Source organism: Cellvibrio sp. GW822-FHT04B05 (assembly GCF_058800985.1).
The window spans coordinates 995,383-1,053,053 of record NZ_JBXAMU010000001.1 but is presented as its reverse complement, the minus strand read 5'-3'; the positions used below and the strand labels follow the sequence as shown (position 1 = coordinate 1,053,053).

Annotated in this window: 42 protein-coding genes and 3 tRNA genes (1 of these 45 running past the window's edge); 14 read left to right on the top strand and 31 right to left on the bottom strand. The window is 46.4% G+C overall.

Annotated features, from left to right (window positions below):
- Positions 1–724 carry the end of an ATP-binding protein gene (locus AC1RJL_RS04300; RefSeq protein ID WP_492911503.1) on the top strand. The gene continues 1,367 nt to the left of window position 1, outside the view, so the window shows 724 of its 2,091 coding nt (coding positions 1,368–2,091); its start codon lies beyond the left edge, outside the window; the stop codon is at positions 722–724.
- 194 nt (positions 725–918) lie between these two features.
- The gene (locus tag AC1RJL_RS04295; RefSeq protein WP_492911502.1) at positions 919–1,893 is read left to right on the top strand and encodes a response regulator; all 975 of its coding nucleotides are present in this window, start codon (positions 919–921) and stop codon (positions 1,891–1,893) included.
- A 29-nt stretch (positions 1,894–1,922) separates the two neighbouring features.
- Here the strand turns inward: AC1RJL_RS04295 and AC1RJL_RS04290 are convergent, their stop codons facing one another.
- The gene (locus AC1RJL_RS04290; protein ID WP_492911501.1) at positions 1,923–2,366 is read right to left on the bottom strand and encodes a helix-turn-helix domain-containing protein; all 444 of its coding nucleotides are present in this window, start codon (positions 2,364–2,366) and stop codon (positions 1,923–1,925) included.
- 687 nt (positions 2,367–3,053) lie between these two features.
- Positions 3,054–5,627: an alpha-amylase family glycosyl hydrolase gene (locus AC1RJL_RS04285; protein WP_492911500.1), complete on the bottom strand. Its 2,574-nt coding sequence runs from the start codon at positions 5,625–5,627 to the stop codon at positions 3,054–3,056.
- Positions 5,628–6,168: 541 nt separating this feature from the next.
- Between AC1RJL_RS04285 and AC1RJL_RS04280 the strand changes: the two genes are divergently transcribed.
- Together AC1RJL_RS04280 and AC1RJL_RS04275 are read left to right on the top strand one after the other, a co-directional pair.
- Positions 6,169–6,837, top strand: a complete 669-nt coding sequence (locus AC1RJL_RS04280; protein ID WP_492911499.1) for a transglutaminase-like cysteine peptidase — start codon at positions 6,169–6,171, stop codon at positions 6,835–6,837.
- A gap of 67 nt (positions 6,838–6,904) precedes the next feature.
- Positions 6,905–8,818 (top strand): bifunctional diguanylate cyclase/phosphodiesterase, encoded by a 1,914-nt coding sequence (locus AC1RJL_RS04275; protein WP_492911498.1) that lies wholly within the window; start codon positions 6,905–6,907, stop codon positions 8,816–8,818.
- 78 nt (positions 8,819–8,896) lie between these two features.
- Here the strand turns inward: AC1RJL_RS04275 and AC1RJL_RS04270 are convergent, their stop codons facing one another.
- The 9 genes from AC1RJL_RS04270 to AC1RJL_RS04230 all read right to left on the bottom strand — a co-directional run bounded on the left by AC1RJL_RS04270 (position 8,897) and on the right by AC1RJL_RS04230 (position 27,041).
- Positions 8,897–9,226, bottom strand: coding sequence for a hypothetical protein (locus tag AC1RJL_RS04270; RefSeq protein WP_492911497.1), 330 nt, complete (start codon positions 9,224–9,226; stop codon positions 8,897–8,899).
- Between the two features lie 76 nt (positions 9,227–9,302).
- The gene (locus tag AC1RJL_RS04265; RefSeq protein WP_492911496.1) at positions 9,303–16,535 is read right to left on the bottom strand and encodes a retention module-containing protein; all 7,233 of its coding nucleotides are present in this window, start codon (positions 16,533–16,535) and stop codon (positions 9,303–9,305) included.
- Positions 16,536–16,793: 258 nt separating this feature from the next.
- Positions 16,794–17,390: a LuxR family transcriptional regulator gene (locus AC1RJL_RS04260; RefSeq protein ID WP_492911495.1), complete on the bottom strand. Its 597-nt coding sequence runs from the start codon at positions 17,388–17,390 to the stop codon at positions 16,794–16,796.
- Positions 17,387–18,805, bottom strand: a complete 1,419-nt coding sequence (locus AC1RJL_RS04255) for an HlyD family type I secretion periplasmic adaptor subunit (RefSeq protein ID WP_492911494.1) — start codon at positions 18,803–18,805, stop codon at positions 17,387–17,389. The genes AC1RJL_RS04260 and AC1RJL_RS04255 overlap by 4 nt, the downstream gene beginning before the upstream one ends.
- Positions 18,805–20,976, bottom strand: coding sequence for a type I secretion system permease/ATPase (locus AC1RJL_RS04250; protein WP_492911493.1), 2,172 nt, complete (start codon positions 20,974–20,976; stop codon positions 18,805–18,807). The genes AC1RJL_RS04255 and AC1RJL_RS04250 overlap by 1 nt, the downstream gene beginning before the upstream one ends.
- Positions 20,977–21,231: 255 nt before the next feature.
- Positions 21,232–23,040 carry a TolC family outer membrane protein gene (locus tag AC1RJL_RS04245; RefSeq protein ID WP_492911492.1) on the bottom strand — a complete coding sequence of 603 codons (1,809 nt, stop codon included), beginning with the start codon at positions 23,038–23,040 and terminating at the stop codon, positions 21,232–21,234.
- Between the two features lie 403 nt (positions 23,041–23,443).
- Positions 23,444–24,247, bottom strand: a complete 804-nt coding sequence (locus AC1RJL_RS04240; RefSeq protein ID WP_492911491.1) for a putative RNA methyltransferase — start codon at positions 24,245–24,247, stop codon at positions 23,444–23,446.
- Between the two features lie 175 nt (positions 24,248–24,422).
- Positions 24,423–25,229 (bottom strand): PhoH family protein, encoded by an 807-nt coding sequence (locus AC1RJL_RS04235; protein ID WP_492911490.1) that lies wholly within the window; start codon positions 25,227–25,229, stop codon positions 24,423–24,425.
- A 441-nt stretch (positions 25,230–25,670) separates the two neighbouring features.
- Positions 25,671–27,041, bottom strand: a complete 1,371-nt coding sequence (locus tag AC1RJL_RS04230) for a DEAD/DEAH box helicase (protein ID WP_492911489.1) — start codon at positions 27,039–27,041, stop codon at positions 25,671–25,673.
- A 129-nt stretch (positions 27,042–27,170) separates the two neighbouring features.
- Here AC1RJL_RS04230 and AC1RJL_RS04225 point away from each other — a divergent pair, with 129 nt between their 5' ends.
- Positions 27,171–28,130, top strand: coding sequence for a tRNA dihydrouridine synthase (locus AC1RJL_RS04225; RefSeq protein WP_492911488.1), 960 nt, complete (start codon positions 27,171–27,173; stop codon positions 28,128–28,130).
- A 90-nt stretch (positions 28,131–28,220) separates the two neighbouring features.
- Here AC1RJL_RS04225 and AC1RJL_RS04220 read toward each other — a convergent pair whose 3' ends face one another.
- The 8 genes from AC1RJL_RS04220 to AC1RJL_RS04185 all read right to left on the bottom strand — a co-directional run bounded on the left by AC1RJL_RS04220 (position 28,221) and on the right by AC1RJL_RS04185 (position 32,131).
- The gene (locus AC1RJL_RS04220) at positions 28,221–29,042 is read right to left on the bottom strand and encodes an HDOD domain-containing protein (protein WP_492911487.1); all 822 of its coding nucleotides are present in this window, start codon (positions 29,040–29,042) and stop codon (positions 28,221–28,223) included.
- A gap of 401 nt (positions 29,043–29,443) precedes the next feature.
- Complete coding sequence (locus AC1RJL_RS04215) at positions 29,444–29,770, bottom strand: hypothetical protein (protein WP_492911486.1); 327 nt, start codon at positions 29,768–29,770, stop codon at positions 29,444–29,446.
- A 44-nt stretch (positions 29,771–29,814) separates the two neighbouring features.
- Complete coding sequence (locus tag AC1RJL_RS04210) at positions 29,815–30,147, bottom strand: DUF5992 family protein (RefSeq protein WP_492911485.1); 333 nt, start codon at positions 30,145–30,147, stop codon at positions 29,815–29,817.
- 11 nt (positions 30,148–30,158) lie between these two features.
- The gene (locus AC1RJL_RS04205; protein WP_492911484.1) at positions 30,159–30,503 is read right to left on the bottom strand and encodes a hypothetical protein; all 345 of its coding nucleotides are present in this window, start codon (positions 30,501–30,503) and stop codon (positions 30,159–30,161) included.
- 52 nt (positions 30,504–30,555) lie between these two features.
- Positions 30,556–30,858 carry a hypothetical protein gene (locus AC1RJL_RS04200; RefSeq protein WP_492911483.1) on the bottom strand — a complete coding sequence of 101 codons (303 nt, stop codon included), beginning with the start codon at positions 30,856–30,858 and terminating at the stop codon, positions 30,556–30,558.
- 261 nt (positions 30,859–31,119) lie between these two features.
- Positions 31,120–31,196, bottom strand: a tRNA-Arg gene (locus tag AC1RJL_RS04195).
- A 175-nt stretch (positions 31,197–31,371) separates the two neighbouring features.
- A tRNA-Ser gene (locus tag AC1RJL_RS04190) sits at positions 31,372–31,459 on the bottom strand.
- A 108-nt stretch (positions 31,460–31,567) separates the two neighbouring features.
- A complete protein-coding gene (locus tag AC1RJL_RS04185) occupies positions 31,568–32,131 on the bottom strand; it encodes a nitroreductase family protein (protein ID WP_492911482.1) in 564 nt (187 codons plus the stop codon).
- A gap of 218 nt (positions 32,132–32,349) precedes the next feature.
- Between AC1RJL_RS04185 and AC1RJL_RS04180 the strand changes: the two genes are divergently transcribed.
- Positions 32,350–33,630, top strand: coding sequence for a hypothetical protein (locus tag AC1RJL_RS04180; protein WP_492911481.1), 1,281 nt, complete (start codon positions 32,350–32,352; stop codon positions 33,628–33,630).
- A 145-nt stretch (positions 33,631–33,775) separates the two neighbouring features.
- Positions 33,776–35,158: an adenylate/guanylate cyclase domain-containing protein gene (locus tag AC1RJL_RS04175; RefSeq protein WP_492911480.1), complete on the top strand. Its 1,383-nt coding sequence runs from the start codon at positions 33,776–33,778 to the stop codon at positions 35,156–35,158.
- 27 nt (positions 35,159–35,185) lie between these two features.
- Here the strand turns inward: AC1RJL_RS04175 and queF are convergent, their stop codons facing one another.
- Genes queF through AC1RJL_RS04160 form a run of 3 tightly spaced genes read right to left on the bottom strand, consistent with a single transcriptional unit; the run spans position 35,186 to position 37,768 of the window.
- A complete protein-coding gene (queF, locus tag AC1RJL_RS04170; RefSeq protein ID WP_492911479.1) occupies positions 35,186–36,013 on the bottom strand; it encodes an NADPH-dependent 7-cyano-7-deazaguanine reductase QueF in 828 nt (275 codons plus the stop codon).
- Positions 36,014–36,044: 31 nt separating this feature from the next.
- Positions 36,045–36,818: an ABC transporter permease gene (locus AC1RJL_RS04165; RefSeq protein ID WP_492911478.1), complete on the bottom strand. Its 774-nt coding sequence runs from the start codon at positions 36,816–36,818 to the stop codon at positions 36,045–36,047.
- A complete protein-coding gene (locus AC1RJL_RS04160; RefSeq protein WP_492911477.1) occupies positions 36,815–37,768 on the bottom strand; it encodes an ABC transporter ATP-binding protein in 954 nt (317 codons plus the stop codon). The genes AC1RJL_RS04165 and AC1RJL_RS04160 overlap by 4 nt, the downstream gene beginning before the upstream one ends.
- An 18-nt stretch (positions 37,769–37,786) precedes the next feature.
- Here AC1RJL_RS04160 and AC1RJL_RS04155 point away from each other — a divergent pair, with 18 nt between their 5' ends.
- On the top strand, positions 37,787–38,248 hold the full coding sequence (locus AC1RJL_RS04155; protein WP_492911476.1) for a PA2817 family protein: 462 nt from the start codon (positions 37,787–37,789) through the stop codon (positions 38,246–38,248).
- Between the two features lie 435 nt (positions 38,249–38,683).
- Positions 38,684–40,189 (top strand): methyl-accepting chemotaxis protein, encoded by a 1,506-nt coding sequence (locus AC1RJL_RS04150; RefSeq protein ID WP_492911475.1) that lies wholly within the window; start codon positions 38,684–38,686, stop codon positions 40,187–40,189.
- An 89-nt stretch (positions 40,190–40,278) separates the two neighbouring features.
- On the opposite strand, the gene AC1RJL_RS04145 is transcribed toward AC1RJL_RS04150, so the two are convergent.
- The 5 genes from AC1RJL_RS04145 to AC1RJL_RS04125 all read right to left on the bottom strand — a co-directional run bounded on the left by AC1RJL_RS04145 (position 40,279) and on the right by AC1RJL_RS04125 (position 49,454).
- Positions 40,279–41,658, bottom strand: coding sequence for a di-heme oxidoreductase family protein (locus tag AC1RJL_RS04145; protein WP_492911474.1), 1,380 nt, complete (start codon positions 41,656–41,658; stop codon positions 40,279–40,281).
- The gene (locus tag AC1RJL_RS04140; RefSeq protein WP_492911473.1) at positions 41,655–41,891 is read right to left on the bottom strand and encodes a hypothetical protein; all 237 of its coding nucleotides are present in this window, start codon (positions 41,889–41,891) and stop codon (positions 41,655–41,657) included. The genes AC1RJL_RS04145 and AC1RJL_RS04140 overlap by 4 nt, the downstream gene beginning before the upstream one ends.
- Positions 41,892–41,897: 6 nt before the next feature.
- Positions 41,898–42,965 (bottom strand): ABC transporter substrate-binding protein, encoded by a 1,068-nt coding sequence (locus AC1RJL_RS04135; protein ID WP_492911472.1) that lies wholly within the window; start codon positions 42,963–42,965, stop codon positions 41,898–41,900.
- Between the two features lie 10 nt (positions 42,966–42,975).
- Positions 42,976–44,979 (bottom strand): TonB-dependent receptor plug domain-containing protein, encoded by a 2,004-nt coding sequence (locus tag AC1RJL_RS04130; protein ID WP_492911471.1) that lies wholly within the window; start codon positions 44,977–44,979, stop codon positions 42,976–42,978.
- A 257-nt stretch (positions 44,980–45,236) separates the two neighbouring features.
- Positions 45,237–49,454: a sulfite reductase subunit alpha gene (locus tag AC1RJL_RS04125; protein WP_492911470.1), complete on the bottom strand. Its 4,218-nt coding sequence runs from the start codon at positions 49,452–49,454 to the stop codon at positions 45,237–45,239.
- A 386-nt stretch (positions 49,455–49,840) separates the two neighbouring features.
- On the opposite strand from AC1RJL_RS04125, the gene msrA reads away from it, so the two are divergent.
- A complete protein-coding gene (msrA, locus tag AC1RJL_RS04120) occupies positions 49,841–51,031 on the top strand; it encodes a peptide-methionine (S)-S-oxide reductase MsrA (RefSeq protein ID WP_492911469.1) in 1,191 nt (396 codons plus the stop codon).
- Positions 51,032–51,118: 87 nt separating this feature from the next.
- Here the strand turns inward: msrA and AC1RJL_RS04115 are convergent, their stop codons facing one another.
- Together AC1RJL_RS04115 and AC1RJL_RS04110 are read right to left on the bottom strand one after the other, a co-directional pair.
- Positions 51,119–51,508 (bottom strand): hypothetical protein, encoded by a 390-nt coding sequence (locus AC1RJL_RS04115; RefSeq protein WP_492911468.1) that lies wholly within the window; start codon positions 51,506–51,508, stop codon positions 51,119–51,121.
- A 111-nt stretch (positions 51,509–51,619) separates the two neighbouring features.
- Positions 51,620–53,446 carry a YbhB/YbcL family Raf kinase inhibitor-like protein gene (locus tag AC1RJL_RS04110; RefSeq protein WP_492911467.1) on the bottom strand — a complete coding sequence of 609 codons (1,827 nt, stop codon included), beginning with the start codon at positions 53,444–53,446 and terminating at the stop codon, positions 51,620–51,622.
- Between the two features lie 401 nt (positions 53,447–53,847).
- Between AC1RJL_RS04110 and AC1RJL_RS04105 the strand changes: the two genes are divergently transcribed.
- The 4 genes from AC1RJL_RS04105 (at position 53,848) to AC1RJL_RS04090 (ending at position 55,793) form a co-directional block, all read left to right on the top strand.
- Positions 53,848–54,081 carry a hypothetical protein gene (locus AC1RJL_RS04105; protein WP_492911466.1) on the top strand — a complete coding sequence of 78 codons (234 nt, stop codon included), beginning with the start codon at positions 53,848–53,850 and terminating at the stop codon, positions 54,079–54,081.
- Between the two features lies 1 nt (position 54,082).
- On the top strand, positions 54,083–54,838 hold the full coding sequence (locus AC1RJL_RS04100) for a DUF72 domain-containing protein (protein WP_492911465.1): 756 nt from the start codon (positions 54,083–54,085) through the stop codon (positions 54,836–54,838).
- A 229-nt stretch (positions 54,839–55,067) separates the two neighbouring features.
- On the top strand, positions 55,068–55,556 hold the full coding sequence (locus AC1RJL_RS04095) for a DUF892 family protein (RefSeq protein ID WP_492911464.1): 489 nt from the start codon (positions 55,068–55,070) through the stop codon (positions 55,554–55,556).
- Between the two features lie 84 nt (positions 55,557–55,640).
- Complete coding sequence (locus AC1RJL_RS04090) at positions 55,641–55,793, top strand: hypothetical protein (protein ID WP_492911463.1); 153 nt, start codon at positions 55,641–55,643, stop codon at positions 55,791–55,793.
- Positions 55,794–55,991: 198 nt separating this feature from the next.
- Here AC1RJL_RS04090 and AC1RJL_RS04085 read toward each other — a convergent pair whose 3' ends face one another.
- Together AC1RJL_RS04085 and AC1RJL_RS04080 are read right to left on the bottom strand one after the other, a co-directional pair.
- On the bottom strand, positions 55,992–56,984 hold the full coding sequence (locus AC1RJL_RS04085; protein ID WP_492911462.1) for a 2-hydroxyacid dehydrogenase: 993 nt from the start codon (positions 56,982–56,984) through the stop codon (positions 55,992–55,994).
- A gap of 611 nt (positions 56,985–57,595) precedes the next feature.
- Positions 57,596–57,671, bottom strand: a tRNA-Gly gene (locus tag AC1RJL_RS04080).

Genomic DNA, 57,671 nt, shown 5'->3' with positions numbered 1-57,671 from the left:
GAAGACACTCTCAATGCTTAGTTTAATGAGCCACTATCATCATGATATCAAGGCACCTTTCGCTATTATCGACGGCATCCTGTCCAACGATATCTACGACAGAGAGAAACAACGGGACATTGTTTTATCTCAAGTCGAGCGCGGATCCAAACTCATTGCAACAATGGCGGGCATATTGGGTGGAAATTATAAACGCCGCATTCAATCCTGTGCATTAGAGACGTTAGTTCAAGATTGTCTCTATTTGTTTGAAGCATCCTTTGACAAGATAGAGTACGAGTTAGGGGGTATTCCTAAAATAAAGGGTGATGCGGAAGATCTAAAAATCCTGCTAATTAATTTAATTAAAAATGCCGCTGAAGCTCGTCAACAAGGTGAAGATCTCACCATTAAAGTAAGATCGTGGCTTGAAAATGGCAATGTTTATTTTTCCATCGCAGACAATGGTATAGGGATGACAGAAAAGCAGCTTTCAAGTTTATGGGAGCCTGGTGTTAGCATTAAAAAATTTGGCAATGGAATTGGAATGCAAGCAATTAAGCGTATTGTCGATGAGCACAATGCTCGTATTGACGTAAAAAGCGAACCTACCAAAGGATCAGAGTTTACTCTTTGTTTTTTTGCCTCGCAAATCGCTTATGAAGATGAGAACTCAGAAAAAACAAAAGATGAATTGGCAGAAAGACGTGCCAATTACATGGTAGAGAAAAGAAATACTCTTTAGGCCCATTCTCCTTTTAGGCTTTTTTAATTTGTTAACCAATAAGGAAAAATAATCGATTTGGCTAAGTTATGTGTCAAACCAGGCATAGACTTGGCACTATTTCGTACATCTAAACTTCCGCTAATTGACTTACAATACCCCGTACGTATTAATATGAGCTATTATGCTTTATATATATTTCCGGGATTCAGGGCGTGAAATCTAAAATTCCTCTTTATTTTTATCCTACGCAGCTTGTGTTTGTCGATGACAATCATGAGTTTTTGGAGACGCTATCTATGGCGTTCGCCAATCGATTCAATGTTAAGTCATTTGATAATGCCGAGCTGGCATTAAGATATATAAATGAATCCCAACGCGAAGCTAGCCTCGTCGCCAATGATGAAAAACCAAAACCGCAAGGGGATTCAGATGCCTGGGTTAAGCGGGTTCTTACCCATCAAAATGTAAAACGTTTTGATGAAATGAGGATAAAGGAGATTTCAGTATTGGTGGTTGATTACTCAATGCCGACCATGAATGGCATTGAATTTTGCGAAAAGATAAAAAACTCATCCATCAAAAGAATCCTCTTAACCGGCCATGCTACCCCAGCTGATGCAGTGAGGGCCTTCAATAGCAATACTATTCATTATTATCTTAAGAAAAATGATGAAAATATGCTTCAGGATTTAGAGGTCGCCATACATCAACTACAACATGCTTACTTTAACGAGTTATCAAGCAGCCTGAAAACAGAAGCCATCGACAGCGGGACGCCATTTTTTGCAGATCCACAGCTAGCACGTTATTTTCAGGACACTTGTGAATCTTTAGGTGTAGTTGAATATTATTACCTCAGCAACCCATCCCGCTTCGCACTACGAACTCGAAACCAAAATAATTTTTCGTGTGTCATATACACGGAAGAGGATATTGCAGAGCATCTGCAAATTTTATTGGAAGAAGGAGCACCGCAAGAGCTTTGCGCTGCACTGGAGTCACGCAAGTTTGTACCTTTATTTCAAACAGCTGACGGTTTTTATGAACCTGGAATTGTGGATGCCATAACGTGCATTCACCCTGCAACACATATTCAAGGCGTTGTGAATTATTATTGTGCCCTTGTTCCAGAGATGGCTGAGACGGCAGACACTACCATCAAAATCCCTATAGGGGTACTGCATTAAACAGAGCCCCTTTTCGCCCTACGCCCGTATTAAACGTAGTCTCTGAACAACTTGCGAAATGTGCTTGGCGATAAACCCGTCCAACGTTTAAATGCGTTGGTGAAGCTGGTGCGATCAGAAAAATCCAACGCGCGGGACACAAGATCCACGCTCATATTTTCATTAATCAAATACTTGATCGCATAGTGGAACCGAAGATCATCGCGCAACTGAGCAAAGTTGGTATTTTGGCTTTGCAAACGGCGCTGCAGTGTGCGTTTGGTTAAATTCAGATCTGAGGCAATTTGCTCTATCGATAGGTCGGTATGACCCACACGTAAATGTAGTGCGTTGACAACACGAGCAGAAACCCCGTCACAATGAGGGATACTCGCTAACGAAAGATACTCTTCATAAGAGCGAACGTAGGGTTGGGCTGGCTCGCCATCATTCAGGTTATTACCAGCATTGTAGTTGCGTTGTAGCTGAATCATTTAAGTCGCTCCTTACACCATTAGGTACATGTTGAAATTAATAAGTAATCCTTGCAGTGAGCACTAAAAATCATTTCAGGTCGTACGCACTGCTCTTGATTCGATCATAACATAATCATTTTGACGCAGTCTGTATATACTCAATAACATGAATTAAATGCATGTGAGACAGAGATCCCATGCATGTTCGATAGTCGTACTGTCCATTCTTCAGATATACAGACAATCTGCAACACCTTTCTCTGTCCCGACGTTGAATTTCCACCAGTGCAAATTTGAATATCAAGCTTATGTAGGGAAGATAGTCGAAACCAATTCCTGCAATAACAAGGCCGATATTGTCATCAAAACTCTCCGCGAATTTATACGCTAAGACATTGCCAAATAAATCACACTTTATCGGGAAAGTGACAGCGTATATCACATCTATCGAATAAAAAATTTAGATTTATCCTTTTTTGTTATAATACTTTAAGCGACAAAATGCAGCCGCTATCGTCACGCGCTATTCGCTTTGTTAAATTGACTATCTTTAATGTAAAAAGTACTTCTCCTGCTAATAGTTCCAAAAATTTAACCGGTTAGATTCCTATCAATAGATAAAAAGAACGGTAGATAGAAATAAAAAGGGCATCCATGGATGCCCTTTTTAACTTACAACAGCGCAGGTGATCGGATTCGATTAACTCAGTGCAACACCACCACTTCATTTTGCGATAGATTAAATACCCCACTGCCATTCGTAATATTCACCACATCAGTGCCAACAACACTGGTGTAAGCAGCGTTTGCCAAGCATAGATTGGGTACGGTAATACTGGCTGCCAAACCACGGTTCACTGCTACCACGGCGCAATCGTTGCCTTCTTGACGCTGGAACACCAAAATATCTGCTGTGCTCCAACGCTCGGCATAACTACCGCGTTGAATAGCGATACTATTTTTGCGCAACGTTGAGAGCGAGTTAATCAAACTAAATGCAGCCGTACTTTGACTGAAGGATGGCATTTGCTCGCGATTATAGGGATCATGCCCTACCTGGCCATCACCATTCGGCGTAAACCAGGTAGAGTTCTGTTCTGTTCCATAATAAATCGTAGGTATACCCGGCAAGGTCATCACCAATGCCATCCCCACATTTTGACGTGCATCAGCGAAGCTTTTGGTCATCCCCTTGCCTACTCCACGGTTAGTTGTGCCCGTAGTTTGCAAATACACACTTGTGCGTGTGGCATCATGATTGTCAAGGAAGATTGCTTGCCAATCTTCAAATCCATTCATTGCACCTGCACGTGAAGCAATATGGCTGCTGAGATTAATCATGGTGATATTACCTGCGATTGCATTTTCAATTGCATCACGCAGTTTAAAATCAAGCAATTCAGATCCACGGCGCTCGTTAAGGAATGCCATCGAAACAGAATCGCCAGCACCTGCGTTATACCACTCACCAAAAATATAAGTGTCCGCTTTTTTCGCGCGCACTGCTGCACTGAACCGATTAATAAATGAAGGCTCAATATGTTTGATCGCATCGATACGGAAAGCATCAACACCGTGATCCATCCACTTGAGTGCAGCATCAATTAAATATTGGTCTGCAAGTGAGTTAGTGTTGGTACCGTGATTAAAATCAGTCAGGTTAAACAAACTCTTATTACGGAATGACCATGGATCATCCCACTCGCCATTACAGGTAGTTGCAGGATTGGTATCATTGCAATCAGAAATTGCGCCGTTAGCGTGGTACCAGGTTCCTTTACCACCAGCGAAATCCGTAATAAAAGCACCTTCTTTATAAAGGGCACCAAATTCATATTGATCATCCTGATTCGAATGATTGAGCGCAATATCCAGTACCAACTTCATGCCGCGCGCTTCCATTTGTGCATCAAGCTCATCGACCAAAGCCCAATCACCCAGATGTTCGTCTACCGCATAAAAATCACGCGCCCAGTAACCGTGATAACCGCCCTCATTGCCAACATTAATATTATCAACAAGTGGTGTTACCCAGATTGCAGTTACACCAAGTGATTGCAAATAATCAAGTTTTGAAATCAGACCGGCGATGTCACCACCCCAGTATTTTTTCCACTCGCTTTGGGTACCGGCTGATTTAGTAGTTGACGTTGCACCGGCATTTGAACCATTGTCATTGGCACTATTGCCATTGGCAAAACGATCCACAAACAAAAAGTACATAGTCCGTGCACGGAAATCATCTGCAGGAATGACACTACTAACTGAACTACTGCTGAGCGAGGATGCTATCGAGCTTGAACTCGCTGCACCGCAATTCGCAGACAGATTCATAGTTACATTAACGATGGAACGGGTAAGTGTATTAATAGTAATTTTGGTCCAACCATTCGCGGCCTGATCGGCAGCAGGAAATGCATCACTGCCCCAAGCCCCATTAGGATCCACTTTAAAACGCGGCCCACCATTCGCATCACCTGTACTAAAGTTGCGACATATTTCCAACTGATTAGCACCCGCAGCAGTGCTAAACAAATCACCTTCAGCCCATCCATTATGAGTTCCGCGCAAATGGAAAGGAGTTGAAGGTAAACTTGATGAACTAGCGGTGATCAAGGAGGAAATTGCAGAGCTTGATGCTGCTGAACTGGGCAGCGTTGAACTTGAAGCAGCAGAACTTGATGTTGCTACCCCACAATTGGCAGGAAGATTTTGTTGTGTGCTAATCACTTTATTGGTGCTATTGAAAGATATTTTTACCCAACCTGCGGTGACTGTGTAGTCAGCAGCGGGAACTGCATCACTGCCCCAACCTCCGTTGGGATCGATTTTAAAACGCGGACCGCCAGTTGCATCACCGCCAACAAATTGCTGACAGCTTTCGTAAACATCTGTTGTGCCAACACGAACCAATAATGTTCCTTCAGCCCATGCATTAAAAGTACCGCGCAAATGATAATTTGCCGCCGCACTTACTGAAGAAATATTCCAGTTTTTTGTATCGGTATAAAATTTAATATTCCAGGTTCCTGCTGCGACCGGAATATTACTGCCGTTGAGCCCACCAACACCGTAACTTTCAGCCCAATTTCCATAGCGATCAAATTTAATGCTTCCAGCCGATGAGAAAACAATGTTGGTTACTTCCATCGTGTTGGTTCCTGCCGCATTCATTTGGGTTGCCGCCCAGTTGTTATGCGTGCCACGCAGAAACCAGTCTGCTTGTGCGCTTGCTGAACTGATCAGCAAAAATGAGAGGAGAATGAGTTTGTGTTTCATAACGGTCTTTCCTTTATTTATTTTATTGGAAAGGCCATTTGATGAGATAAAACGCGAACAAGCAAAGTGCTGCATACGTATTCAGATTTGCAAACACCGCTGAATACGTATGCAGAGAATATTAAAAAACTATAAATGAAAAATCAGGTGCCGATTGATATTAGCGAAGGTCGCTCGTAAACAGTTACATCATTATTCGTTATTTATATCCATAAGCTTCGGCAAAAATTGATCGCATCGGGTACTGTTGGAATAATGAGTAGCTCTATCGCCCGATTGTTATTAACTCATCACTACTATAATCACGCTTGCCTTTCTTTACAAAAATCATCTAACTGATTGAATTTAAACAGTCTTCTTGTAAATTTTTTGGGCGCATTTTGCAAAACCCTGACTATACTCAAAAGGAATATAGTTATTCCCATTAACTTCCCTGCTTCCGGTATCCATGCCCAACGTACCCCAGCAATCATCTCATCTGCGAGCCGACCTTATGGTATGGCTTAAGCGTTTATACCTTCGTATTAAGAGGAGATGGGGCTTGGTTCATGGTCACGACTATAGCCGTGCCGGGATTGGATTCGGGTTGGGTTTCGCACTCTCACTCATTGCCTGCGCCAATGTTGATTCCCATAAAATACAGCAGGTTATGCAGGCTCGCTATGGCAGCGACGGGGTGGCATTGCTGGCGGCGTGGAATCGAATGCTTGATACCGCGAATCCAGAAACTAACGACGAAAAATTGCGCCAGGTCAATCGATTCTTTAATCACAATATCCGCTATACCACCGATATACTCGTTTGGAAAAAAAGTGATTATTGGGCCACACCGCTGGAAACCATGGGCGTACGCGCGGGTGATTGCGAGGACTACACCATTGCAAAATATTTGAGCCTGTTACAACTTGGCTTTTCCAATGAACAATTACGCCTGATCTACGTTAAAGCCCAGATCGGTGGCCCGCAGAGCAAAATATTCCAGGCCCACATGGTGCTCGGTTATTACACCGAACCTAATGCAATACCGGTGATTTTGGATAGTCTGGTTGATACCATCGAACCTGCCACTATGCGCCCCGACTTGCGCCCGATATTCAGTTTTAACAGCGAGGGTTTATGGGTTGGTAACCAAGCCACTCCCGCCGATCCAACCGCGCGCTTGTCACGCTGGCGCGACCTGCTCGCCCGTGCCAAAGAGGAGGGATTTTAATAATGGAAAATCTCACTTCGCGCTCGCTTCCCACATTAAAAGAGACAAACGCTAAAAGGCAACAACCATGTCATTAATTAAACAATTGTGGATTGGTATTATCCTGCTCTTATTGCTGGTGCTTGCTGGCAACCTCGTGATCAGCACCATTACCGCTAAACATTATTTACAGGAACAATTGAGCCTAAAAAATATCGATAACGCCAATTCACTTGCGTTATCGATTTCCCAAATGCCGGATAAAGACCCTGTCACCCTGGAGCTTTTAATCACAGCGCAATTTGATGCTGGCCACTACGAATACATTATTTTTCAGGATGCCAATAAACAACCTATAGTCGCACGCAATTTTGAAGATGCTAAATCCGAGTCCAACCAGGTACCGCAGTGGTTTAGCCGATACATGAATATTAATGCGACGCCGGGTATTGCCCAAGTTCAGGATGGTTGGCAACAAGCGGGAACCTTGATCGTCAAAAGCCACTCGCGCTTTGCGGTAGAGGCGCTGTGGAAAAATACCCGCGATTTACTCGATTGGTTTGTTATCGCAACCTTGCTTAGTGGTTTGATTGGCAGTTTTATTCTGAAATATATTTCGCGCCCACTGGATTTGGTAGTAGGTCAAGCCGAAGCCATTGGCGAGCGTCGTTTTATAATCTCTGAAGAACCTAAAACCAAAGAATTCCAGCGCCTGGTGCGCGCCATGAATACGCTCTCGCAAGGTGTTAAACACATGTTGGATAAGGAAGCGCGCCAACTTGAATTACTCAGGCGCGAATCGCAAACCGATTCGCTGACCGGCCTCGCCAACCGCAGCCACTTTTTAAATTTGCTGGATACCCATCTCACCCGTGAAGACTCACAAGCGCGAGGTGTAATTGTACTTGCGCGCGTTATGAATTTGAATGAGCTCAACAATCAATTGGGCCACCAACAAGTTGACCAATTGTTACGTGCGATTGCTGATGTATTCAGCGATATCCAGGACAAATATCCTGATAGTTATGCGGGACGGTTAAACGGTAGTGATTTCACTTTACTTATCCCGACCGACATCCCCATCGATATTCTCAGTATCGATATTTCGCAAAAGCTCAACTTCCAATTAATTGCTGGCAGCTTTGATAAAATTGCGCTGCCGCTAGCCTTATGCAGCTTTAACAACGACAGCAAGCGCAATGAAATACTGCATAAATTGGATGGTGGGCTGGCTCAAGCAGAACTGAAAGGAAACCGTGCAGTTATTACCATTGAAAATAGCCAGCCGGATTATGTGCAACATAATTTAACCGAATGGCGTGATGCCATCACTACCAGTCTGGTAACACAGGGAATTACATTGGCGAAATTTCCCGTGCGCGATGCCAGCGGCGATTTACTTCACGAAGAAACCGCTGTGCGTTTATATTTGGACAATGAATTAAAACCTGCCGGTTACTTTATACCTTGGGCAGTACGCTTGGGACTGATGCCCGATGTAGATCTCGCAGTGCTCAAATTAGCGTTAACGCAACTTGGCCACGCATCCGGGCCGCTTGCAATCAATCTATCCGCTGCTTCACTGTGCAGCGCACATTTTCGCGAACAAACCATTGCGCTGTTATTGGCAGAACCGCAAAACGCAAAATTTTTATGGCTGGAGTTTCCGGAGATTTGTGTGCTGCGCCACGTGGAAGAGTTGCGCGCATTTGCGGCACGCCTGCGCGCGTTAGGTTGCAAAATTGGTATTGAACACGTAGGGCTGGAATTTACCCAATTTAGCAAATTGCAAGATATGGGATTGGGATACCTGAAAATTGACAGTGCAATTATTCGCGATATTCATGCTAATACCACTAACCAAACCTTTGTGCAAAGTTTGTGTACCCTCGGGCACTCGCTCGGTATTGAAATGATTGCAGAGGGTGTAATGAGTGCAGCAGAACAGCAAACACTCATAAAAATTGGTGTGGATGGCCTGACTGGCCCACAAATTACCTGATCATTTTAGGAAAAATCGGCATTGATTTATTCAATGCCGATTTAAAAAATAATATAGCAAGTACACATTACGCGAAGACTACAAACGCAAATTGTCACCATCATCAAGCAATTCAATACCCTGACGCTTACCGCGCAACTCGCGACGATTCAGCAATTTATGTTGCGCTGCATCCGGCAGATCGGTAAAACGAATTACGCCCTGTTCCACCAATAAATTCACCACATCTTCCAAAACCCGCGCCATGGTTTGGTCAGTCTGTTCGAGCGCCAATTGCTGAGCTGATTTTGCCTGTTGCAAAAATGCCAATAACTCCGGAGCATCGTCATCCAGGGTCTCAGTAAAATCGGCACTTGTCTCCTTACTTATTGCAATCAATTCATCGGCAGAATTGCGTTTGATGTACATACTGTCTCCCATAGATAACGAAAGCACCAGAAAAAATCCCGCACACCGGTGCGGGATTTTTCATTAACAAATAATATTAATCAGTGATTAACTTATTGTTGTTCAACAGTTGCGTAATAATTTGCTGATCGGTAGTTGCGCCACTGTACAAGCTTTGCAAATTCACACCAGTCAAAATTATTTGTTGTGTCTCTGTGCCACTACTGTAACTGCCGCCGACAGCGTGGGCATCTCCCGCAAATCCACCTGTATGGCTAATATGGATGATGGTGTTGCCACCGGAAACTTCAAAGTGGAGATAATCCGCCAGGTTGCCAGCAGCATTCGCAGGCCCGACTGATTCACCCTGGAGTAGATCGCGGAGATCAAGAATATCGCCACTGGCGTTAGCAGTTGCAGCACCGGTGCCGAAATAATTAATCGTATCTATTGCGGGCGCTCCCGCCGCACCTTGATCCCCCAACGACCACACGAAAACATCTGCCGTGGTATCAGCGGCAGTATCACCAAGTGAGCCGCCTGACAAAATATCATTACCAGCACCACCGCTAATACGATCAGAACCTGCACCGCCGTAGATAATATCGTCACCGGCTTCACCGTAAATAACATCCTCGCCCACACCGCCATGGATTATGTCGTTGCCCGCGCCACCGTATATAAGATCATTACCTGCACCACCGTTAATAGTGTTATTACCAGCACCACCCTGGATGAAGTCATCGGCCGTAGTACCAGTCACATTTCCATTCTCGGTAGTGGTCAGAGAGGTGGTGGTGTAGTCGGCAAATAATCTTATTGTGGTAGAAGTAGTGGCCGTCGAGTTATCAGTTATCTCGGTAGAGGTCACTGCAATAGTCAACACAACCCCGTAAGTATTTAATGAATACGAACCGGGAACGGTGAGTTTAAGATTAGCTAAATCAGCCTGGGTGAAATTCCAGACTCCCCCTCCCGCATTGACGCCTGCATTGAAGACAACTCCCGCAGGGACACCTGATACTTTGATCGATAGTGATTCCGAGCCATCAGTGTCAACCAAGCGGGTAATGATTGGAAAATCGACGGTAGCGCCTGCTGCCCCTTTTGCATTGATCACAATGGCTTTATTCACAACCACTGAAGGAGCCATTGCGCTTGCAACAATGAGATTAACAGTTGCCGTTGATGTCAGGCCTTTATCATCGCGGATTGTGTAGGTAAAACTCGCTGCCCCTTCATAATTTGCAGTTGGGGTGAATCTTACCTCGCCACTGGCCAACACCACCGTCCCGTTAGTGGCCCCCTGCACACTGACAACGGTCAGGTGATCACCATCAACGTCCGAATCATTAGCCAATAATGTGGCCACGGGTATGGCTGTGACGCGATCCGGTGTCACCTTTAGCGTGTCATTCACCGCTACCGGTGCATCGTTTACCGGAGCAACGGACAAGTTAACAGTCGCAGTAGATGTGCCACCTTTGCCATCGGTAATGGTGTAAGTAAAACTGGCCGGACCGCTGTAATTGGCTGTCGGGGTAAACACAACACTGCTGCCGACAAGACTCACCAGACCGTTCACAGCGCCTTGCACGCTGACGATAGACAAGGTGTCACCGTCGGCATCGGTATCATTTGCCAGCAATGAAGCCGCAGCGATTGATAAAGGCGTATCTTCAACTGCAGAAAATACAGTCTTTTGGAAAGTATTTATTGATGACAGGATGTTATAACTAACGCCCATATTATCGCTAAGCTCTACTTTAAATTTAGCTGCCCCGCCCTGATCCCAGTAAATGATTTCGATGCTGTGCAAACCGCTCAACGCCAAGGTAAATGGATTGTGCGTGGATAAAGTAGCAGCCTGAATGCGGTTTACTTCTGCAACAACAACACCATCAATACGGATTTGGAAACCGTCATCGGCATACACTTTGAAGTTATAGGTACCTGCATCCAATTGGGCAAAACCGCGCATGCGAATGATCGCATCGGTTGTATTGCCCGGATCTGTACTCAATGTCGTCGCATCTGAACCGAGGAAGGACTGGAGGTTGGTGCCATACCCCAAATCATTAGAAAAATTAGCACTCGTGTAATCAAAGGACTTGGCAATGAATGTTGCATCGGCCGTACGCCCTCTGATGAACGAATAGACTTGCTCTATGCTCGTCAGATTCGCTCCGTGAACACCTTCTTGATAACCGAAGTACTCGGAAACCAGGCCAAGGTTATTGGCACTTGATGATGCTGCCGAATCAGTGTTGGCAACCGGCGGGCTATTGGCTTTATCTACAGTGATATTAACGGTCGCCGTTGCAGTACCGCCATGACCATCACTAACGGTGTAAGTAAAGGACGCCGGACCGTGGTAGCCCGGTGTTGGTGTAAATACCGCGTTACCACCGACGATATTGACAGTACCGTTAACTGCATTTTGTGCCGACGCCAGGCTGAGGGTGTCACCGTCGATATCGAAATCGTTACCCAAGAGTTGGGCAGGGGTCAGGGTCAGCACCGAATCCTGATTAACACTTGCAGTATCGGCAACAGCGACAGGGCCATCGTTAGTACCGGTAATGATGATCACAACACTGGTGGTAGTGCCATCGATGCTTGTCACTGTGATGGTTTCGGTTTTGGTTTCGCCCTCTTTCAAAGCTTGTACAGCAGGCTTGCTGTTATCAAGGCTATAAACCCAGGCACCAGCGGCGTTAATAGAGAATGAGCCGTAAGTACCGGGAGTGTTGGTTTGCACCTGGAAGGCTTGTTCGCCTGCATCAGGATCAAAGATGGTTAAGGTACCGGTCGCGGTGGTTTGCGCCGGAGTATCTTCTTTCACATTGCCGCTGCCTGTTCCGAGAACGGCAGGATCTGCTACCGGATTAACAATGATAGCGACAGCTGCCGGTGTTGGATCTTCAAGCCCCAGGTTGTCACGTGCGGCATAATCAAAACCGGTGCTGCCATTCCAATTGGCGTTCGGCATAAAGTAAACCGGTCCCGCAACCAAGTCGCCGGCGCTAATCGGTGTAGTCATCAGCGAATCGCTATACAGCACACCGTCGGCAGGAAGGGATTTAATGACGTAACCGACTACAGTGCCATCAACATCAGAGCCAGAAAGCGATATGGTAATCAGCGTATCTTCATTGCCCGATGCGGACACTGCATCGGTTTGTGGAGCATCATTTACCGGATTCACACCAATGCTGACGGTACTGGTAGCAGTACCGCCTTTTCCGTCGCTGATAGTCACAACAAACGAATCGCTGCCGTTGTAATTAGGGTTTGGAGTGTAAACAAAGGCACCAGTAGCGGCATTCAAGGTTACGTTGCCATTGGTTGGATTACTTGTTAATGAGTAAACCAAACTGTCTCCCTCAGCATCAGTTGCCACGATTTGGCCCGGCAGCGCTACGTCTTCATCAGTGGTTAGGCTTTGGTTGTCAGATACAGGAGTATCATTAACCGGCGTTACATTGATCGTTACGGTTACTGTGTTGCCATCAACCGTACCGTCATTAACCTTGTAGGTGAAACTATCGGATGTAGTTTCACTGCCGTTATGGACATAGGTGAATTGGCCGTTGGCATTCAGCGTCAAAGTGCCATTGGTTGGGCCACTCACAAGAATGGCGATTAATGGATTGCCATCGGCATCAGTATCATTTGCAAGCACATTGGCGCCAGCGCCGCTCAATGTCCCACCCTCATCAACAGTGAATGTATCTGCTACTGCAACCGGTGCATGATTAACAGGATTCACAGTGATATTCACCGTGGCAGTCGCAGTGCCGCCGTTACCATCGCTGATGCTGTAAGTGAAGCTGTCCGATCCGGAGAAACCCGCGTTAGGGGTATAGATAGGGTTGCCGGTTACTGCATCAATCACCACCGAACCATTCGCACCTTGGGTAACAGCAGTTACCGTCAGGCTATCGCCTTCCGCATCTGTATCGTTGCTGCGCACCGGGATGGTTACTGAGCTGTCTTCATCAACAGTTGCTGTATCGTTGTTGGCTACAGGAGCATCATTCACCGGTGTCACATTGATCGTTACGGTTACTGTGTTGCCGTCCACAGTGCCGTCATTGACCTTATAGGTGAAGCTGTCAGTCGTGGTTTCACTACCGTCGTGGATGTAAGTGAATGTACCGTTGGCGTTGAGCGTCAGAGTGCCATTGACAGGGCCAGTCACAAGAATGGCAGTCAACGGATCACCTTCAGCATCGGTATCGTTTGTTAGTACATTAACTCCCGTCAGGATACCGCCTTCAGCAACGGTGAAAGTGTCAGCAACCGCAATCGGGGCATCGTTCACCGGCGTTACATTGATCGTTACCGTTACGGTGTTGCCATCGACAGTGCCGTCATTGACCTTGTAAGTGAAACTGTCAGTCGTTGTTTCACTACCATTGTGGACATAGCTGAAAGTGCCATTCGAATTCAGGGTAAGAGTGCCATTGGCTGGACCAGTTACCAAAATGGCAGTTAATGAGTTGCCATCTGGATCAGTATCGTTCGCAAGAACATTAGCGCCCGGACCGCTCAATGTTCCACCTTCGGCAACAGTAAAAGTGTCAGCAACCGCAACCGGTGCATGATTAATAGCGTTAACAGTAACATTCACCGTGGCAGTCGCAGTGCCACCGTTACCATCGCTGATGGTGTAAGTGAAGCTGTCCGATCCTGAGAAGCCCGCGTTAGGGGTATAGATAGGGTTGCCGGTTACTGCATCAATCACCACCGAACCATTCGCACCTTGGGTAACAGCAGTTACCGTCAGGCTATCGCCTTCCGCATCCGTATCGTTGCTGCGCACCGGGATGGTTACTGAGCTGTCTTCATCAACAGTTGCCGTATCGTTGTTGGCTACAGGGGCATCATTCACCGGTGTCACATTGATCGTTACGGTTACTGTGTTGCCGTCCACAGTGCCGTCATTGACCTTATAGGTAAAGCTATCGCTGGCGGTCTCGCTGCCATTATGGACGTAGGTAAAAGTGCCGTTAGCATTGAGGGTCAGAGTGCCGTTGGTTGGGCCTGATACCAAAATAGCAGTCAGTGAATCACCGTCAATGTCGGTGTCATTTGTCAATACATTGTAGGTAATACCGCTTAACGTACCGCCTTCAGCGACGGTAAAACTGTCTGCCACTGCAACAGGCGCATCATTAACGGGATTTACACCGATATTCACCGTACTGGTAGTTATACCGCCTTTGCCATCGCTGATAGTCACAACAAACGAATCGCTGCCGTTGTAGTCCGCGTTTGGGGTATAAACAAACTCGCCAGTGGTAGCATTCAGCGTAACGATACCATTAGTTGGATTGCCACTAACTGCGTATGACAAAGTGTCGCCATCCACATCAGTCGCAACGATTTGACCCGGCAACGCAACATCTTCGTTGGTAATCAGATTTTGGTTTGCAGATGTAGGAGCATCGTTCACCGGTGTTACGGCGATTGTCACTGTCACGGTATTACCATCGACCGTACCGTCGTTCACTTTATAAGTGAAGCTATCGCTGGTGGTCTCGCTGCCATTATGGACGTAGGTAAAAGTGCCGTTAGCATTGAGGGTCAGAGTGCCGTTGGTTGGGCCTGATACCAAAATAGCAGTCAGTGAATCACCGTCAATGTCGGTGTCATTTGTCAATACATTGTAGGTAATACCGCTTAACGTACCGCCTTCAGTGACGGTAAAACTGTCTGCCACTGCAACAGGCGCATCATTAACGGGATTTACACCGATATTTACTGTGCTAGTGGTCGTGCCGCCTTTACCATCAGAAATGGTTACAGCAAATGAATCGCTGCCGTTGTAATTGGTATTCGGGGTGTAAGTAAAACTACCCGTCGCAGGATCAATCGTCACAATGCCATTTGTGGCGTTGGTAGTAACGGTGTAAGTCAGTGTATCGCCATCAATATCCGACGCAACGATTGAACCGTTCAACGGAGTATCTTCGTCAGTGACAAGATGTTGGTTTGTTGCTGTCGGTGCATCGTTAACTGGATTCACGCCGATATAAATAGTACTGGTAGTCGTACCGCCATTGCCATCGCTGATGGTGACAACAAACGAATCGTTACCGTTGTAGCTAGCATTTGGAGTGTATACGAATGCGCCGGTAGTAGAATTAAGAGTGATAGTACCGTTGTTTGGATTACCCGTGATGGTGTAAGCCAAGGCGTCACCATCCACATCGCTTGCAATGATTTGACCTGGCAGAGCAGTGTTTTCATCGGTAGTCAGATTTTGATTCGAACTAACAGGTACATCGTTAACCGGATTTATACCAATAGAAACCGTGTTGGTGGTGCTACCGCCGTTGCCATCAGAAATGGTTACGACAAATGAATCGCTGCCGTTGTAGTTGTCGTTCGGTGTGTAAACAAATGAACCAGTGGCCGCGTTCAATATGACCGTGCCGTTGGCAGGATTGCCAGACACAGCGTAAGTCAACGTATCACCATCAACATCACTCGCAACGATTTGACCATTTACTGATTGGTCTTCATCAGTTGTCAGACTCAAATTAGCGCTTACAGGTGCATCATTCACCGGTGTGATATTCAGTGTGACATTAGTGGTAATACTTCTACCGGCACTGTCGGTCACGATAACAACAAAACTGTCGGGACCGTTGTAATTGGCATTTGGAGTAAAGGTGAATTGGCCCGTTACAGGGTCGAGCACAAGTTGGCCGTTAACGGGTGGTCGCGCAACGGTATAAGTAAGAGTATCGCGCTCCAGGCCAGTGGCAATAATTTGACCCGTTACGATTTCGTCTTCATCGGAAGTCAGCATTTGATCAGTGGCCAACAGTGCCTGATTTGTAAAACCAGCACCATCGAATACAAGCGGAGCTGTTTCTGCAGTCGTACTGGAGGAGTACTCGAAGGATTGGGGATCAGTAGTTTCGATAATCCGCGTTAGCCGTACGAAACCATGGCCTTCGCTACCGCCGCCACCGCTATCACCCGCCGCCGTTTCTTCCAACTCTTCAAGCAAGTCACCACCCTGCTCCAACACGGTCAAAGCTTCTTGCACGCTGGCATCGCTTAACAGCGCTTCATCAGGACTCGTCGCAGTGTCGCTAGCAAAATCGCGACTCATGCCAACTTCCTGGCCACCGTTAACAACTAAAGATTCACCATTACCGACGTCCAGCTCAATACGAGCGCCCTGCGCCGTTACCAAAATTTCATCGTCGTTCAACGTGCTGCCCACCGTCAGGGCGCGCAAGCTGCCATCCGGCGCTTTCGCCCATGCTTGACCTTGCAAAAAAGAAACCTTGGCAACGGCATTACTCATATATGACTCCACGTCGTTTGGAAATGTGATGTAACTCACAGAGAGATTGCAATGATGGGAGTCTAGCGGCAGAAGATAAATGCGCCATTGGACTAAAGGACAATAAGCAGAGATTTTTTTAGCTTCTTAAAAGAATAAAGAATAGAAAAACGGGATTTTTGGAAAAACGGTTTTAAGTGCCAATCAAAAAGAGTTTAAATGCAGGATGGATTTTGTACTGACGACTATAAATAGTAGCGGGCTTTAAATAAGGGAACCTTAAGTATGTGATTGTTGCGAAAAAACCAGTACGAGTTGGAGGCGGTCACGCACTTGCAGCTTCTCAAAGGCCGCCCCCAAGTGGGCTTTTACCGTGCGCTCGGTAATATCCAAATCCCGCGCAACTTCTTTATTGGTTTTCCCCGCTGCGACTAATTCGGCCACTGCTCGCTCACGGCTGGTGAGAACTGTCAAATCCGCTTTGGGCGCAACCTTAGCAGGCAGGATACGCGCTGTCGCTGACACCAGTTGCCGCATTAACTCAGCACCCAACCACATACCACCGGCAGCAATAACTTGTGCCACTTGCTCCAGCACCTCGGGCGCGGCCAGATAATGCACATACCCACTCGCCCCCGCTTCCAGTGCGCGGCGCGCTTCTTGTGGGCTTTCGATTGCCGTCATCGCAACAACTTTAGCACCAGTGGTACTCAGGCTTTGAATTTGCAGAAAACTCAGCTCATCGCGCAACAGCAACCAAACAAAATCATTTGCATTTGCGACAGGAACAGCAGCGTCAATCCGTGCAGTTGGAAAGGCTTGCAACCAACGCGGGGAACTTATTTCTTCAGGAGAAAAAAACAGATGCGATCTCATCGTTCGGTCATCGCATTTTGTTGGGCACGCAGCACCGGTTTTAACAAATAGGCGAGAACGGTTTTCTTGCCCGTAAGAATATCAACTTGCGTCATCATACCAGGCATAATCGGCAGGCTCGGATCAAAACCGGCGCGCTCGGTACGCACACGCACAATATAAAACGTGCGCTCTTTTTCGTCAGTAATGGTATCAGGGCTGATGTGTTCAACCTTGCCTTTTAATCCACCGTAGACGACAAAATCATAAGCGGTGAATTTTACAATTGCCTCCTGCCCCGGATGCAAAAACGCAATATCTTTGGGTGATACTTTTGCCTCAACCAACAGTTGGTCATCCAGCGGCACCATCTCAATCACTTCATGCCCCGGCTGCACTACACCCCCGACAGTATTAGTAAATACCCGCTGCACAGTACCGCGCACCGGCGAACGAATTTCGGCGTATTTAATTTTATCGGCAAGGCCAGTACTGGATTCCGATAGCGATGCAATTTTACTCAGCACTTCCGATAATTCGTTGCGCCATTTATTGCTGGCAAGCAACTCCGTCTCGCGCAATTTTCCTTCCGATTCCTGCACCGCCAATATCAAGCGTGACTCCTGTGAAAGCGCCTGTTCACGGGCGCCACGCGCGTTAGACACTTCACCTTCAAGACGCAAAATTTCCACCTCGGAAATTGCTCCGCTCATCAATAAAGGTTTGGTGACTTTTAATTCCTGCAAGGCCAATTCCAATGCGCGTGTCACTTGCGTTAATTTCGCGCGCACTTCATTTAATTCTTCCGAGCGCTGATCCAATTGGCTACGTGCAATACTTAACTGCTCATCTAACTCTTTACGGTTGGACTCATACAAACTGCGCTCATGATTGACAATATCCGGTGCATCGGCCACCAGATCATCGGCGAATCCCAATGGGGTATTGGAGGTCAGTGCCTGCAACCGCGATGCACGTGCCTGCAATGATAAATATTCAGCGCGATTTTCACGAAACGTGGAAATAAAACGGGTGGGATCGATACGCAATAATAAATCACCTTTCTCCACTATCTGCCCTTCGCGCACCAATACCTCTTGTACCACACCGCCATCATAGGATTGGATAACTTGCAATTGCGACGAAGGAATGACTTTGCCTTCGCCACGCGCCACTTCATCCAGCTTGGCAAACGCAGCCCAGATCAGCAGTAAAAAAATAATCAATGCCATTACACGCAAGAGCAAGCGCGCACGTATGGGCTCTTGTTGCAACTTTGCCCAATCCGAATCCGTCACCCAATCTTGGGGTTGCTCGTGCAAAGGTTCCAGCCAGCGTGCGTAGGCTTTATCGATATAACGCGTTACGGGTAAACCCAATGTATCCAACCAGCGGCCAATGCGTTCAAACCAGATTTTATCGCGCGAGGTCGTCATTATGATGCCCTCCCGATACGGCCCTGACGCAATGCTTCAACTACTTGCTCTTTAGGTCCGTCGGCGACAATTTTTCCGCCGTCGATCACAATAATGCGATTAACCAATTCCAGTAATGACGTACGATGCGTAATCACCAACAGCGTTTTATGCTCTGCAAATTGCACCAGATTGCGTTTAAATTCTTCTTCACTGGTGTGATCCATGGCTCCGGTGGGTTCATCCATCAATAAAACCGGCGGATCACTTAAGAGCGCACGTGCAATACTCACGGCTTGCCGTTGCCCGCCGGACAGTAATTGCCCTTGTTCACCCACTGGCATCGCCAAACCCATAGGATGCTGGTTTACAAAATCAGTAAGCCCACTTAAACGCACAGCTTCAATAATGGCTTCATCATTCGCTTGCGGCGAGCCCAGCGCAATATTGTCACGCAGTGAACCAAAAAATAAATTCACATCTTGCGATACATAACCCATATTACGGCGCAGCTCGGCTGGATCGAGCTGGCGAAGATCAATTCCATCCAGCAATACAGTTCCCGCCACCGGCTCATATAAACCGGCAATTAATTTTTCAATCGTTGTTTTACCGGAACCATTACGACCGAGAATTGCTACCCGCTCGCCGGGATTAATTTTAAAACTGACATCGCGCAATACCTCGCGCTCATCATGCGGATATTTGAACGCAACTTTTTTAAATTCGATTCCACCTTGCAAACGCGGACGGCTGATCCAATTGGCATCCGCAGGACGCTCGACCGGCTTTTGCATAATCATATCCAATGCAGTCAACGCGGTTGCCGCGCTGTGATATTGCATCAATAACCCTGCCGTTTGCCCAACAGGTGCCATAATGCGCGATGACAACATATACGCGGCGATTAATCCGCCCTGGCTTAAATTGCCATCAATGACCTGATACACGCCGACAATAATAATAACGACCGATACCGCCTGCTGAATCCACATAGTCGTGGTGCCCACGGAGCCGGATAACAACCGCATTTTCACACCGACACGCGATACCAGAAGCGTGGTCTTCTCCCACACCGCTTGCATGCGCCCTTCAGCGCCGAGGATTTTTACGGTTTCCAATGCACTTAAACTTTCAACCAAGGTCGCATTGCGTTGCCCCGATGCCTGCATGGAATTTTCCGATAACAAATGCATTTTGTGTTGCACTGCCGCGGTATAAATCATCACCAGTGCGACACCAACAATAATCGGCAAAACTAATGGCCAGGAAATCAATAACACCACAATTAAAAATAAAAAGACAAACGGTAAATCCACCAGCGCCAAAATCGTTGCTGATGAAATAAAACTGCGAACTGCCTCGAAGGATTGCAATCCGGCAGTAAAAGATCCAACCGATGCAGGCCGCTCGGACAATTTCATTCCCAACACCCGCTCCATAATGCTGGCCGACAGTGTGACATCGACACGGCTCGCTGCTAAATCAACGAACCAGGCACGCATCATGCGCAAAACAAAATCGGCACTGATGGCAATCAACATTCCAAACGCGAGCACCCAGAGGGTGTCAGTCGCATGGTTGGGCACAACGCGGTCGTAGACGTTCATTACAAATAACGGCGAGACCAACGCAAAAAAGTTAATCAGCAATGCAGTGAGTAACACATCGCGGTATAAATATTTATGCTCGGCAATAACACTCCAAAACCAATGCGCACTGTTATTTTTTGCATTGGCGTTTTTGCCGATCTCCGCCGTGCGCGCATCAAAACGCTCCAACGGACGAACGTAAATTGCACGCCCGCTGTAATTAGCCAGAAGATCAGCAACGGGCACATCCACTATTGCATCGCCCAATTCAGGGTAAAGCACTTGCACCCTGTCAGACTTGATGGAAATCAATACGCACGCCTGATTGTCTGCTAACAGGAGCACGGCAGGAAACAAGGCGCTATTTAATTGCGTCAATTCACGCTGCACAATTTTGCTGGTGAGGCCGGCACGTTTTGCCGCGCGGGCAAATAATGCAGGTGTTAATTGGTAGGATTCTAACGGCAGGCCCGCAAGCAAGGCTTCGCGGGTGCTGCTAATGTGGTGAGCGCGCGCAATAAGCAATAAACATTCAAGCAGTGGCCCGCCAGTGTTAGCAACGATAGGAACATCGGTGGAGGGTTGAACGTCAAGGGTCATTGTGGCTCCGGGAGCAGCAAACAGGCAAAAAAACTAACAACGAAGGATTTCGGCAATCAGACTAAAAGCTTCTGTAATATAGTTGCCGATTGCATTACACGCAATTTCATTAACAGACATCCTACAACGTGCATAAAAAAACGCATCAAACTGCAAGAATTTGATGCGTTTTTAGCTAACCCAAAATATCAATGCCAGCTTAGCCACTGTACATTTGTGTCCACTGAGCCAATTTTCTGCTAGCCAATGCTCCTGTTACTCGCTACGGGTTACAGTGACATCAACACGACGATTGGCAGCCTTGCCCGCAACCGTATTATTGTCAGCCACTGGACGAGTTGCGCCAAATCCGTCAACAGTCATAGGGATTGATTCCAAACCATTCAGCACAAAATAATCACGCACGCGCTGCGCACGTGCTTTTGATAATGGAATATTCAGCGCATCAGTGCCGGAATTATCGGTATGACCTTCAATACTGATCTGTACCACTTTAGGCGTTGCTTTGATATCGGCAACCAGTTGATCCAATTTTTGTGTTGCACCCGCTTTCAATTGCGAGCTACCGACATCAAATAAAGTATCACCAGCGAGCGGAGTTAATTGGCTGATAAGATCGTCACGGCCCAAGGCTGTAGGTGCAACATCCGGACAAGCAGACTCGGAAATATTGAGCGAATCATTCACTTTGGTGTTATGCAATATTCCCAAACCATCGCGCACAATTCCCAGCGCCGGCAACAAGCTACCCATAGAAGCGAGCGCGCGAGCATAGGCAATTTCCAAATCACCGTTTGCAATAATCAATGCGCGGCTCGCCTGGAAATATTCATTTTCAGCATCCAATAAATCGAGCAATGTACGCTGGCCAATATTGAATTGCTCTGAGTAAGCGACACGTACTTTATCGCTCGACAAACGGTGTTGCTGCAATGAGGTAAGCTGTTCGCGAATACGCTTGGCATCGTTGTAAGCAATCTGGGTATCCTGACGCAAATCAACGCACGCCTGATCACGCAAATCTTTCGCCTGGTTCACTTGTTCCAACGAACGACGCACAGCAGCGCGATTTGCTCCACCATTATAGAGATTATAAGTAAGCGCCAATTCCACTGCACTTTCATCGCCGTAGTTATCGGGATCAATACGATTATCAAAACCATTTTGGCTGCGGCTGGTAACCTGTCTTGCACGCAATTCTGCTTTCGGATAATAACCCGCGCGCTCAACTTTTACTGCAGCCTGGGCAGCACTGATATTTTTAATAGCGGCGTGAAAACCGGGATTGCCTTGATAAGCCAAAGTGAGTGCCGAGCGAATATTTTCCGGCAATTTCTGCTGGGCAATATCTGTTTCCGCCAAATCTTCTGCCGGTAGACGACCAACAACACGCAAATAACGCGCGGTAACATCATGCAAATTAGAGGCTTCAGTTAACAAATTTGATTCAGCTAATGCCAAACGACCAGCAACCTGTTCCAGATCTACACGGCGGCCAACACCAGAGGTAGCACGCTCTTCAATTTGACCATAAACCTCGCGATGTTTCGCATAATTGTTGCGGGCCAAATTAACCAAATCGCGATTGCGTTTTACATCTTCATACGCCCGCACTGCTTCCAATGCGGTCGTTTCAACTGAATTTAATAATTCGTAGTAACGCACCAAGCGCGCGCTATCAAATCGTGCAACTTCACCCGAAGTACGAAAACCATCAAACAACATTTGGCTCAATGTCACCTGCGCCTGATTGTTGGTGTAACTGGCACGACCATCGTAATCACGATTGGTTTTCCCGGTTGATGCACCTATATCTACACTAGGTAAATAACCTGCACGCGCCACCCGCACCTCCTGCGCTGCAGCGCTGAATGCATGCCAGCTGGCTTGCACATCAGGGTTGGATTCAATTGCCTGTAAAGCCGCGTCTTTTACATTGTTTGCCGCCATCGTTTGCGCCGCGACCTGACCGGTAAAAGCAAATACCGACATCAACATGAATGAATGTGTGATTAGAGAGATCTGATTTAAAAAAGAAGTACGATTACGAAAAGAAAGTGCCATTAGAATTTTTCCACATGGATTGCACGTAAAAAATAACAACAAGAATAAAGTAACAATCAATATTTATAAGAATTAAAAATAGTTCAAGCGAATAGTTTCACAGGGGATGCGAGTCCATAAAATGAACGCAGGGGGGAGGCAAGAAAATCCCTATTGCAGAAGCCTAACCAACTGCATCCGGGTAACTAAATCCAGGAATGTTGGTATAACTTAAAACAGATAGTATTGGAAATAAAAACGGGTTTTTCGACCTCCATCATTCCAGTGGCACGAAAAACATCCAACCAACAATTTCATCATAACTCATCGATGCTTTATGCCACAACCGCATTTAAAAACGTGACCTAAATCCTATTTTTTAATTACTATATCGACAAAAAAGCTATCGAAAACAGGAAAAATGTCAACTTTTGCTATAAACACTAATCATAAAATCCAAAGTATCCTGTAATTCACTACCGAGGATTGAATCCCGTAGATCCGGTGCCAACCGCCAAGCGAAGGGCGTCATTGCCAAAAGTGCCGCGCACATAGCACGTTCACTCACCCGCAAATCTCCTCCCAAACGATGATGTTCAACCAAGGAAAAACCTTCCGGTGTGATTGGTTGGGGATGCGGACGCACCTCTTTATAAATACGCGAACGCAAGCCAAGCAGATGATTTTCGCCGGGCGCAACTATAACTAACTTCCCCTCCGGTTTTATTACACGCCATAACTCGGCATCTTTACCAGGTGCATAAATACGCGTTACCACATCCATAGACTTATCAGCAAAGGGCAAATTAAAACTTGAAGCAACACTGTAAACCAAGCCGGTTTTATCTTTCGCCGCTTTCGCTGCAAGACGCACACCGGCTTTGGCGATATCAATTCCGTATACCGTCGCATCAGGCAGCCTCTCAGAAAAGCCTGCAGTGAAATAACCTTCGCCACAACCTATATCCAGCAAGGTTACAGTTGTTGTTGGCAATAATTCCTGCAAGTGTTCTTTAAGCGATTTAAAAAATCCCGCCTGCAAAAATTGGCGGCGCGCTTGCAATTGCTCTTTAGCATCACCAGGCTCACGTGAATGTTTATTTTGTACCGGCAGTAAATTGAAATAACCTTCTTTAGCGCGATCAAATTGATGGCGATTGACACAAGCTAAACCTTGGGTATTTTGCAGCAAAGGTTGATGGCAAAGCGGGCAGCGCAAATCGTTCATAATAGTTATCAGAAAAGAATGATGATCATAAAAATGAAGAAGAATGATCGAAGAACATTAATAAAAGGAAAAAACGCGCGCAGGATGCCGACTCGCCAATCATTTAGCAAGCCAGATAAAAATGACAAGGACACACAACCGATAATATTGGATCGGATGTGTGCCCTGAAGTTGATTAGTCTTCGTCTGGCACTTCGTAACGGTCAATAATATCGCGCACCAAACCGCTGCGCACTATATCTTCACGTTCAAACTCATGCACATACACATTTGCCAAGCCGTCCAACAAATTGACGGCATCCTCCAAGCCGTTAGGGCCGCGAATATCACTTTGTTTAATATCGCCGTTGATGACGACTTTACAATCTTCGCCAATCCGGGTGAGGAACATCTTCATCTGCGCCGGGCTGGTATTTTGCGCTTCATCGAGAATGACAAAGGTTTTGCTATTAAAGGTTTTGCCGCGCATAAATGCGAGCGGCGCAGCAACTATGCGGCCATGGCGCAAGCAGTAATCAACAGTTCCGGCACCGAGGCGCTCATTTAAAATATCGCGGAAGGCATCGATATACACAGAAAATTTTTCATCGAGATCGCCTGGTAAAAATCCAAGATTTTCACCTGACTCCACCGCCGGACGCGTAAGGATAATGCGCTCAATACGCCCGGATTCCAGCGCCTCCGCTGCCAACGCACCCGCACAATAACTTTTACCGGTACCGGCCGGGCCAATACCAAAAGTGAGCATGTGGCTATTGATAGCGTTGATGTATTGCTGCTGGGATTTGTTTTTAGCGCGGAGAGGTTGGGCAGAGCGAGGTGGAGAGTAAGCTGTTTCGACTTGTTGCGAGCGGGATTTTATTTCGACAATGTTGTCATCACTTCGTTGATTCTTTCGCGATTTGTGTCGCGACGCGGGATAACTTGAGTCATCGTATGAGTGATGGTTTGCACTACGTCTGGCATGCGTTTTTCTTGCCATAAAGAATAATCCCCTTCAGGTCTGAGAATAATACGGGCAATTTACAAAAGCCCAATATCGTGAAGTTATTACCCGAGAACGCAATTTTCTATGGAATGAGATCTGTGTCGTTTACCCCCTTATTACTCAATGACCAGTTAATGATTACTGCAATTCAATCGCTGATTAGAAAACAATAAAACAATTCGAGTAAAGCACTTTCAATAAAACAGAAGTTTATGACAGATAGGTGACGCTGACCTTTGTCAGAAAACCTATTCTATGAACACCTGTAAAGCCAACCTTTATTTACCAAGCTAAAGACTAACTTCACCTGTGGGCACAGTGACTACTGTTAAATTCACCACTGTTGATCTGATACTAGGCTTATTTTAAAAAAGGGTCAATCACCTGATTGAAATAAAATTGACATGCTGATGCACCTGCGTTTATCAGGTTTATTTACTCATCGTTATCATCAACTTGCCTGGTAATTTTCTTCTTCGGCGGAGCGAAACCATCTACCGTTACAGTTGTCTTAAGCGCGGTGGGAATACGGCGATTGCCAATGTTTTTCTTATCGCGCTCACGCACTTTTACCTTGGGTGCATCAGCCTTTTTCTCTTTTGTGGTTGTTTTCTTTTTAGTACCAACCGACTTGCCTGACGATTTTGTTTTATCCGGGCCTTGATATTTACCTTTTAAACCCGGCATAGTAATTGTCTCGAAAGTTGCCCCCAGGTAACGTTCAATTCCTTTGGTGAGATTCCACTCCTTCTTATCCACCAAAGACACTGCCCTGCCCTCTTTATCGGCGCGACCGGTTCGGCCGATGCGGTGTAAATACTCATCGCCTGAATATGCCATATCCATATTTACGACTAACTCAACACCAGGAATATCCAACCCGCGCGCCGCCACATCAGTTGCGACTAATACTGTCGTTCTGCCCTGACGAAAATGGTCGAGGGTAATCTTACGTTGGTCCTGGGTAATATCGCCATGCAATGTGCCCACACGAAATTTGTTGTAGCGCAACAAATTATCCAGTTGCGCGGCCTTGAGTTTGGTGTTGGTAAAAATAATGACTTTTTCAAAGGTCGATTTTTGCAGAAGCGCAACTAACAATTTTTCTTTGTGCTTGTAATCGTCAGCCAATAACATTTGCTGAATAATATCATTGGGCTTTTCGTCGATATAAATTTCCTGCGCTTCACCAAGAATCACTTGCTTGATCAAATGACGCAGGCCTTTTTGCTCCATCGTTGCCGAGAACAAAAACGTCTGGCGTTCAGTGCGGCAGGTATTGGTTATTTTGAGCACATCTTCACTCAAGCCCATGTCGAGCATGCGATCAGCTTCATCCAATACCAGAAATTCAAGCCCGGAAAATTCTGTCGATTTATGGGCGATATGCTCGGCCAAACGCCCCGGCGTCCCCACTACAATTTCGGGATTCTTACGCAGCATCGCTTTTTGGTATTTTAATTCCTCACCGCCACACACCATTCCCACCTTTAAGCCGGTGAATTTGAGCAGTTGTTCGGCGTTCTTCACGATCTGGCGAGCCAACTCACGGGTTGGAGTCAAAATCAGAATGCGGGTAGAACTCGGATTCACTGGCGGCTTGGCAAGAATCGCCTGCAACGCGGGCAATAAAAATGCCGCTGTTTTACCACTACCGGTTTTAGAGCTGACAATAAGGTTTTGACCCGCCACCGCTGCCGGAATTGCCTTGAGCTGCACCGGAGTGGGTTGTTCGTAACCCAATACATCAATTGCCTTGCGCAACTGGCTGTCGCTAATCAGGTCGTGAAAAACAGGCTGAGTCATTAAGAACCTCGATAATCAGTAAAAAGATGGGGTTTACCCGCAAAAGGCCGCGCAATCTACGCAGGGTTGAACAAATTATCAACCAAAACCGGCTAAAATGCCGGCCTGTAAACGAACCTGAGCAAATCTATGCGCATTATGTTGGCCCCGATGGAGGGCGTTGTTGAACATCATGTACGCGACATACTATCGCGTATTGGTGGATTGGATGGCTGTGTGACCGAGTTTATCCGCGTTACCGACCAAAAATTGCCCTACAAAGTCTTCTATAAATACGCACAGGAACTGGAAAGCGATTGCAAAACCCCGAACGGCACACCGGTACGTGTGCAACTGCTAGGCAGTAAACCCGAGCCTATGGCGATCAATGCGTTAGAGCTGGTGCGCTATGGCGCCAAGGCGATTGATTTGAACTTTGGTTGCCCCGCAAAAACAGTCAACTCCCACGAGGGTGGCGCCTGCCTGTTGCGCACCCCTGACCGCGTTTATTCCATTATTAAAGCCGTGCGCGATGCAGTACCACGGGAAATTCCTGTCACCGCTAAAATCCGGCTTGGCTATGAAGATCGCAGCAGCTATATGGACAATGCTCGCGCCGTAGAGGCCGCCGGTGCCGATGAGCTAACGGTTCATGCCCGCTCCAAAGCCGATGGCTACAAACCACCGGCTTACTGGAATCATATTGCGGATATCCGCGCCGAATTGAAAATCCCGGTTATCGCCAATGGCGAAATCTGGTCGGTCGCAGACTACCTGCGCTGCAGCGAACAATCCAACGGTGCTGATGTAATGCTCGGTCGCGGCTTACTCGCCTGCCCTGATCTCGCCCGCCAAATTAAAGCGCATATAAAGGGAGAGGATTACACTCCGCTCACTTGGCGCCAAATCTGCAATATGCTTTACGACTACTACAAGCTGACCACGCCGCTTTATTGTGAGCGTAATTGCGGCAATCGCGTGAAACAATGGCTGATGTACTTAAGCCGAGAATATCCGCAAGCAGTCGTTTTTTTTGAAGCGATCAAACGCAAAACTACCCCGCAGGAAATTGATGCGTGTTTCGCCGATGCGCTACAAGCCTGCCACTAATTTATCATCGCTAAAAACCAATCTATTACCCATAAAAAAGCCCGTGATCAACACGGGCTTATCTCTCTCACCATCTATCAACGTTCTGGTTTAATGCAGTAAATCATCGAAACCGCCAATTAAATCTTTGGTTTCATCTATACGTTCAGTCAACTTCACCAGGTTAATTCCCAGCTTGGTCGCAAGCTCATTCGGGAAATGCTCCATCAACGTCGCACCGCCGTTTTTTTCGTTCTCATGCACAATGTAATCGGCAATATTGATCAATGCGGCAAAGCGCGAAAACTCTGGCGCACCTTCCGGATTCAACTGGTAACGAATACCGGCCACTATCGCATCAGGAAACTTCCAACGGTTAGCCAACTCAGCACCAGCTTCCGGGAAGTTAAATCCAAGCACATTCTTTTCAATATCCGAATTGCGTGCACCGCGATCAACAACTTTCTGGATCTCTTTGCATTCTTCAGGCAAGAGGATGTGAATCAATAACTCGCCGATATTGTGGATCATGCCGCAAGTAAAGGCAGTCTCCGCATCATCTTTGGAAAACTTCGCCAGCCATTTGCAAGTACTCGCCACCGCAAAACTATTGTGCCAGAACGCCGGCAAATCAAAACCTTCCGGTGCCTTGAACGCACCAGTCATACCCGACGCCAACACCAACGTCCGCACCGCATTAAAACCCAGCACAAACACCGCATCACTCACCGAGCCCACTTTACGGTTGCCGCCGTAATGCGCCGAATTTGCCGCGCGCAACACTTTTGCCGTCAGCACCTGGTCAGCACTGATTTTTTTAGCAATCACCTCATTATTAATATTCTCATCGCCAAAACTCTCTATCAGCTCTTGAACCACTTTAGGAATATTTGGCAACTTCTGTGCGTTATCAATTAAATTTCTAAGTTCCACGATACCCTCACTTAATCTGACCGAATGTACAGGCAGCAGCTATAGCTAACTCAACACTTCCCACCTGCTTTGGGTATAGCAAAAGTTGGGGGGATAGCAATAAGTAAAGTAAGGAATTGGAGTTTAATAACGAAAATTGGGTCGCCAAGGGAATTAAATAAGCCGAAAACAAAAGGCCCGTCATTGCTAACAGGCCTTTTTGTTCATCCAATATGGTGCATTCAGGAGGATTCGAACCCCTCACCTGCCGCCCGCAATAGCCCATTACTAACCCCTAAGCCTCATGATTATTGGGAGGGGTGAGATTTAGTCATTCCGCTTTAAACCGATTATCAATACAGTGTTTTCGACACTTGTTCGATGCTAAAGGCTCATAGGCTGTGAATAGTAATTAATCATATTTATTGGATTGTAATCTGGACAGAGCTAATATCTTCTCCATCACCCCACCGAGTACACGAGTTTCTTCCCACTATATACACTGATCTACCTGAAGCCTGTGCTGCGAGCAAAACACTTAATTGAGCTTTTCCAGCAGCAGAATTTTCATCTCTTATCATCCAATAACCGCCTGTGGCGCATGCTGGCTTTCCTATCGGCGCACCAACAAGAATAACGTAGTGCAATCCATCCTCACGAACAAGAATAGTTTGTACTTTGCCAGATTGAGCTCCAGCAAAGCTATTAGCACAAAATAATACCGCAGCAAAAATAATAAGCTTTTTCATTAAATAAGTTCCATTTCTGATTTATTGACTTTAGATAAAAAATATTACTCGGCCTTTATTATTCGGATATTGCTCATATAGGGACAACTTGCCGATATAGGATTGTTGTATACCTCCACTGTGTAACCAGCAGTAAATGCAACCAGTGCAACCGAAAATGCTCTATCAAAGCTTTTTTCATCAGGAAAGTTCGCTACTGATAAGGCATACGTATTACCGTTACACACATATCCACCCGCCCCTTCTACCTTTATCGCAAATGTGCCTGTCGCGCTGGTAGAGGTATCGATCATCGTTATCTTTCCTCTGGACATTACTTCAGCGTTAACATTAAGAGCGAACAATAAAATTACAAAAATAAATGCACTATTTTTCATTATATTTCATCTCAGCAGAGTGTATTACCTACACATAAATACCAAAATTTTTCAGAATTATCATATGTGTCACAAGTGTTATTACCATTGAGCCTAACAGGCGTCCCTGCCATGAATGCAGCGAGAATTACTGACTGCGTATATTTAAAATGAGGATTGCCTGCACTTCCCATCACATAACGCCCTGTCCAATTACACTGAGGCGTATCGGAGGGAGTATTCTCAACCTTAACAAACAATATTTCTTCACCACCCACCTTGTATGGAATTAGACCTATAATTTTTCCAGTTCCGGTACTACCCAAAGCACTGGCCGCAGTTAATAAAAGCCCAAGTCCTAGAAATATATTTTTCATACATTTTTCCTGAAAATAAAATTATTAAAGTTTTTTGTTTATGCACACTTCGTTAGCATCTATCAGCCACGCGCCTTGCTAATCGCGATATTACCGCTATGTAATATCCTCCAAACGCGGCAAAGCTTCTTTGCAGAAGCGCATACGATTGTTGTTGAGAAGAGGATTTTTCTTGGGAAGATGTTTTGCTGGCAATTGGCTTTTCCGAGGGAGCCTCGATTAGTTTAGCCATTGCGTGATGAGGAAAGCTGTAATTGAAGACGATACCGCCAATAGACTTCCAAACTTGATTTAATTTCTCAGCGACTTTAGCTTCGAAAACTTTATCGCTAACCTTATTAGCTAACTTCTTCACATGAAACTCCATTAATTCGATTTTTATCCGTTAAAAAATACTGCCTTTAACTACCATTTTAATGACTGGATATTACTTATTTACCCTCTATTCCTCCTTGGGCAAAATTCGCCGATTGGATTCAGATAGGAGCAAGTATTGTTAGAAGCTGGCCTGCAGTGAATGAATAAACGTTTTTCGACACTTTATCGACCTGCAAACCCTAGAAAGCAAAAACCCCTGAAAATCTTTAGAATAATCAGGGGTTTCAGTACTACTTTATGGTGCACTCAGGAGGATTCGAACCTCCGACCGCTCGGTTCGTAGCCGAGTACTCTATCCAGCTGAGCTATGAGTGCGTTGTTGAGGCGCGCATTTTATTGATCGGGGTTCGGTGAGTCAAGCATTTATTTGATTTTCTTGCGCGAAACTTCCAAATTAATGCTTTATAAATCAATGAAATACAATTTTCGATCAACCTGTACAAACAGCGAACTGCTGCGCGCGAAACTGTACAGCGGACCTTGCTAAAAATGGCGGTGAGAGAGGGAGTCGAACCCTCGATACCTTGCGGTATACACACTTTCCAGGCGTGCTCCTTCGGCCACTCGGACATCTCACCGTTATTGAATCGCTACGATTTAGCTGTGCGATTTTCGCTTGAAGCACTATCCAAAGTACCCCCTGCGAAGGCGCGCTAATGTACACAAGCAAATCCGTAAACGCAATCTTATTCCTGTGGCCACGCACTAAAAAAGTCGCCAGGATTTTGTTCTCGCGGTGCGTGCGGTGGAACCGTAGGTGTTCCAAGATAAATGAAGCCAACAATCTCCTCACCTTCTACCAAGCCGAGCGCCTGTTTTACCACTGGGTCATATGCCATGTCGCCAGTACGCCATACAGCTCCTACATTAGTTGCAAAGGCTGCATTGATAAGATTTTGGGTAGCAGCGCCGGCGGCGATAATTTGCTCAATGTGTGGCACTTTGGGATTGGGCTGGTATCGCGCAATTGCCACCACAATCAATGGTGCGCGCTGCGGCATTGCATGGCAGCGATCCACTTCCAGTTGGGTGATAGCAGGGTTTTTAACCGTAGCGGCGGCTGCAAATATTTTGCCCAACTGGACAAGTCCATTCCCTTCAATAGTTAAAAACCGCCATGGTCGCAAATTGCCGTGATCAGCAGCCCGTATCGCCGCCCTGAATAACACTTCCAATTGCTCGGATGTGGGTGCTGGTGCGGTGAGCCTGGGAGTCGATACGCGCTGATGTAATGCCTGAATTGCATCCATATAACTAAAAACCTCATCTTGAAACGGTTAAAACCCAAAATCCAGGATTCGATGATCAGACCTGGCGCCGGGTGATAAAGGTATAGCCAAGTCGAATATTGGCTGAATCTGTACCATACTTTCAGGCAGATACGTTAATTAGCCATTATAGAGTAGGCCGTAGCAATAAAGTTGCCACGGTTCTACTCGTTTTCAGAAATCCTGCGGCCGACAATAATATGCATGTACCAAACCTCATCCTCGCGGTAGCCATAGAAATTTATTTGGCGTTGCTGATCGCGGCCGTCGTACTGATTTTTTATTCCCTGAAACAAAAAAAATTGATTCGGCGACAGCAAGAAAAATTGCGTGAGCTGATTGAAACGATTAAAACATCCAAGGCGCCGGCAAATGTACCGGCAAAATCCTACAAACAATTGGTTAATGAGCAATTGGAGTTTACCCAGGATCGTTTTAGTCTCGTTGCACCCCGCGGCGATATTACTGCGGAACAGCCTGCCGACCTACCGATTAACCAGCGTATTGTTGCGCTCCGCTATGCCTTCCTCCGTGCAGAAGAACTGGGCACTACTGAAGTGCAAGGCAGCGAGGGTTATTGGAATATTTTCCGACAAACACTGGAACCCTTACTGCAGCCTGCTCCTGCTAATATCGATCCCGCTTTGAATATAGAACTGGATTCGTCACTGGATGCAGAATCCAGTGATGAGCTGGAAATATATAAGAAGCGCGTGGAGAATCTGGAGAAATTCAAAAAGCTGTTTTTTGATCTGGAAAAGCGCTGGAACGAAGCGCAAGCCACCGCCCAGGGATATTACAACGAGCTGTATGCGATGGCCGATGGAGTTGCAGATCGGGAACAATATGAAATCCTCCTGGGACAATACGGTAATAGCTACAACGACATAAGCCACTACATGCAAGACACCAATGCAGCCATAACCGGACGCCCAGTCGAAAACAAAACTATCAATATCATCCGCCAGGATCCTCGCGCGGCCGAAGAAATTATGAAGCTGCGCAATGTAGCTGCTGATCAGTACCGGGTCATCAGCAATCTGCAACGAAAACTGGAAGGGGCAGTGACTGCCGAAGAAAAAGATCTCGTTATCAAAGAATTGGAGCAGCAGTTACAACGACAAGTCCGCTTTGTCCAGGAGTCGGATACTTGCGTCCAATTGCTGGAAGAGGAACTTAATAAAGCCAACGAAAAAATTGCAGAGCAGGAAGGCATAATCGGCAACGATCATCAATTGGAAGAGGAGAATCAGCGCATAAAAGAAACACTGGAGAGCTTTACCCAGGAGAGTAAAGAGCTGCTGGGTAATCTGGAGGAGCTGGAAAGAGAAAACGATCAACTTAAAAATGATCTGGAACATACAGGTTCAGAATCAAGTGCTAATCCGACAGATTTGCAACAAATACAGACCGAGTTTGCCGAACTGCGTAAGCAATATACCGAATTGGAAGAAAAATATCTGGAATTGAAGTTTAAATAATAAGCAGCCAGAAAAGTCGCTTGTTATTCAACCAACAAGTAGACATTTTGAATAAAAACCCGTTTAATTCACTGGCTTGGGTAAGCAGCTAGGCCTATTTGCAAGGATTCACTTACTGACCAAATAACAACAAGGTTTTAGTCCAATGAACAGTAAGACTGACAGTCAACAACTGCACACAGAATCCCCGATACAGCAATATTATTTTCGCGCACTTATTTGTTTTGCCGCATCAGGCACATTGGCCTCTTTTATTAATTGGGATCATCCTAGCCATACCCACATGGGTGTAATTGTATTTTTATTAATCTACGCCTATGCCACCTATCATTTCACCCGTAAACAAATACCCGAGCAGATGGCCAGGCTTAATCGCTGGTTATCTCATGCAGATGCCGCGCTTATTGGTGTCGTTCTTAGTTTGACCGACTTCAGTATTTTGCCCTGCGTAATGTTTTTGACCATGATTCAATTTAACGCACTGATTAGTGGCGGCATGCGGAAATTGATGGAAGATAATAGTGCGTTTGCAGTCGGAGTTTTGCTTAGTCTGGTCATTCATAAACCCCAACTGGTACTTTCCAGTAGCATTGAAATCAGCGCCGCAAGCCTGATTGGTGTTGCCACTTATTTTTTAGTTTACGCCATTTATATGCACCAACGTTTTCACAAATTAATGATCAGCCAAAAGCAATTGGAAAACGAACAGAAATGGCACAAGATCCGCGCCTATAAATTATCCCGCTACTTGCCGCCGACAGTATGGCAAGCAATTAATCGCGGTGACGATAAAAACCTGCAAGCGGAACGCAAGCGTATCAGCATCTTCTTTTCTGATATCAAAGATTTCAGCCAGCTCTCGGAAGAAATTGAAGCCGAAGCGTTGACCGAGTTGCTGAATCACTATCTCACCGAGATGTCGAAAATCGTGGCGCATTATGGCGGCACCATCGATAAATTTATGGGCGACGGCATCATGGTGCTATTTGGAGATAGTAATAGTAAAGGGGTTAAAGACGATGCAACCCGTTGCGTCGCAATGTCCATTGCGATGAAAAAACGCATCAAATCCATGCAAGTGGAATGGTTTAACCAGGGCATCAAAAAACCATTGCAAGTGCGCATGGGTATCAATACTGGTTACTGCACTGTCGGTACCTTTGGTACATCCAATCATTTGGATTACACCGTGCTTGGCACCCAGGTCAATCTGGCAAGCCGCCTTGAGTCAGCGGCAGAGCCCGATGAGATTTTAATTTCGCATGAAACCTGGTCACTGGTGAAGGACACCGTAATGTGTCGCGATAAAGGTGAAATTCAGGTGAAAGGCTTTTCATTGCCAGTCAAGGTCTACCAAGTGGCAGACCTGCGCAAAGAAATGGGTAAAAACCAAAGTTACTTTGAGGATCGCGCTGAAGGTTTCTCCATGTATCTGGATATGGACAAGGTGCGCAATTACGACAAACAAAAAGTTATCGAGTCACTCGAAAAAGCAGCGAGCCGCTTGAAAGATAAAGTGATCGTATAAATCGGCTCCGTCTACTTGGCGCGAGCGCTACTGGCGAATCAAGCGCAATAGTTCTGGCGCCGCAGAAGGATTGCTGGAGCGAAATGGATTGATATCCAATCCACCACGCCGCGTATAACGCGCATATACCGTCAAATCTTCCGGCTGACATACTCGCGCGATATCACTGAAAATTCGCTCTACACAATGCTCATGAAAATCCTGATGCTCGCGAAACGAAATAATGTAGCGCAACAAATTTTCGCGCTGGATTTTTTTGCCCTTGTAACGAATGACAATACTCGCCCAATCAGGCTGCCCTGTCACCGGGCAGTTGGTTTTTAGCAAATGACTTACCAAACTCTCATCCACAATTCCGGTTTCCGTAGCAAGTAATTCAGGTGCCGGGTGATAGGTGTCTATTGCAACGTCCAGCTCATCCAATAACTCACCGTTCACGTCAACAATATTGGATAGATGTTGCGCGGCGCGCACCGATGCAGTCAACGGAATCAAATTAATTCGAACCTCGGCATTGGTTATCGCCGAAAGATCTTTGGCAATTAACACTCCTACTTCAGCAGCATTTTCAAACCGGGTTTGATTGAGTGAATTTAAATAGAGTTTGAACGATTTTGACTCCACAATAAATTCGCTGGTGCAGGGAATAAAAAACTCGGCAATGGCGACAACCGGTTTACCCAAGGCATCCAACCAGGACAATTCATACCCTGTCCATATATCCGCGCCATAAAACGGCAAGCTATCACCTATACCCAATAATTCGCGCGATTCAGCACGGGGAATAGGAAACAGTAATTGCGGTGCGTAGACCGATACATAATCTGTTTGACGACCAAGCGGATTGTGGTTCATAGCAATTCCAATAATTTTTCCAATAGCCAGATCAAGCGCGCAAACGCTTGCCCGTTTTTAATAAATGCAAGCCGACAGCAAAGAGTACAACAACACAGAGAGTCAAACCGGTAAACGCCATACCGATATGTACATCGGTAATCCCGAGCATGCCGTAACGGAATGCATTCACCATATGCAGAATAGGGTTAAATACCGACACATGCTGCCAAAACTCTGACAACAAATTAATCGAATAAAATACACCACCGAAATAGGTTAATGGCGTGAGGATAAATGTCGGGACAATTGAAATGTCATCAAAACTATTGGCGTAGACAGCGTTGATAAAACCTGCCAGGGAAAACAGGATGGAAGTCATCAACACAATAGAGATTGTGATGAACCAATTGTAAATATGCAAATCCGTAAAAAACAGGGACATCAAGGTCACTATTAAACCAACTGCCATACCACGTGCGACACCGCCCATCACGTAGCCTAATAAAATAATGTAATTGGGCGTTGGCGATACTAAAATTTCTTCCACGCTACGCTGGAATTTTGCACTGAAAAATGAAGACGATACATTCGCGTATGAGTTGGTCAACACCGCCATCATAATCAGACCCGGCGCTACAAACTCGATATAGCTAAAACCGCCCATATCGCCAATGCGGCTACCAATCAGCTTACCGAAAATCACAAAATACAACACCATAGTGATGGCGGGCGGTAATAACGTTTGAATCCATATGCGAGTAAAACGTTTGATTTCTTTTTGCAAGATGGTCAGCAATGCAATCCACTGTTCTTGTAAACTCATGACTGCCCCTCTTTTTGCACTGCATTCGCCAGATCTTTATTCGCATTCACCATGGCAACAAACAACTCCTCTAACCGATTGGCTTTATTGCGCATACTGACAATTTCAAAGCCCTGGGTAGTCAATTGGGTAAATACAGCATTAAGCGATTGGCCTTTATCGACTTCAACTTCAAATGAGTGCTCATCAATTTGGGCTACATTGTGGCCAGCCAAACTCGGCAGCGATTGTAAGTTGCCCAGCACATCAAAAATAAAAACTTCTTTATTGAGCTGCTGCAATAAACTTTTAATACTGGTGTTTTTAACAATTACACCCTGGTCAATAATGGCTACGTTGCGACATAGACTCTCCGCTTCTTCCAAATAGTGGGTGGTGAGGATAATTGTCGTACCCGCTGCATTAATCTCGCGCAAAAATTCCCACATGGAACGACGCAGTTCTATATCAACACCTGCGGTTGGTTCATCGAGGATAAGCAGCTGCGGCTCATGTACCAGCGCGCGTGCAATCATCAAACGCCGCTTCATACCACCAGATAGCATACGAGCAGGTGTATGGCGCTTATCCCATAAGCTCAGCTGTTTGAGATATTTTTCAGTTTGCACCTGTGCTTGTTTGCGCGCTAAGCCATAGTAGCCCGCTTGCTGCAATACTATGTCTTCCACCTTTTCAAACATACTGAAATTAAATTCTTGCGGAACTACACCCAAGTACTTTTTAGCAACGGAGAAGTCGGTATCGATATTTTTACCAAACACCTCAACAGTGCCGGATGTCTTGCGCACCAATGAACTGATGATACCAATCGTAGTGGATTTGCCCGCACCATTTGGTCCAAGCATGGCAAAAAAATCACCGGGCATCACATCCAGTGAAATACCTTTTAAGGCTTCGAATTTTTCGTTGTAAACTTTACGCAGGTTTCTTAATGAGAGTGCCGGAGTCATAACCCCTCGCAGAAATGAATGAAGGTCAGAAAATCTACCACCACATCAGGGCGCAGTATGTCGATTTCAAGTGCAGAACAAGCTATTTACGATCAAGAGTATTACACATATCACCTGGAGTTACTTGCGGCCTTCCGCGCGCAGATCCAGCAATTGCCGCCATTTAATAGCGAGCCTTTAAGTGAAGATGACCAGGAGTTTCTCGCCACACTAGCGCAACTGCAACAACAACCTCACGGGGCCAACTTCCTTGAGCTAGGGCAAGTATTGATATGCCGGGTAGTTGGTGCTTATTCGCACTTGATGCCATTACTCTATCGCGATTTATTGTGGTTTTTTGGCGGCGACTGCCTGCATTTCATGCCTGATGACGAAATTGCCATATTTCAGCAATTGGACGAGCAGCGCGAAGAGGCAAAACAGCAACAAACTCCTTTCAATTACAGGGAAGCGCGCGCAAAACTGCTGGGCATGCATTGATATGAATTAAAACGAAAACGCAGAGGAATGCACATGCCCCAGCGGGTAATGAAGATCTGTTAACTATCGAAACAGGTATTAACTAACCAGAAGTGACTTATAGTGCAGAATTGAATTGCGTAAACGATACTATTATTTAGTCACTAACTCTTTGATTAAAAAGAGTTTTTCTTTACCGATATCATCTGGTTGCGGCTACCTGCCCCATTGCGCCCCATCAGTCCGTTTCGTATCAACCTGCGGACGAGCGCAATAGTTTTTTTTATGCTGTGTTGAAATATATCCCGGTACTGCCACTTTTTGACAAAGAGTCGGCACCTTACTATGGTTGATAGCGAAGCCCCATCCCCAGATGTGACTTTTTCAATTACAACAACATAATATTTTTATTCCCCCTTACGCTTCACATTTACGTCTGGCATCAAGGAGCAGCCCATGTTTCAGAATATGAAGGTCACTGTGCGACTCGGTATTTTAGCCGGTACATTACTCATTCTGATGATCGCCATTGGGGTCATGGGTATCAATGGAATGCGCGAAGCCAATGCCGGTATGGCGACGGTTTATCATGATCGCGTTATTCCGTTAAAAGACCTTAAAATTATTGCCGACATGTACGCCGTCAACATCGTGGATATCGCGCACAAAGTGCGAAACAAAGGCATAGATTGGCAACAAGGACAAACCAGTATCACCGAAGCCAATCAAAAAATCGAAGAGCTATGGCAAGGCTATCTGGCAACCAAACTGGTTCCTGACGAAGAAAAACTGGTGAATGAATTACATCCGCTGCTCAATATTGCCAATGCTGCTGTCATCGAACTCCAGCAAATAATGAATGATCAGGACAGTGCAAAATTGGATAATTTTGTCATCAACAAACTTTACCCCAGCATTGAACCCGTCTCCGATCGATTTAGCCGTTTGGTTAATGTGCAACTAAAAGTTGCCGAAGAAGAATTCACTATTTCCAATCACATGTATGAACGTTCTCGTGTAATTAATATCGGCATTATTATTGTCAGCGCCCTGCTCAGCATGGTAATTGGTTTGCTCATATCCCGCAGTTTGATACAACAATTGGGCGGAGAACCCAATTACACAGCCGATGTTATTTCGCGTATCGCTCGTGGCGATCTATCGATTCAGGTCAATGTAAAACCAAAGGATCAAAGCAGTATATTATTTGCCATCCGCGAGATGGTTACCAAGCTTAGTGACATTATTAGCGAGGTGAGATCTGCTGCCGACTCCTTATCGTCCGCATCTGAAGAAGTGAGCGGAACAGCGCAGTCCTTAAGTCAATCAGCCACTGAGCAAGCCGCAAGTATTGAAGAGACCAGTGCATCCATGGAAGAAATAAGCGCATCCATTGGACACAATAATGACAACGCCAAAGTAACCGACAATATTGCCAGTAACAGCGCACAGGAGGCCAATGAAGGCGGCACTGCAGTTAAGGACACGGTGGACGCCATGCATACAATTGCGGAAAAAATTAACATAATTGACGACATCGCCTACCAAACCAATTTGCTCGCACTCAATGCAGCAATTGAAGCAGGCCGAGCAGGGGAACATGGTCGCGGCTTTGCAGTCGTAGCCAGCGAAGTTCGCAAATTGGCAGCGCGCAGCCAAACCGCCGCAAAAGAAATTGGGGAATTGGCAGATAGCTCGGTAAAGCTGGCAGAAAACGCCGGAAAATTGTTAGACAATATAGTTCCGGCTATTAAGAAAACAGCCAGCCTGGTGCAGGAAATTTCCGCCGCCAGCAACGAACAAACCATGGGAGCCAGCCAGATATCTACCGCAATTACACAAATCAGTATCGCAACACAGCAGAATTCGTCATCAGCAGAAGAGCTTTATGCCACGGCGGAAGAACTCACTAGCCAGGCATTGCAATTACAACAAACGATGGCGTTTTTTAAATTGAAATAGCCTCTTGTAACAGCCTCTGTAATATCAGCGATATCACGGAGCGTTTTTTTACCAGAATCCGGTAGAATTCTGGTTCGGATTCACTCCCCCTATAGCGATAACAAAAATTGATCCAGCGCTTCACGCTTGATACCTGGCAATTTGCGATAACGCTCGCGCACCTTTTCTGCCTCACCGCCGTGCCAGAGAATGGCTTCCGCAAAGGTTTGTGCACGGCCATCGTGTAAATAGGATTGGTATTCGTTGATAAATTCTGTCAGACCAATACCCCACAACGGCGGTGTGCGCCATTCGCGACCAGTGGCTTGGAAATCCGGGCGTTCATCAGCCAGGCCTTCACCCATATCATGCAGCAATAGATCTGTGTAAGGCTGGATAGATAAATCGGCTAAATGTTTATACGGATAATGTTTAGCGGTTTTTAATTCTGGGTGATGGCAGAGTGCACAACCAATATCGACAAATATTTTTTTGCCCGCCTTTACCTGTAGATTGTTGATATTGCGTTGAGCGGGCACTGCAAGATGGCGGAAATAAAATTCCAGATCCATTAATTGTTCATCTTTCAATTCCGGCGAACCCCCACTCAATGCTTGTAAACATTCCCGTTGATGGGGAAGACAATTTTCTTTGGGTAATAAAGTGGATGTGATTCCCAAATCACCGAGCATGGCTTCAACAATTTGGCTGCGCAAGCTGGCAGCATTGGCTTTAGCACCGAAGCGGCCAATGCGGATTTGTTGGCTGGCGGTATCCCAAACACGATTGACCTTGCCTTTAATGCCATCCGGTTTTGGTTGTTGCGCAAATTCCAGTAAATCTTTTTCACTGACGGCATCCAGTAATCCCAAACCGAAAACCGCCGGGCCTATGCGCGCAGATATTTGTACCGGTTCCTGTTTTTCATAAAGAGCACCGTAATTTAATTCGCTAAATGCGAACTGCGGCTTGCGTAAACGTATTTGTGTTCCATCGGCGAATTCGATGGTTTGATATTCCCATTGCACTTGCGCGCGCCCTTCACCGGGCACACCCGGAACACCTTCTTCATTGAACTGGTTGCCGTAACGCGGATGAGGTTTTGGGCCGCCTTGCGTTGTTGTTCCCGCTACCGATAAACGCACCAGCATGGATTGCATCCGTTCGCGGGCATCGTCCGGCGCGCGGCCGCGGCCATTTTTAGGGTGGCAGGATACGCAGGCAATACGGTTGTACAGCGGCCCCAAACCCACGGCTGAATCCCGTGCCGGTGCAATTACCCAACTTTGGCGAAAAAGATTGCGCCCGCGAAAAAATTGCGCGAGTTCTTCTTCGTTTAACCCCGCAAAAGGTTGCGCATAAGCTTCGCGTGTTTGGTTGTTGGTGATGTGGCGATCTTGTGAATTGCTGGCCGATGTATTTACACCTGCCAGCACAGTTTCAGTCACCAATATCAGAACAAATAAAACGACGGCTGACCAAAAGGTCATAGCGCCTCCGGTGTTTGCGTATTTATTACTTGTTGTGCAGCAGCGATGCGCTTATCAGTCGCTGCGCGCCAGCGGCGCTCCGGCTCACGCAACCGGGGCTTGGCACCTTCCAGGCGATCGCGAAATTGTTTTTGCAATTCGGGATTCGCCGCTTCGGTTTCTGACAAGGGAACTGATGTAAGCAACTTGCGCAATTCCGGTTGGGGTTTGCCTGCGCTTTCCAGTGCGTGCAATTTCTGCTATAGCTCGCGCTGTTCCTGATGACGATACGCGAGATGGTGATCAAACAATGCAGTCACTACGCCCAAACGATTACGCCCGCGATCATTGTCGTAATCCAGTTCACCGCGCGCAGCAGCGGCAAAAGGGCGATAGTAATCTGCCGGTAATTTTTCATAGACAGACGGCCGCACGGGCAGCTTGCGAATATCGGCGTGGGTGAGCAATGACTGTCCCTGTGCGGATAATACAAATCCGGTAAAGGTTTTTGCTGCATCCGGCTGTTCAGTTCCAGTGGTAATGGCGATATGGGCAGGATTAATTCCGCCGCGGTCCGGATAAATGAAACTGATCGGTGCTCCATTAGCGATGGCCGAGGCAATAAAAAAATCAATCGATAAACCAATCGCCACTTGACCGACACCAACCTTATCGCTAATAAAACCACCACCTTGTTCAAGTAATTCGGCGTTACCGCTAATTTCACTCCACAATGCCCAGCCAGCTTCCCAGCCATAACCTTGCAGCGGAATATCAATCAAAACCGGCGCGAAACCCACGCGGGCGGGATTGGGCACTGCGATCTGCCCGGCCAATTTCGGATTGGTCAGGTCGCGCCAGCTTTTCGGTGTGGCGATACCCAATTTGGTTAAGGACTGCGTGTTAATCGCAAAACCGAAGCCCGCCATTTCTGTTGCGGTAAAATAATTGCCGGAATCGCGCAGACGGGTTTTGCCGATTATTTCCGGCAAACCATTGAAATCCACATCCAGTTTGCGAAATGCACCTTCCGCTTTCAGTTGGTTAAAGGTGCGCGGTGATGGCGACCAGTAAACATCCACGCCACCTTGTTTGGGTTGTTGCAGATACGGCAATGCGTCTTGTGGCATACGCCAGATTATTTGCAGGCGATAATCCGGATACGCTTTTTCAAACGCCGCTTCCATGCGCGACGTAACGTCTGCCGGATAACTTGTCATAACGGTAAGTGTAAGTGGTTCCGCATACAGTGGCAGCGCTGCACCGGCCATCACCAGTGCAGCGCCTTGCAATAAACGGCGGCGGATCAGATTAATGGTTGAATGCATATCAGGCTCCCTAGAGGCTGTAGTTCGCTTGCAGGAACCAGGTGCGGCCTGCCTCGGGGAAACCTTCGCTGTATTCGTACAGGCGGTCAAACGCATTGCGCACACCGGTTTCGATTAATAATTTTTCATCAAAAATGCGATAGCCGGTTTTTAAATTAGTCACACCGAATCCTTTGGTTTGCTGCACACCGTTGCTGGTGGTGTAGCGGGACGAGGACGCTTCGGTTGTCGCTGTCAAATTCCATGCGCGTGTAATGTTCCAGCGCAGGTCTGCCGCAAATTTATGGCGCGGTGTATCAATTAAATGCACCGACGGTGAAGTGATATTTTCCCGGTCGAGATAACTGTAAACCGCACCTAACTGCACATCGCCGAGTGAATAATGCAAACCGGTATCTGCACCGGTTGCGCGTACCTCACCGATATTTTGCATTTGCGAACAGGGCGGTGAACTGCAGGCGCTGGCGGGAATACTGATTGCCTGGATCATATCGGTAATTTCCGAACGGAAAACGGCGATGTCCCAACGCAATTGGTTAGTCAATTTATGTTCGTAACCAAGCTCGATATGATCGGCCTCTTCACTGCGCAGATCCGGATTGGGAATGGCGCTGCCCATGCGATAAGAGAAGCGATCTTTAATTGTCGCAAAACGATGTTTACGCGCGCCGGTCAGGTGCAGGCGGCCCGCATCGGACACACGATAAAATAAACCCAGGGTTGCGTTGTTAGCGCTGTTGTCGCCTTTGGGGAAATCGGAAATGACACCGGTATTCGCGTTGTAATTTTCGGCCTCCAGGCTTTCACGCCAATCGTGGGACACACCGGCCACTAACGATAAAGTTTCAGTGATGTTATGTGTATCTTCGAGTGCAACGGATTGTGTGCGGTCACTGGTGCGACGGATGGGTTCACCAGCGTTATGTTCGCGGTGAATATCTTCTTTCCAGTGGTAAGCGGCTTTCAATAAATTATTTTCATGTAATTGAAAATCCAATTGCGCGCTGGCGCCGTTGGTGTAATCGTCGTACCAACTTTTGAAAGAGGACGGACGGTTCTGCGTGGTGTAGGTTGCATCGTCATAGGTGAAGAGCGAGTTTTGGTAAGTGTCGTGATAGGCGCGCACTTTCAATGTGACCTTATCCCACCGGGTGTTGGTGAGCAGGTAAAGGCTGTCTTTGTCCCATACCGGCCACTGCCAATAGCGGGCATTGATACTGGCGATGGCACCGGCATAAGGCGGGTTGCCTTTTTCGCCTTGTTGCGATGAATAGCTCAAGCTGTATTCATCGGTCTCGTTAGGTGTGAGTGCGAGTTTCAAACTGACTTTGCGGTCATCGCTGTAACTGTTTTCGCGCTCGTCGCCATCTTCAAAACGACGTGCAGGAAAATCATCCGGCAGTGAAAAAGAATCTACATCCAAATACGAAAGCCCGGCCTGCACATACCAACCGCCCTGGTTGCTGCCGATATTGGTGTAGACGCGACGGGAATTATTATTGCCGCTATCGTCCCACGTGGTTCCCGCACCGATTTCGCCTTCCAATAAATCGCCCGGTTTGTGGCTGACCAAATTAATTGCACCGCCCAAGGTATTGGGGCCGTAAATCAGCGAGCTGAATCCTTTGGCCACATCGATATGGGCAATGCCGAAGGTATTGAAGCGTCCCAGATCCACATAACCATCGTAAGGGACATATACCGGAATGCCGTCGAGGAATACCGGCACCTGGCGCAGATCAAATCCGCGCACATAAATCATTTCTTCGTTACGCGCGCCCACCTTGCTCAGGCTGACACCGCTGCTGAGGTTAAGCGCAGCGCCTACGGTTTCTTTGTCATAAACGCGAATAGTGTCGATGCTGATGCGCTGGGTATTATCCTCTTCAGTATTTTGCGCATTGGCGGTAACGACGATGGTTTCCAATGTGGGCGTATCGGCAAATGATGTGCATGGCAAACCTGCAGTGATCAAGCTGGCAATCAGTGTTGATAATTTCTTTTTGTGGTTCATGGCTTTTCCTCGGTCTTTAATGTAAAAAAATATCGATATATTTATTGGTATATAACGATGAATAAAAAAATTTTGTTTAGCGGGGAATCGTCATCCCCGCGCAGCGGGGGTCCATAGGTTTTCCTCCGACAGCAACAGCTGGACTCCCGATCGGCTTTGACTCCTGTGTCGCCCTGCACCCATGCAATCGAAGCGGGAGTGACGATGCGCAAATAGATACCATCTGTCATACCTGCAAACGCAATTATCCAGGGCCACTAATACACATCCTTCAAATAGCGTTTATCCGCCGACATTTTTGCAACATAAGCATCTGCCGCGTCTTTATCCAAACCACCGTGTGTTTGGATAACCTGTTTCAGGGCGGTGTCCACATCTTTGGCCATGCGGCTGGCATCGCCACACACACAGAAATAAGCCCCTTCTTCCAGCCAATTCCACAGCTGCGCGCCTTGTTCAACCATGCGGTGCTGCACATAAATTTTTTCAGGTTGATCGCGCGAAAACGCGGTGTCCAATTGATGCAGTACGCCTTCTTTTTGCAGCGCCTCCAATTCATCCTGATAATAAAAATCCGTTGCTGCACGTTGCTCGCCGAAGAACAACCAGTTTTTTCCGGTTGCGCCGGTGGCCTTACGTTCGTGCAAGAAACCGCGGAAGGGTGCAACGCCGGTACCGGGCCCAACCATGATTAACGGTTTGCTTAAATCTTTGGGTGGATGGAAATGTGCAGATTTTTGAATGAACAAGGGTATAGGTTGGTTTTCCGTGCGATCCGCCAGAAACACCGAGCAAACACCGCTGCGCGCTTTACCACTACAGGCATAGCGCACAGTGTTGATGGTGAGGTGCACTTCGCCTGCGTGGGCTTTGGGGCTGGAGGCGATTGAATACAAACGCGGTTGCAAACGTTTAAGTGCAGCGAGTAATTCCGGCGCAGTAGTGTTGACAGGGAACTCTTGCAATACATCGACAATCTGTCGGCTCCAGAGCCATTGTTTCAGCTCAGCTTTTTTATCGTCTTTTAATAAGGTGGCGAGTTTGTCGCTACTGGCGCGCGCATTTACAAATTGCAAAAAATCAGGCGTGATACGCGCGATCTCAAATTGTTTGGCGAGTGCATCAGCCAAGCGCATATCGCCTGCACCTTTCACGCTGACATGGGTATCGCGGTCGAGTTTAAGTGCATCAAGAATATCTTCTACCAATGCAGGGCAATTGGTTGGCCAGATTCCCAAGGCATCACCCGCTTCATAATCAAGTCCGCTATCGCGCAGGTCAAAAATATACTGGCGGGTTTCTTTGTCGCCACCGGGCTTGTTGAGCAAGCGGTTGAGCAGCACTTTGCTGGGGAAAGGATTTTGTTTGTTGTAAACCGGTTTGGCGGGTGCAGTGGGTGGCGCTTCGCCATCGTCACCACTGGCCAATGCCAATTGCGGAACGGGTGCGGATGCGCTAACGGTTGCAGAAACCATCGCGCTTATGGTTGCGCCCAACCACTGCGTTGCCGCTTCCTGATAATCCGGTTCGCAATCAATACGTGAGGTGATTCGTTGGCCGCCGAGGGCTTCGAGTCGCGCATCAATTTTTTTACCGAAGCCGCAGAATTGATCGTAGTTGGAATCGCCAAAGGCCAGCACTGCAAAACGTGTGTTGGTCAATGTGGGCGCGCTGTCGGCGTCGAGTGCGCTCCAGAGTGCAGCGCCATTATCAGGCGGATCGCCATCGCCAAACGTGCTGGCCAGCACCAGGAGATTTTCTGCTGCCGCAAGCTCCTGTACTTTTATCGCATCCATTGCGGCAAGGCGAACGTTGCAGCCTTCATCGGTTAAACGTTTGGCGCACTGGTCTGCAACACTTTCCGAGTTGCCGGTGGATGAAGTCCAGATTACCAATGCCGTTTTTTCGTTGGGCGCCGGTGCCGGTACATCCGGCCCCGATGAGGCGGGTATTGCGCTGCCTGCCGGTAATGCCGCAGGTCCGCCGCCACCGGGCAACCAGGTGCGCGCAAATAAGCCAGCCAATATGCCGTCGAGTACCAAGCGTTTAGCGGGATCGATTGGCGCGGTGGCAGGCAATGTCGGCACACCGCCTTGTTTGCGGCCTTCCTCGCTGTGCAATCCAAGCAAATAACCTTGCAGATACAATTTTTCGTGGGCATCAAGGCTCACGGCCGGTGCCGCATCAAGCCCTAATAATTGGGCGAGTGCATTGATTTGCATAATGTCGAGTTCCTCGGTGTGGGGCATTGCCGCGACTGCGCGGTCGCTGGCAATCAGGTTGGTATCGCTGGCAGCGGGAGTTGTGAAAACCGGCTCGTCTTCTACCAGGCACAACGCCACGGCGCAGAATTTGAATTCGGGTTGTTGCGAAACAGGATCGATGGCGTCGTTGGTAACGGCGTTAATTGCCAGGTTTTCACCAAACACATCGTTCCAATGAAAGGGGGCAAAACAATTGCCGGGGCGCACCCGGTCAGTGACTACGGCGGGTAATATTGCACGCCCGCGACGTGAGCGAATTTCCACTTTGTGTTTGTCTTTGATGCCGAGCTGCGTGGCATCTTCCGGATGGATTTCCACAAAGGGACCGGGATTAAGTTTATTGAGCGTCGGAATTTTTCCGGTCTTGGTCATGGTGTGCCATTGGTGTTGCAGGCGACCGGTGTTAAGTACGAAAGGAAAATCACTATCGGGTAATTCAGCGGGATCACCGTGGGGACGCGCGAAGAAAACCCCTTTGCCACTCGCTGTAGCGAATACCAATTCCGGTTTACTGCCATCTTCGTACACTTTCAACGTTTGGTTGATGCCAGCGTTGCGGTAGCGAATGGGATTGCGATCATTTGCCGCATCCGGTGCGTACGGCCATTGCAGCGGGCCTTCACGCAAACGCCCATGGCTTGCGCCGCGAATGTCGTAACCGGTTTTGGGATTCCACGCCTGTTTGATTTCGTCAAACACTTCCGCCGCAGAGTTGTAGGTAAAGCCATCGGCAAAACCCATCTCGCAGGCGACGCGGGCGATGATTTGCCAATCGGGCAAGGCATCGCCCGGCGGTTCAACCGCTTTTTGCATCAACGTCATATTGCGTTCGGAGTTGATCATCACCCCTTCAGCTTCGGCCCAGAGCGCGCCCGGCAATAAAATATCGGCGTAGCGATTGGTTTCGGTATCGAGGAAGGCGTCCTGGGTAATCACCAGTTCGGCAGCCTGCAAACCGGCAATCACATTGTTGCGGTTGGCCATGGAGGCGACCGGATTGGTACAGATAATCCAGCAGGCTTTGACCTTACCCGCGATCATGTCCTCAAACAGGGTGACAGTGCCGCCGCCCAATTCCGTGCGCAAAGTGCCGGGCGGAATTTGCCAGAGGTTTTCGATAAATTCGCGGTCTTTTTCCACCAGTACCGAGCGCTGGCCAGGCAAACCGGGGCCCATATAACCCATCTCGCGCCCACCCATGGCATTGGGTTGGCCGGTGAGTGAAAAGGGGCCGCTGCCGGGGCGGCAAATCGCGCCGGTCGCCAAATGTAAATTGCAGATGGCATTGGTATTCCAGGTGCCGTGGGTGGATTGGTTGAGGCCCATGGTCCAGCAGGTCATCCACTCGGGCGCGTCGCCGATCATCTGTGCTGCAGTGCGGATATCCGCTTCCGGGATGCCGGTGATGTCAGCTACTTTTTCGGGAGAATAATCCTCAAGAAAGGCGGGCATTTGCTCCCAGCCTTCGGTGAAGGATTCGATAAAGTTTGTATCTACAGCGCCGTTCTTCACCAGCAAATGCAACAGCCCGTTCAACAGCGCGAGGTCAGTGCCGGGTTTGATTTGCATAAACAAGGTGGCTTTATCGGCGGTGGCACTGCGGCGCGGATCAACCACAATTAATTTCGCACCGGCTTTGACTTTGTCCATCATCCGCAAAAATAAAATCGGATGGCAGTCGGCCATGTTGGCGCCGATCACAAAAAATAAATCGGCCTTATCAAAATCCTGATAGGAGCCCGGCGGGCCATCGGCACCCAGCGATAATTTATAACCACTGCCTGCACTCGCCATACACAGGCGTGAATTGGATTCGATATTGTTGGTGCGCACATACCCTTTGCAGAGTTTATTTACCAGATATTGCGCTTCAAGGGACATCTGCCCGGACACATAAAACGAGAGCGCGTCCGGACCATGTTCATCAAGGATTGTACGAAGGTGCCGAGCGGTTTCAGTGATTGCTGCATCCATACCCACACGCACCGGATCATGGCTGCGGTTTTTGCGTATATAAGCAGAATCAACACGGCCGGACTCGGCAATTGCCTGGATGCAAGTATTTCCTTTGGTGCACAGGCGACCGAAATTGGTGGGATGTTCTTTATCACCAGCGACTTTGGTAATCCGGTCACCGGTGATTTCCATCACGATACCGCAACCGACACCGCAGTAGGGGCATACAGATTTAATGGTTTTGTTATTACTCACGAATAGCCATCAATATATTTGCTAAGATAAACGATGCATAGCAAACACAAGGCCAAGTCATAAAAACAACCAATCACCCCCGAATACGCCTCATAAATGGGCTTTTATTTTGCGTATCTCTTGCTCCTGCACTGTTTTTGATCGCAATTATTCATGTGTTGTTTTATCTTTTGGTGCATAAAGTCGCGATAACGCACCATATAAAAGCGAAAAATTTTCTATGGTGGATGTAACAAACATCCAAATTCCGACTCTAGTCATTGATGTAGAAATTTATCAATGCAGGACAGCAATTAGAGGTTGCCATGGCTTCGTCAACATTTTTTAAAATGCTCATCTCATGCAGCTTGTTATTAAGCGTCTGCTCCCAGGCAGAGGTCAGTGACATGCCTGCGACCCGTAACCTGGATACTATTGTTGTCGGCGCCGGGTGTTTTTGGGGTGTGGAGAAACGTTTTGAAGCGATTAACGGTGTGGTTGACGCTGTTGCCGGTTACGCCGACGGCAATGGCGTTGAACCGAATTATGAGGCGATCACACAGCGCGTTAACAAGAACAACCCGAATAATCACGCCGAAGTAGTACAAATCACTTACAACCCCAAAGTAGTCAGCTTGACCGCACTATTCCAGCGCTACTTTGAAATGCATGATCCGACACAGTTGAATCGCCAGGGTAACGATATAGGTACGCAATATCGCTCCATCATTTTAACCAGGGATCAAGCTCAGGCAGATACGGCACAGCAGGTGTTGACCGCCTATCAAGCATTACTCACCAAAGCCGGTTATGGAACAATCACAACACACGTTAAGCCGCTTAAAAAATTTTACCCGGCAGAAAAATATCATCAGGATTACCTTGCCAAAAATCCCAATGGCTATTGCCCGGACCATTCCACCGGTGTGCGCTTTGACGAAAACAAAATGAAAAAGTTAACCGAGGACAACACTGCCTTGCTAAAAGGTAAACACATATTGGTCATCGACGCCGAAGACTTTTGCCCTTACTGCAAAAAATTTAAAGACGATGTGGCGCAGGGATATAAGGGAGATATTCCAATGCATTTTCGCTTCGCCAGCCAGTTAAGTAACTTGAGTTTAAAAACACCCACTTGGGCCACCCCAACCATTATCTTACTGGAAGACGGAAAAGAGGTATTTGGTCGTCAAGGTTATATGAACCCCGAGCAATTCTATTTGCTACTTGGGAAATTCAAGTTGGGCGATAGCGAAGCGTTCAATGTGGCATTTGAAGAAAGCACTGATGCCCGCTTTTGTAAGCAGTACGAAATTTTCAAGAACACACCGGAGGGTGTTTTTGTAGATAAGCTAAGCGGAGCACCGTTATTCGATACGCGTGACCGATTTAATTCAGGCAGTGGATGGCTTTCATTTACAAAACCTGTCGATGGTTCAGTTATAGAAATACCCGATAATAGCTATGGCATGAAACGCACCGAAATACGCGCAAAAATTTCCGGTATCCATTTAGGTCATGTGTTTGATGACGGCCCTAACGGTAAGCCGCGCTATTGTATCAATGCCACTGTGTTGGATTTTGTTCCACGCAAATGAATAGGGTAGAGTTTCCTCAAGTGCAGCCTGCTTTCGGCAACTGTAATAAATTCAATAGGTATTGGAAGGACTCGCTATATTCCCAGCTTAGCGCTTAATAATTTCCTCCAGTGTTTTGCGTTCAAATTCGATTTCTGATGATGTGCGAAACCCAAGGCGACGCAGGATCGGCAATGGAGGGCACCAACCTTGTAATGCATGCTGTAGTAAAAAAACTCCTACGAGGAGCGGAATTACAAAAAACACATTGTGTAACGTAAAACCTAAAATGCACGTGATCACAATTAAGGTGGATGCATTTGTCTCCAGCGCTCGTTCAACATCCCATTCTCGATTCAGCTCGTTGAGCCGTCCAGGTATTTCCTGAGGATGAGTCCGGTAATACACAATTGAGCGTTGCGTCTCAGCTTCAATTTTTCGATTCACTTTTTCAGATGTATGCTTTGCTACACGCTGGGTAGTATTGGGAAGTGCCATAAGATTCTCCTGATTAACTGCCTTGGGATGGTTCACTCACTTACGCTCTTGCATCCATGAAACTTATTGACATCCCTTTTACTAAATTTGCCACAAAACTGTATCTTCAGTTTAACGATCATAAAGCCCGATAATATGTCCACGTGAAAGTACATGGCCCTGCATAGCTTCAATTAACTCTTCGCGAGTCGCACCTACTGGTAAATTAAGTTTAGTATCGAGCGCGAATACTTGAAAATAATACCGATGTGCTGAATCCGCCGGCGGTGGATTAGGTCCGACATATCCTATAGAACCCCGATCATTCTTTCCTTGTAAAGAGCCTTTAGGTGTGGCCAGTTCGGGAAGGGGCGGAATTCCTTTGGGTAACTTGAGCACATCGGCAGGTACATCATAGAGCAGCCAATGAACAAAGGGAGGGTTTTGGCCTGCATCCGGATCTTCCATAAAAATGGCATACGATTTAGTTCCTTTCGGTCCCCTACTCCACTCAAGTGGCGGCGAAATATCTTCGCCTTCAGCAGCAAATTTCACCGGTATAGGTGCACCGGTATCAAATGCTGCTGACTGAATAGATAACGATTGCTGGCTGTTACCACTCAACAACTGGAATGCAAGATTGTTTGTATGTGGCTCATCCGGTGTAGTTAATTCTCCAGTGATTACTCGTAGGTTCGTATTAAAGGAATTGGTAGGCGGTCCAAGAGGCTTGGTATTTTTATTCGAGCCGGTGTAGGCGATGCGATAGATAATACCATTGGTATCATCGGCCAATAAAAGCGAACCATCTTTAGCCTGCGCTAATCCCGCTAGCCTACCGTAATGAATCCATTTACTACCCTTTTGCGATAAAAATCCTTGCACAAATGTATCAAACTTCACTGGCCGCCCTCCCTCAAATCGAATGCGGGCAACTTCGTATCCAGCTGGCGGTTTGCGATTCCAGGAACCACGCATTGCGACAAACGCATCGCCTCGATACTCTTCAGGGAATTGCGTGGCCGTATAAAATGTCATCTGCATGGGCGCTGCATGTGGTGTGTAATATCCCAATGGCTCAACACTGCGTGATGCCCACTCCTGCATGCTTATTTCACCTGGCGGTTCATCCTGCGGGTTGAACTTTCCATTTGCATAAATATATGGCCAGCCATATTGCTTGCCTTTAACAATATGGTTTAACTCTTCATGCTGTTCATTATCACCAAGCCAGTCGATACCATGATCCATCCCGTAAAGCTCGCCTGTGTTTGGCTCAAAATCGAAACCAATAGTATTCCGAAGCCCTGATGCAAAAATTTTACGTGAAGTTCCATCAGTATTCATTTGCAACATAGTTGCGCTTTCGGGATTCGTCTCGTCGCATGCATTACAGGTCGACCCCACCGATACATATAGTTTTCCATCGGGGCCAATTGCTATCGTACGATTAGGATGCTGACCGCCATCCGGTAAATCATCAACGAAACGCTCCAACGGCGCCAGTTTTCCATCTGGTTGAATCGTAGTTTTATAAAGATCATTTACCGTAGCGAGATAAACTGTATTGCCATCGATAGCGATACCGTGCATACCAGGCCTATTGGCTACCACTTCCTGCTGATCCGCTACGCCATCTTGATTAGTATCGACCAGTTTTATTACATCCCCCACCTCACGCCGTGTGACATACACTGTTCCATTCTCTGCCACAGCAATCATGCGAGGGTTAATTAAATCCGTAGCAAATACATTGACTTCAAACCCTTTCGGTACTGCTATTTTTGATATGACATTGTTTGCTGATGTTTTCTTCGGCTCCAATACATGACCAATGATAGTGACATCTGCTGCACGAGGATCTTTAAGTTGATTAGAAATGGGAGCTACCGCATAAGATTGGGCAGCTGCCGCAATAGCTGCATATAAGGTCGCAGTGACCATACCTTTAACTTTCATAATCACTCCTTCAAAAATAGCAACAATTTTTTAATTAACTGATGCTACGAGTAAACGTCGGTGAAATTACGTTGGTTGGCGCACACAGGAAGCTATTTAAAAAAAACGATGGTTCGTCATAATGATACGACCGCCAATATGTTGAAATAGGTGAAGGATACAACGGGTAACGTTGTAATTTATCAAGGACAGCAATTGCGAAACTTAAATTCATTCAATGTTGGTAGCCGCACTGAGTATCTTCCGGCGTTTCTATTATGTTGATCAGCCGCCGATTGAAAAGGTATGTCTTTACAACGGACGAATGTATGACCAATCGTTTTAATAAAAACTCAATCCACTTATGCCCTCTTGAAAAAATATTGTGATAACTTTCTGTCGTATAACAGTGCCGGGTTTTTATGTTTGAACAAAGCGCAATCGCAATTACCGGGATTTTAGCGGTTTGGCTCACGCAGGACCAGCGCCATTCTGCTCGAAAATATGCATGTATATTTGGGCTCATCGGTCAGCCATTTTGGTTCTATACAACTTATCAAGCAGCTCAGTGGGGAATCTTCGCGCTTTCATTTTTCTACACTTTTGCTTGGGCAAAGGGATTTTATTACTTTTGGATAAAGAGAAAGGGAGCTTAAAATGTCCAGTACTTGCGCTCCAATTAATGTAGGTACCAGCGGGATAGTTCTACCCGTTAATAAATCAAATTTTCCACCCGCCTTTCACTCCTCCACACGATTGCAATACTACGCCTCAATATTCAACTCGCTGGAACTGAATAGCTCATTTTATAAAACACCACTGCCCAAAACATTTGCTAAATGGGACAATGAAGTTAATGGGAATTTCACATTAAGTGTCAAGATATCAAAAGCCATTACCCATGCCAGGGGCCTGAATTTTGAGAATGGTGAAGTGGAAAAATTTATGAAAGCTGCAAGCGAATTACATAAAATAAGAGGAGCATTATTAATTCAATTTCCGGCCAACATTACCATTGACTATTTTGCAAAGATTGAAAGTTTGCTTCAGTGCTTAACGAATCTGCAACAACAGCCATACTGGAAATTAGCAATCGAGATGCGGCATCCTAGTTGGTATATTCCCAAGGCATACAATATGTTCACAAAACAACATGCCTCTTTAGTTTTTCATGACATGCCAACATCAAAGACACCATTGGATCATACTGCCACTGATATAGTCTACCTTAGGCTCCATGGGCCATCAGGTAACTATACGGGAAGCTATACCGACGATGAAATTGAAACCTATGCGGAATGGTTAGACCATCACCACAAAGCCGGGAAAAGTATTTTTGTGTATTTTAACAATACGATTGGTAATGCATACAACAATGCGATATTACTTCAAAAAATTTTGAAGAATGCTTAATAAGCGATACACGAATGTCGGATTTATGTAAATTTTACAGTGTAATATTTTCATTTAGTTTTTGTGACATTGCCTGTTCTCTTCTATCGCTGCCACTATTAATAATAAAAACTATCTGAACTAAATATAATCGTCCAATAAAAATCCTATCAATGAAAATAATTCAGCATGGCATTTAAATTGCACAACAGTGATCAATACATCACTGCTTATCATTGGGATTAATAAAATGACTGACATCCGTAAAGAATGTATCCGGGAGTGGTTGCGTGATGCTCATGCAATGGAAGCACATGCAGAACAACTGTTTTCCAAGCAATCAGAACGGTTTAAAGAATACCCGGGATTACAAGGTAAGCTTGAATCCGAGTTGGCGCGTATCGTAGAACACCAGATTATCCTGTCTATCAGGATGCAACATTTAGGAAGTAGCTCCTCAATAATTAAAGATACAGCAGCAAAAATTTTTGCGGAATTCCAAAACATATCAGGCTTGACTGGTAATGATCAGCCAGTAAAAGGCATTATTGATATGCATGCCTTCACACAAATGGCAATTACTGCATACAAAGCTCTTATTATTGCGGCTGATGTAACAGATGATAGGGAAACAAAATTGCTATGCGAAACTATTTTAGGACATACCCAAACGCGCGCACACTGGCTGGAAACCGAACTGGAATCTGTCACAAGAACCTATTTAGCTAATATCGAATAAGAGGATGAATTCAAAAACCCAAGGAGTGCTCCAAATTTATCGGCATTATTTGATGATATTAATTTAATGTTAAGAGGATTTATCATGCCAGACAAAAAACCACTTAAATCTACGATAGTTGCCGGTGCAGTACTGATTTTGACTTTTATGATTGGGTTTGTTACGGGAGGGATACAAAAAACATATGATCCTGAGGATTGTAATAACACTATCCGAAAGCAAGAGGAGGTTAATTAAAAGTTAGTAAATTTCAAATGCATACTCATTGCCATCATAAACCGAGAGTATACAAAATACTTGCCAGGGTATTAATGTGAGATTTCCACGTTGTGGGGAAATTATTCAAAAGATTTCAGGAGCATGCCTTTTCCTTGGCATTTTTCCTGAATGTCTGTCGCGCGCAAAACTCTTTACGCTAGCATTAGAATAAAAATTTTAACCTGTTACGCAGTGCATTTGGTTAATTTCCCCTCGCGCAAAGTGATCAATATTGGCAAGCGTAATTTCACTGATTGCCTGCAATGCTTCCCTTGTGAAAAATGCCTGATGCCCGGTAATGACCACATTCGGAAAAGTCAGTAACCGGGCAAATGTATCATCCTGTAATAATTGATTGGAATAGTCCTCAAAAAAGAGATCCCCTTCTTCCTCGTAGACATCCAAGCCTAAATATCCAATTTTTTTGGTTTTAAGCCCGGCAATTGCTGCTCGCGTATCAATGAGCCCACCTCGACCTGTATTGATTAGCATCACCCCCGTTTTCATATGGGTAATCGTTTTATCATTCACAATATGATGTGTTTCCGGTGTTAAGGGGCAATGCAGCGAAATAATATCGGCCTGCGACCACAGATCATCCAGACTTTCATAACAAATGCCCTGTTCAAGTAACAGTGCTGAAGGATAGGGATCATAAGCAATTACCTTACAGCCAATACCTTGCATAATGTTTGCGAAAATCTGACCAATTTTCCCCGTGCCAATTACCCCTACTGTTTTTCCGTTTACATCAAACCCCAATAAACCGTTCAGCGAGTAATCATTCTCGCGCACACGATTATAGGCACGGTGCAAATTGCGATTTAGCATCAAGATAAGACCCAACGCATGCTCTGCGATAGCATGTGGTGAATATTCCGGAACACGCGCGACAATAAGACCCAGCTCTTTTGCAACGGAAATATCAACGTGGTTAAAACCGGCACAACGCAATGCAATCAGTCTGGTGCCCTGCGCTGCCAATTGGCGCAACATCGATGCATCAAGGTGATCATTGACAAAACAACAGATAACGGGGGAATCCTGGGCAAGCAATGCAGTATGGGTATTTAATGATGCCTCATGAAACACCAGTTGGTGTCGCTCATTATTGGCGAGGGTCAAGTATTCAATATCGTAAGGTTTGCTGCTAAATATCGAGACTTTCATACATTGCTCCTACTGCCGGATAAGGTTAGAAATAGTTACTATCGATTAACGAATATAGTATTCAACTCACTTGCATGGACAATAATATCGGATGCATGCCCACGTCCATTGCTTAAAAAGCAATACATTGGCAAGCTATTTCGTCAGGCACAACAATGCTTTTGACGGCCAATAGACATCTCACCCAATTTGGGCAATATACCTTCATTTGAAGACATGTCGGATGCGCGCGCGCGTACTGTGCTGTCTCTCTTTGAATTCCAGTTCGATACGCAAGCAAGCCATTCGAGATAAACAGATATAAAACTATTTCAGCCGCTAAACACACTGCTTGAGGCTTTTGTTTACGGTGAATTTTTGGATAGATATTTTAGTTATTAAGCGCGGGGTTCGTCACGCAAACAACGCAAATCCCGAAGACGGTAAGTAACGAACGACATACTCTCGCGCCAGTAATAATCGATACCAAGCACATCCGTAGATGGACTTGAAATCTTGGCTACAAGCAGATTCGGAACTTTCGCTGAAACAAAAATGGAGGCAAGAAGCCTCCACTTTCAACAGGTTACAAACCTTGATAAAACTTGATACAAAATTTGAAACCGGAAATTTGGAGCGGGAAACGAGACTCGAACTCGCGACCCTAACCTTGGCAAGGTTATGCTCTACCAACTGAGCTATTCCCGC

What these genes read in the sequence shown, in the direction of transcription:
- AC1RJL_RS04115 (WP_492911468.1), bottom strand. Translation starts at nt 51,508, where the DNA reads ATGGCACTTCCCAATACTACCCAGCGTGTAGCAAAGCATACATCTGAA.
- queF (WP_492911479.1), bottom strand. Translation starts at nt 36,013, where the DNA reads ATGAACCACAATCCGCTTGGTCGTCAAACAGATTATGTATCGGTCTAC.
- AC1RJL_RS04155 (WP_492911476.1), top strand. Translation starts at nt 37,787, where the DNA reads ATGAAGGTCAGAAAATCTACCACCACATCAGGGCGCAGTATGTCGATT.
- AC1RJL_RS04105 (WP_492911466.1), top strand. Translation starts at nt 53,848, where the DNA reads ATGTTTGAACAAAGCGCAATCGCAATTACCGGGATTTTAGCGGTTTGG.
- AC1RJL_RS04145 (WP_492911474.1), bottom strand. Translation starts at nt 41,658, where the DNA reads ATGACCTTTTGGTCAGCCGTCGTTTTATTTGTTCTGATATTGGTGACT.
- AC1RJL_RS04245 (WP_492911492.1), bottom strand. Translation starts at nt 23,040, where the DNA reads ATGGCACTTTCTTTTCGTAATCGTACTTCTTTTTTAAATCAGATCTCT.
- AC1RJL_RS04090 (WP_492911463.1), top strand. Translation starts at nt 55,641, where the DNA reads ATGCCAGACAAAAAACCACTTAAATCTACGATAGTTGCCGGTGCAGTA.
- AC1RJL_RS04260 (WP_492911495.1), bottom strand. Translation starts at nt 17,390, where the DNA reads ATGAGATCGCATCTGTTTTTTTCTCCTGAAGAAATAAGTTCCCCGCGT.
- AC1RJL_RS04205 (WP_492911484.1), bottom strand. Translation starts at nt 30,503, where the DNA reads ATGAAAAATATATTTCTAGGACTTGGGCTTTTATTAACTGCGGCCAGT.
- AC1RJL_RS04285 (WP_492911500.1), bottom strand. Translation starts at nt 5,627, where the DNA reads ATGAAACACAAACTCATTCTCCTCTCATTTTTGCTGATCAGTTCAGCA.
- AC1RJL_RS04240 (WP_492911491.1), bottom strand. Translation starts at nt 24,247, where the DNA reads ATGAACGATTTGCGCTGCCCGCTTTGCCATCAACCTTTGCTGCAAAAT.
- AC1RJL_RS04175 (WP_492911480.1), top strand. Translation starts at nt 33,776, where the DNA reads ATGAACAGTAAGACTGACAGTCAACAACTGCACACAGAATCCCCGATA.
- AC1RJL_RS04290 (WP_492911501.1), bottom strand. Translation starts at nt 2,366, where the DNA reads ATGATTCAGCTACAACGCAACTACAATGCTGGTAATAACCTGAATGAT.
- AC1RJL_RS04230 (WP_492911489.1), bottom strand. Translation starts at nt 27,041, where the DNA reads ATGACTCAGCCTGTTTTTCACGACCTGATTAGCGACAGCCAGTTGCGC.
- AC1RJL_RS04130 (WP_492911471.1), bottom strand. Translation starts at nt 44,979, where the DNA reads ATGAACCACAAAAAGAAATTATCAACACTGATTGCCAGCTTGATCACT.
- AC1RJL_RS04235 (WP_492911490.1), bottom strand. Translation starts at nt 25,229, where the DNA reads ATGGCAAGAAAAACGCATGCCAGACGTAGTGCAAACCATCACTCATAC.
- AC1RJL_RS04180 (WP_492911481.1), top strand. Translation starts at nt 32,350, where the DNA reads ATGCATGTACCAAACCTCATCCTCGCGGTAGCCATAGAAATTTATTTG.
- AC1RJL_RS04150 (WP_492911475.1), top strand. Translation starts at nt 38,684, where the DNA reads ATGTTTCAGAATATGAAGGTCACTGTGCGACTCGGTATTTTAGCCGGT.
- AC1RJL_RS04215 (WP_492911486.1), bottom strand. Translation starts at nt 29,770, where the DNA reads ATGAAAAAGCTTATTATTTTTGCTGCGGTATTATTTTGTGCTAATAGC.
- AC1RJL_RS04100 (WP_492911465.1), top strand. Translation starts at nt 54,083, where the DNA reads ATGTCCAGTACTTGCGCTCCAATTAATGTAGGTACCAGCGGGATAGTT.
- AC1RJL_RS04110 (WP_492911467.1), bottom strand. Translation starts at nt 53,446, where the DNA reads ATGAAAGTTAAAGGTATGGTCACTGCGACCTTATATGCAGCTATTGCG.
- AC1RJL_RS04275 (WP_492911498.1), top strand. Translation starts at nt 6,905, where the DNA reads ATGTCATTAATTAAACAATTGTGGATTGGTATTATCCTGCTCTTATTG.
- AC1RJL_RS04135 (WP_492911472.1), bottom strand. Translation starts at nt 42,965, where the DNA reads ATGCATTCAACCATTAATCTGATCCGCCGCCGTTTATTGCAAGGCGCT.
- AC1RJL_RS04255 (WP_492911494.1), bottom strand. Translation starts at nt 18,805, where the DNA reads ATGACGACCTCGCGCGATAAAATCTGGTTTGAACGCATTGGCCGCTGG.
- AC1RJL_RS04095 (WP_492911464.1), top strand. Translation starts at nt 55,068, where the DNA reads ATGACTGACATCCGTAAAGAATGTATCCGGGAGTGGTTGCGTGATGCT.
- msrA (WP_492911469.1), top strand. Translation starts at nt 49,841, where the DNA reads ATGCCTGCGACCCGTAACCTGGATACTATTGTTGTCGGCGCCGGGTGT.
- AC1RJL_RS04160 (WP_492911477.1), bottom strand. Translation starts at nt 37,768, where the DNA reads ATGACTCCGGCACTCTCATTAAGAAACCTGCGTAAAGTTTACAACGAA.
- AC1RJL_RS04265 (WP_492911496.1), bottom strand. Translation starts at nt 16,535, where the DNA reads ATGAGTAATGCCGTTGCCAAGGTTTCTTTTTTGCAAGGTCAAGCATGG.
- AC1RJL_RS04225 (WP_492911488.1), top strand. Translation starts at nt 27,171, where the DNA reads ATGCGCATTATGTTGGCCCCGATGGAGGGCGTTGTTGAACATCATGTA.
- AC1RJL_RS04165 (WP_492911478.1), bottom strand. Translation starts at nt 36,818, where the DNA reads ATGAGTTTACAAGAACAGTGGATTGCATTGCTGACCATCTTGCAAAAA.
- AC1RJL_RS04250 (WP_492911493.1), bottom strand. Translation starts at nt 20,976, where the DNA reads ATGACCCTTGACGTTCAACCCTCCACCGATGTTCCTATCGTTGCTAAC.
- AC1RJL_RS04085 (WP_492911462.1), bottom strand. Translation starts at nt 56,984, where the DNA reads ATGAAAGTCTCGATATTTAGCAGCAAACCTTACGATATTGAATACTTG.
- AC1RJL_RS04185 (WP_492911482.1), bottom strand. Translation starts at nt 32,131, where the DNA reads ATGGATGCAATTCAGGCATTACATCAGCGCGTATCGACTCCCAGGCTC.
- AC1RJL_RS04210 (WP_492911485.1), bottom strand. Translation starts at nt 30,147, where the DNA reads ATGAAAAATAGTGCATTTATTTTTGTAATTTTATTGTTCGCTCTTAAT.
- AC1RJL_RS04270 (WP_492911497.1), bottom strand. Translation starts at nt 9,226, where the DNA reads ATGTACATCAAACGCAATTCTGCCGATGAATTGATTGCAATAAGTAAG.